Raw genomic sequence first — 56,312 nt, 5'->3', positions numbered from 1 at the left:
CTCGACTCGGGGTTGAGGTGCGAGCCGTGCGCGACGATGACGAGCGACTGCATACCCGTACTGGGGCCGCGCCGCTCTTAGGGACTTCGGAGGCTGCGGGAGTGCGAAAACGGTGCGACGCCGGGGTTCGGGGTCGACCCGCAAAGCGGCGTTGACCGCGCGACAGGCCGGAGCTGTCGTTGAACGCGCGTCAAGGCGGAGCCGGCCATCGACCGCGCGTCAAGGCGGAGCCGGCCATCGACCGCGCGTCAAGGCGGAGCCGGCCATCGACCGCGCGTCAGGTCGAGTCGGTCGTCGGCACCGCGTCGAGCGCGGCCTCGACGATCCGGACCGCGTCCGGACCGTCGCGCCGCCCGACGACGCAGACGAGCGTATTCTCCGCGACGCCGGCGGCCGGGACCTCGATGTCCCGAACGGCCAACCGGCGGAGCGACGCCCCTAGCGCCGCGGCGTCGACATCGCCGGTCGCGACGATCGCCGTGCGGTCGCCCTCCGGAGCGACGGCCGCGTCGCCGACGCGGAGGAGCGGCTCGCCGGCGTCGCCCTCGGCCGCGCCGTCGGCCGCCGAGAGCCCGACCCCGCTGCGCATCGAGACGGTCGTCCCTCGCGATTCCGTCGCGTACGCGGGCAGGTCCTCGCGGAAGCGCCGGAGAGCGGCCGCGACCGCGTCCGGCTCGCCGTCGAGGGCGGCGGCCTCGGCGAGCCACGCGGCCGCGGCGCTGTAGTTCAGGAGGCCGGCGCGGAGCGCGTCGAAGACGAACGGCCGCGAGCGGACGGCCTCGCGGGTGTCGGCTGCCAGCGACATGGACCGACTTGCGCGCGCGTCGATCAAGCCGGTTTCGATCGCCGCGTCGTCAGGGCCGGTCCGGCGTCGTCCGCGGGGGCCGGCGGTCCCGCGCGGTCAGTCGTCGTCCTCGGCGAGGCTCGCCGACGCGGGCGGCACCGGGTCGGACTCCGGCCGGGGATCGTCCGCGGCGACCGGCTCGTCGGACCGCGACAGCCAGCGCAGGAACCCGCCCATGGCGACGAGACAGACGAGCGCGAACGGGGCGCCCGTGACGATCACCGACGACCGGAGCGCGGTCGCGCCGCCGACGACCACGAGCACGGAGGCGATCGCACCCTGGAGGATCCCCCAGAAGACCCGGTTCGCGCCCGACGGCTTCCGGCTGCCGCCGGTCGTGAGCATGCCGACCGCGAGCGTCGAGGAGTCGGCGGAGGTGAGGAAGAACGTCGTCACCAGCACTAAGAACAGCAGCTGCCACAGCTCGCCGCCGGGGAACGCCCCGAAGATGACGTAGCCGGAGACGCCGTCGCCGAACTCGCCGACCGCGCCGAGCACGTCGGCCGCGCCGGACTGCTGGATCCGGATCGACGTCCCCCCGACGACGGTGAACCACAGCGCCGAGACCGCGGTCATCGTCCCGAAGGCGGTGCCGACCACCGACCGGATCGTCCGGCCGCGGGAGATCCGCGCGAGGAACAGCCCGACGAACGGCGCCCACGCGATCCACCACGACCAGTAGAAGACGGTCCACGCCGCCGTCCAGCTCGCGCCGCCCTCCACGCCGCTCCCCGTGAACAGGCTCATCTCGAAGAAGGAGGTCGCGTACGTGCCGAGCGCCGCCACGCCGATGTTCAACACGTCGACCGTCGGCCCGGCGAGGAGCGCCACGCCGAGGAGCAGGGCCATGACCGCGATGTTGAACACGGACAGCCGTCGGATGCCGCGGCTCACGCCCGCGACGAGCGAGAGCGTGAAGAGGACGGTGATGCCGACGATGACGGCGACCGTCTCGGCGTCGCCGAACGCGACTCCGGTCCGGAACGTGACGCCGGTGAGCACCTGGGTGGCGATGAAGCCGAGCCCGGTCGCGATCCCGCCGATGGTGGCGACGACAGCGAGGGTGTCGACCGTCCGGGCGACGAGGCCGTCGAGCCGGTCGGGGCCGAGGACGGGATACAGCGCGGTGGAGACGCGGAACGGAGCGTCGTGCCGGTAGGCGAAGTACGCGACCGGAATGCCGATCGCGAGGTACCCGCCCCAGGCGCTGACGCCGTAGTGGAAGACCGTGTACGCGACCGCGGGCACCGCCGCCGCGCTCGACTCCGCGGCCACCTCGCCCGCGAACAGCGGCGGGACGGTCTGGTAGTGTAACAGCGCCTCCACGGGACCGAAGAAGACGATGCCGGCCGACAGCCCGGCCGAGAAGAACATCGCCACGTACGACGCCGTCCCGTACTCGGGGTCGCCCTCGCCGAGGCGGACGCGTCCGTAGCGACTGACGAGGAGGTAGCCGGCGGCCCCGACCAGCGCGAGCACCGTGCCGAGGTAGAGCCACGCGAGCCCCTGGCCGAACGTGACGAACGCCGCGTCGATCGCGGCGGCGGCGCCTTCCGTGTCGGCCGCCGTGTACGCGAGGAACGCGAACGTTGCCAGCGCGCCGGCGGCGAAGGGCACGGGATCGACCTCGGATCTGAACGAGCGTATCGACTCGACGACGGAGCGTCCATTCATAAACGAGTGGGTATCGATCAGCAGGGCCTCAACCGGATTAAACCTGTTTCCGAGCGCTTTTACGTCCGTTTTCGTCCGCGCACCGTGGTCGGAAATCGACGGCGGACCGTCACCGTCGTCGGCCGCGCCGATCCGGCGGCGCGCGGGCGGCAGAGATTCGTGTTGCCAGCCCGTATCCGCGGCCGTGAACCACGTCCCGAACGAGGCGCTGGCCGCGATCGACGCGTTCGGCGAGGGGCACCTCCGCGGCGACCCGCCGCCGGTCCGCGAGCGGCTGCGCTCGGACCTCCGGGTCCGGATCGAGGTCAACGACGACGGGCGAACGGCGCGGTGTCGGTTCGAGACGGAGTACACCCGGACGCCGCCGACGCTCCGCGACCGGGATTCGTTCCTCGTCACGTATGTGGACGGCGTCGACGAGCGCCTCCGCGAGTGGGGGATCGAGCCCCCGCCCGCGTACGAGTACCGCGAGACTGTCGACGGCACGCACCGGTACGAGGGGACGCTGACGCTGCCGTGACGCGGAGCTCTCGGAACGCGACGGCGCGGCCTGATTATGCCGTCGTTAGCCGGACGGAACGGTGTGCTGCTCACGACCGCCTTCGTCTTCCACGTGGTCTCCGGCGCGCTGTGGACCGGCGCGACGCTGTACGTCGTCTACGCGACCCTGCCGCGGGCGACCGACGGGACGCTCGGCCGCGAGGCGTTCGTCGACGCCGCGTTGCTCGCCGGCGGGGTTCCGGGGTGACGCGGCGGCGAGAGCGAGATATATAAACGGCGTCGGATAGCCGAATTCGTCCCACCAGAGACCAATGCTAACTCTCCGCACGATCCGGAAAGAAACGGTCCGGTGTCGTGCGGTTTTCGACGGCGGCTCCCGACGGCGTCCGTCCGTGTCCGTCCGGCCGTCAACGAGACATTTATATAGAATCACAATCAATCAAACGCTGTATGAGTCAGCGAATGCAGCAGGGTCAGCCGATGATCATCATGGGCGATGACGCCCAGCGCGTCCAGGACAAGGACGCACAGGAGTACAACATCTCCGCGGCGCGCGGCGTCGCCGAGTCCGTCCGGTCGACGCTCGGACCGAAGGGGATGGACAAGATGCTCGTCAACTCGATGGGCGACGTCACCATCACCAACGACGGCGTCACCATCCTCCAGGAGATGGACATCGACAACCCGACCGCCGAGATGGTCGTCGAGGTCGCCGAGACCCAGGAGGACGAGGCCGGCGACGGGACGACCAGCGCGGTCGCCATCGCGGGCGAGCTGCTGAAGAACGCCGAGGACCTGCTTGAACAGGACATCCACCCGACAGCGGTGATCAAGGGGTTCAACCTCGCGAGCGAGTACGCCCGCGAGCAGGTCGACGAGGTCGCGACCGCGGTCGACCCCGACGACACTGAGACGCTCCAGAACGTCGCCGAGACGTCCATGACCGGCAAGGGCGCCGAGCTCGACAAGGACGTGCTCGCCGACCTCGTCGTCCGCGCCGTACAGGGCGTCACGGTCGAGGCCGACGACGGCTCCCACGTGGTCGACCTGGCGAACCTGAACATCGAGACGCGCACCGGTCGCGCGGCGGGCGAGTCCCGCCTGCTCACCGGTGCGGCGATCGACAAGGACCCGGTCCACGACGACATGCCGACCGACTTCGAGTCGGCGAACGTCCTGCTCCTCAACGACCCGATCGAGGTCGAGGAGGCCGACGTGGACACCTCCGTCAACGTCGACTCGCCGGACCAGCTCCAGAAGTTCCTCGATCAGGAGGAGGAGCAGCTCCGCGAGAAGGTCGACCAGATCGTCGACTCCGGCGCCGACGTCGTCTTCTGTCAGAAGGGCATCGACGACCTCGCGCAGCACTACCTCGCCAAGGAGGGCGTGCTGGCGGTCCGCCGCACGAAGAAGTCCGACCTGACGTTCCTGAAGAACGTCCTCGGCGCGCCGATCGTCACCGACCTCGACTCCCTCACCGCGGACGACCTCGCGGTCGGCTCGGTCGAGCGCGACGGCGACGAGGAGCTGTTCTACGTCGAGGGCGAGGACGCCCACGGCGTCACGCTCCTCCTGTACGGCACGACCGACCACGTTGTCGACGAGCTCGAACGCGGCATCCAGGACGCGCTCGACGTGGTCTCGACGACCGTCTCCGACGGGCGCACGCTGCCCGGCGGCGGCGCGGTCGAGGTCGAGATCGCGCGCCGCCTGCGCGACTACGCCGACTCCGTCGAGGGGCGCGAGCAACTCGCGGTCGAGGCGTTCGCCGACTCCCTCGAACTGATCCCGCGCGTGCTCGCCGAGAACGCGGGCCTCGACGCGATCGACCTGCTGGTCGACCTCCGCGCGGCCCACGAGGCGGGCGACCAGCACGCCGGGCTCGACGTGTTCGCCGGCGAGGTCGTCGACACGGCCGAGGCGGGCGTCGTCGAGACGGCCCACGCGAAGGAGCAGGCGATCGCCTCCGCGGCCGAGGCGGCGAACCTGGTCCTGAAAATCGACGACATCATTTCGGCGGGCGACCTCTCGACGGCGGGCGGCGACGACGAGGGCGGCGCCCCCGGCGGCGGCATGGGCGGCATGGGCGGCATGGGCGGCGCGATGTGAAGTCGGCCGAGAACTGACTTCCACCGTTCCCACCGTTTCGTCCGACGAACGCTCCGTTTTCCCCCGTTTCAACCGAGACCAGCCGAACGGCCGCCGAAGTCGGCTGGCGAGGGGCCGATCCCCGCCCGCTCGCCTTTTGCCCGCCCGTGCGCGCCGCGCACATCGGCGGCCGCACCTCTTTACGGATCCGCGCCCTACGGGGGGGCGATGGCAGATCTCACGCTCTACGAGCTCGAAGGCTGTCCGTACTGCGCGAAGGTGAAGACGAAGCTGTCCGACCTCGGCTTGGAGTACGACTCGATCATGGTCCCGCGCTCGCACAGCGACCGCACCGAGGTCGAGGAGGTCTCCGGACAGACCGGCGTGCCCGTCCTCGTCGACGAGGAGCACGGGATCGAGGGGATGCCCGAGAGCGACGACATCGTCGAGTACCTCGAAGAGACGTACGGCGGCGCGAGCTAACGCTCGGACGCGGGGACGCGAGCCACCGTCGAACGAGAGCCTATTTATTCGCCCGCGGCGAGGTGACCCGCGTGCGACTCGTACACCGTCCCGACGCGTCGGGCGACCGGACCGAGACCGTCCTCGCGAGCGACGTCGACGTCGCCCGCTCGACGCTCGAACAGGCCCGCGGGCTGATGTTCCGGCGGTCGGTCCCCGACGACTACGCCCTCGTCTTCCCCTTCGACGAGCCCGAGACGCAGTGGCTCCATATGCTGTTCGTGCCATTCGCGATCGACGCGGTGTGGCTCGTCGACGGCGAGGTGACGGCGGAGAAGCGGCTCGCGCCGTTCGTGGGACTGGGCCGCGGCCGCGCCGACACCGTCGTCGAGCTGCCGGCCGGCGCGGCGGAGTCGGTGACGGTGGGCGACGAGCTCCGGCTCGCGGAGTGAGGCGCGCGCCGTCTCGCGGAGTCGTGAGCGCCGGAGCGACCTCGGCGTCGACGGGGCGACCGCGTCACCCCCGTCCGGCTCAGTCGTCCGGGCTGAACAGTTCGGTGTCGTCGATCGGCGGCGCATCGGCGACGCGCAGGGACAGCTCGATCCGGCTTCCGCCGGCCTTGCTCTCGGCGATGTCGAGGCTCCCGCCGCCGGCGGTGGCGATCCAGTTCACGTACCAGAGCCCGAGCCCGCTCGCGTGTTCGAGCGGCGTCTCTTCGCCGGTGAGGACGGCGCGCTCGGCCGGGGGGATCCCCGGCCCGTCGTCCGCGACGACGAGGGAGGCCCACGACTCGCTCGGGAGCTCCGCGGCCGAGACCCGAACCCGCGGCTCGTCGGCGTCGTTGTGGCGGATCGCGTTGTCGACGAGCTCGGTGATCGCCTCCGGGAGGAACGCGACCGCCGAGACGACGATGTCGTCCGGGATGTCGACATCGACGGTGGCCCCGTCGAGGACCGCCGGGTCGACCGATTCGAGGGCGGCGTCGACCGCGGGCGCGAGCGCGATCGGTCGCGCCGACGGGCGCTGGGAGAGCAGCCGCTCGACCTTGCGAGAGGTCTCGCCGAGGCGCAACAGCCGCTCGGCGGTGGCGACGACCCGTTCGAGCTGCTCGGTGAGCTCGGGGTCGTCGACGGCCTCGATGGCCTGTCCGGTGAACCCCGTGACCACGTTGAGATCGTTCCGGAAGTTGTGCCGCAGCACGCGCGTCAACACGGCGAGCCGCTCCTCCCTGAGGGACGCCTCGGTGACGTCCTCGCCGACGCCGACGGCCCCCACGACGCGGTCGCCGTCGGTCACCGGACCGACGGAGAGCCGATAGGGGACGCGTTCGCCGGAGCGGGTGAGGAGGCGCGCCTCGCGGGAGACCGCCTCGCCGTCGCGATACACCCGAGTGAGGGCCTCGCTGATCGCGTCGCGCGTCGCCTCGTCGAACAGCGACGTGAGCGCCCGTCCGGAGAGCGCGTCGGGTGCGTACCCCGTGTCGGCCGCGAGCTCGTCGTTCCACCGCGAGAGCGTTCCCTCCTCGGTACAGCGGAACAGCGCGAGCGGGACGGTGTCGGCGAGCGCGTCGACCAGTCGGCGCTCGGTGTCCCGCTCGGACTCGGCGGCGACGCGGGCGGTGGCGTCGGAGAGTCCGACGACCAGCCACTCGGACCCGGCGATCGTCGCCGTGTGGAGCGCCGCGTCGACCCGGAGCCTCGGATCGCCGAGACGGAGGTCCCACTCGAACCACTTGGCCGCGTCGGTCGCGCCGTCGGAGCCGGGCGTCTGGGAGGCCGCCGCGGCGGCGACGTCAGCGATCGGCTCGCCGGAGACGGTGACATCGGTCTCGCCGAGGTCCGGGAGGCCCATCAGCGTCAGCGTGCCGCGGTCGTGGCCGACGAGGTCGGCCGCCGGCGCGTTCGCGGCGCGGACGGCCAGCGTGTCCGGATCGCAGGCGAGCGTCGGGGTCGGAACCGCCTCGACGAAGGCTCGGAGGATCCCCGACGGAGCGGCGTCGCCGCTCGACGGCGATCGGTCCTCGGCCGACGAGTCCGGGTCGCGGTCACCCATCTGTCGGTAATCGAGACACTCCGCGCATATGTGTTTGTGGATTTATGAATTGCGGCGGAATCGAACCGGGCGCGGCGCGCCGGCGGTCAGTCCGCTCTGGCCTGCCAGTCGCGAACGGTGTCGGGCCCAACACCGTCGACGTCGGCCGCCAGACTGTCGGGATCGGCGGACTTGAGCTCGTCGACGCCGTCGACGCCGGCGTCTTTCAGCTTCGCGGCGGTCTTCTCGCCGATCCCCTCGACGGCTTGGAGCTCCGACCCCTCCTGCCGGGCCGTGAACTCGCGGTAGTTACAGATCGGACAGCCCAACTCCCACGGCTCGTCGCCGGAGTGGACGCGGAGGTGCGGGAGGTCGTGTTCCTCGCAGGTCTCGTCGGTGACCTCGATCTCGCCGCGCCGGGGGAGCGGCAGCGAGTAGTCGCAGTCGGGGTAGCGCGTACAGCCCACGAGCCGCGAGCCGGAGCGGAGCCGCTTGACCGCGAGCTCGCCCCCGTGTTCCGCCCCGCAGTCGGGACACGTCCCGATCACCTCGTCCTCCTGCTCGTCGGCCTCGTCCGCCTTACACTGCGGGCAGCCGTGGACGAACGTCTTCCGGCCGGCGAGCATCTTCACGTGACGGAGGTCGTGTTCGTCGCAGGTCTCGTCCAAGAGGAGCGGCTTTCCGGTCGACGGGAGCGGGAGGGTGTACTCGCAGTCGGGATAGCCGTCGCAGCCGACGAAGTACGACCCCTGCCGCGACTTGCGGACGAGGAGATCGGACCCGCACTCCGGACACGGGCCGAGAGTCTTGTCCGCCTTCAGCGAGGTCTGGAGGTGGTCGCCGACCGCCTCGCGGGAGTCGGTGAGGTCGTCGAACACGCGCGAGAGCAGCTCGCGGGACTCCGCGGTCACCTCGTCGTACTCCTTCTCGCCGGCCGCGATGGCCGCCATGTCCTGTTCGAGCTGGGCGGTCATCTCCTCGCTCACGATCCGGTCGGCGAACTCCTCCGCGGCCTCGACGACCGCCTCGGCGAGCCGCGTCGGGCGGGGCGGGTCGCTCTCGACGTAGTTGCGGTCGTACAGCTTCTCGATCGTGCGGTGCCGGGTCGCCTTCGTGCCGAGCTGCCGCTTCTCCATCTCCTCGATGAGCCGGGACTGCCCGTAGCGGCGCGGGGGTTGGGTCTCCTTCCCCTCGGTGGAACGGTCCGACAGCGATAGCGTCTCGCCGACCTCGACGTCCGGGACGATCCGCTCGTCGCTGGAGCGGTACGGATACACCTCGTGGTAGCCCGCCTCCAGCAGCCGCTTCCCGTTGGCCTTCAGCCGCAGCCCGCCGTCGGCGGCGAGGTCGGCCGGCTTCGCCGCGTCGTCGGTGTCGCGGAGCGCGGCGAGCCCGTCGGCGCCCGCGGCGATCGGCGTCGCCTCGCCGTTCGCGAGCGCGACCACGCGCAACCGCTCCCACGTCGCGGGGTCGGCGCAGGTTGCCAGGAACCGGCGGACGATCAGCTCGTACACCTCCCACTCGTCGTCCGAGAGGTCGGCGGCGGCGGGCAGCTCACCCGTGGGGTGGATCGGCGGGTGGTCCGTCGTCTCCTCGTCGCCCTCGGTCGGTTCGATCTCGCGGTCCTCGTCGAGCAGACTCGCGGCGTCCTCGCCGAATGTCGGCGAGTCGCCGAGGTCCGCGATCAGCTCCTCGGGCTCCAAGTCCTCCGGGTACACCGTGTTGTCGGTCCGCGGGTAGGTGACGTAGCCGGCCGTGTAGAGGTCCTCCGCGAGCGACATGGCGCGCTGCGCGGAGTAGCCGAGCGACCCCGCGGCGCGGATGAACGCGGTGGTGTTGAACGGCGTCGGCGGGTCGTCGGTCTGTGTCCGCCGGGTGACGTCGTCGACGGTCGCCCCGTCGGCCGCGTCGAGCGCCTCGGTGAGCGTCTCCGCGACCGCCTCGTCCCAGACGCGCTCGCGCTCGTTGCCCTCGTCGTTCAGGTAGAAGTAGCGCGCCTCGAACGGGTCGCCGCTCGACTTCGCCAGCTCGCCCGTCAGCTCCCAGTACGACTCGGGGTCGAACGCCTGGATCTCCCGCTCGCGGTCGACGATCAGCTTGAGGGTCGGCCCCTGGACCCGACCGACGGAGATGAAGTCGTCTCCAAGCTGGCGCGCGGACAGCGAGAGGAACCGGGTGAGCGCCGCGCCCCAGGTGAGGTCGATTGTCTGTCGCGCCTCGCCCGCGGCCGCCAGCTCAAAGTCGAGGTCGTCGGGGTTCGCGAACGCCTCCTGCACCTCGTTCTCCGTGATCGAGGAGAAGCGGACGCGGTCGACGGGCACGTCCTCGTTCACCTCGCGGACGAGCTCGTACGCCTCCTTGCCGATCAGTTCGCCCTCGCGGTCGTAGTCGGTCGCGATGACGACCCGCGAGGCGTTGCGGGCGAGCCGGCGGAGCGCGGCGACGATCCCCTCCTGCGTCGGCGTCTTTGTGACGGGCGCGTCGATGAGTTCGACCGGCTCCACGTCGCGCCAGTCGTTGTACTCGGCGGGGAAGTCCACGCCGACGACGTGGCCGGAGAGCCCGATACACCGCTTGCCGCCCCACTCGTAGACGTTGACGTCGTTCATCCGCTCCGCGGTCGCGGACTCGCCGCTCAGGATGTCGGCGATACGCCGCGCCGCGTTGTCTTTCTCCGTGATGATTAGTTCGGGGCCGCGACTCATTGCGGCGAGATACGCCGCTCCCGGGTCTAAAGCTTTCGCGACGCGAAATCAGCGGCAGGCGAGGGGTCGAACGACCGGTGAGAAGGGATCGGGACGCGACCGGTCACCGGGCCGCGTCGTCGGACTCGGCGAGGAACTCCGCGTCTGTCGCCTCCCCGTACGGTTCCGGCGGTTCGTCGTCCGCGTCGAGTTCGCGCCGTGCGAGGTGGTTCTCGAGTTGGCGGCGCTTGTTCCTCCCTTTCCGCTCGCGACCCGATTTCGTGTCTGGCATCGTCACCCGTGTCAACAATACCCACACATATGAATCTTGTGTCGGTGTGCGGACGTGTCGAGGCGGGCCGAACCGGACGCTTTCGAAGCAGATTCGGCCGACAGCAGCGGTGTGATAATCAAACACCCACTATATCTGCCAGAGGCTCTCACGAGTTAGTTGCGGTGGCGCGTGCCGACGAGCGCCCGGAGGGCGCGATGTCGCACGCGCGAGGGACGCGGTGAGCGACGGGCGACCGAAGGGAGCCCGGAGTGAACCGCGAGGCTGGGGCGGTGTGAGGTGCGGTGCTGTGTGGTCGCGGCCGCCCCTGTGGAGGTAATCGTCGGCGAGCAATAGGTGTCTGCGTAGAGCCGAGCGGCTGGGGCTTTGGAGGTGATCGTCGCGGCCAGACCCGCCCGTCGCTGTCGCTCCTCGCTCGTTATTGCGACAGTGGAGCGCCAAGAGAGGGATTTGAACCTCAGTCGTTCCGCTCGCTGCGCTCGCTTCACTCCCTGGTTCAAATCCCTCCATCAGGCTTTTCGACGAACAGGTCGCTTCGCTCGCCGTGTCGTTCGTCGAAAACGCCAGGAGAGGGATTTGAACCCCCGATCCCGGATGGGAACACGCTTTCCAGGCGTGCGCCTTACCACTCGGCCATCCTGGCTCACTCCGTGCTACTCCGGTGCGACTGTTAAGTCCTTCTTTTCGCTCGCAGTCGGGCCTCGGCGAGGTAGGAGAGACCGGCCGACGCGGCCGCGACCCCGAGCGCGACGAGCGCCAGTCCGCCGATCCCGACCGGCAGCGACCCGGGGCCGACGAGCCGGTACCCCTGCGCGAGCACGAGGAAGGCGAACCCGCCGACGGCGCCCCACAGCGCCGCGGACCGCAGGCGAGCACGCGGCGTGGCCGGGGCGCCGGGCGCGCGGCCGCCGCCGCCGGAACCGGAGGGGTCGTCCCGGTCCGTCTCGGCCCCGCGCCCGCCCTCGCCGTCGGACATCTACTCGACGACGGCGACGGCCTCGATCTCGACGCCGGCCCCCTTGGGGAGCGCGCCCGCTTGGACCGCCGAGCGGGCGGGAGGCGCCTCGTCAAAGTAGTCGGCGTACGTCTCGTTCATCTCGTCGAAGTCGTCGATGTCGGCGAGGAACACCGTCGTCTTGAGCACGTCCTCGGGCCCGGCCCCCGCCTCGTCGAGCACCGCGAGGAGGTTGTCCAGCGCCTGCTCCGTCTGGTCCGCGATCGACGCGTCGGCGAGGAGTTCGCCGTCGGGCGTCAGGGGTATCTGCCCGGCCGTGAACACGAGGTCGCCGTCCGTCGTCGCCTGACTGTACGCGCCCACCGCCGCCGGGGCGTCGTCCGTGTGGATCGTCTCCTTCATGCGGGTGCGCCTTCGACCGGCGGCCTCAAGAGTACTCTGGAGCGGCCCGCCGACGGGCCCGTCGGAGCGCGGCCGGTGGACCCACCGTCAGACACAAGACTCCGGGATGGTAACATGACACGTATGACGGGTGATCAGCTCGTGCCCCTCGCCGCGATATTCGTCGGCGTGGCGGCGCTCAACCTCGCGGTGACGTGGCTGCTCGTCCGCCGGAACCGCGACCCCGCGGAGCTCTTCGGCTCGGTCGCGGCCCGTTCGTCGGAGCCCGACGGCGACGGGGAAGCGGCCGGTTCGGCGGTCGCACGCGACCGCGGCGCGGCCGGGGGTCCGACGGTCGAGTCAGCCGACGCCGGTGACCCGCCGCCGCTCGACGCCGACGGGGAGACGGTCGTCTGCCGGCACTGCGGCGCTGAGAACCGCGCCGGCTACCGGTACTGCCGGTGGTGCGTGCGGTCGGGATTCGTCGACGACGGCGCCGGCGTCACCGCGGGAACAGCGATGACCGACCGGTCGCTATAAGCTGTCGCGACGGGCGCCCCGACCGCGACGACGAGGAACGGGCCACGTAGACGGCGTCGATCCGGAGTGGACCGCTCAGGCCGCGTCGATCCGACAGCCAGCGGCGTAGTCGATCCCGTCAAGCGTGTCGATTCCGTCGTCGCCGCACACCGGGCAGTCCGGGTTACGCGCGTACGGGACCGTCTCGAACGAGAGGTCCATGGCGTCGTAAAACAGCATGCGACCGACGAGCGGGTCGCCGACGTCTATGATCAGTTTCACCGCCTCCGTCGCCTGGAGACACCCGACCGTCCCGGGGAGGACGCCGAGGACGCCGGTGCTGGCGCAGTCCGGTACCGTTCCCGGCTCCGGCGGCTCCGGGAACAGACAGCGGTAGCAGGGGCCGTCGGGCGAGAGCGTCGTCACCTGCCCCTCGAACTTGTAGATGGCACCGTGCGAGACGGGGACGCCCTCGATTCGGGCGGCGTCGTTCACCACGTACCGGGTTGCGAAGTTGTCCGAGCAGTCGACGACGACATCGTAGTCCGAGATCAGTTCGCGGGCGTTACCCGCGTCGAGTCGCAGGTGGTGGCGCTCGACATCCACGTCGGGGTTGAGGTCGGCGACGAAGTCGGCGGCCGAGTCGACCTTCTGGCGTCCCACGTCGCCGTCGCCGTGGATGACCTGTCGCTGGAGGTTCGAGCGCTCGACGGCGTCGTCGTCGGCGATCCCGATCGCGCCGACGCCCGCCGCCGCGAGGTACTGGACGACGGGCGCGCCGAGCCCGCCCGCGCCGACGACGAGGACACAGGCGTCGAGCAGTCGCTTCTGCCCCTCCGGACCGACGCCGTCCAAGATGACGTGTCTGGAGTAGCGGTCGAGTTGGGTCGCGTCGAGCGAGAGGCTCATGACTTCGACCAGTGCTGGCGCGAATATAATCGTGTTCCCGGCGGCGACAAAGACGCGACGCGGCCGACACTCGCTCCGTCGGCGACGGCTCTGGACCCGACGCCGACGCTTACTCCCCCGACGCGGTCACGGCGTCGGTCATCCAACAGTCGTCGACGCTGCCCAGCGAACTGTTCGTGGTCGCGCTCCCGCCGCCGACCCGGACGAGGCGGAACTCGTAGCGCCCGGTCACGGTGCCGTCCTCGCGCGTGACGACTTCGACTGCGGCGGTCCCGTCGGCGGTCTCCGGCACCGAGTACTCCGCGGTATCGTACGTGAGCATCGGGCCGTACCGGGCGGTCTCGAACAGCTCGACGTACTCGCCGACGGGTCCGACGACCTGCCTGTTCTCCGGCGACGCGAACGCCCGGAGGGTCCGGATGCCGTCGTTCGTCGCGTTGTCGTTGTACCGGAGCGCGTTCATCTGGATCTGGACGACCTGAAGCGCGGACCGCTCGCAGGTCGGGGACAACGCCGTGTTCCGCGCGGCCTCACCGGTCGGGTCGCCGTCGGCGGCCGACACGGTGTTCCCGCCGTCCGAGTCCGTGCCGCTCGCGTCGCTGCCGTCGTCCGTCGACCCTCCCGCGTCGGACGGCGAGTCGATCGCCCCGTCGTCGCCGGCGATCCCGCCCGGCCCGCCGATCCCGGCGGCGCCGGCGGCGAACCCGGCCCCGGCCGCCGCGACGAGGAGCGCGACGACCGCGATCGCGGCGACGACGGTCCGGCGGGACGGTCGATCGCTCGCGGCGTCGGCGGTCGAACCGTCGCCCGGCTCACCGCTCTGGGGTGGATCGGGGTCGGAGTCGCTCGGCCGGTCGTCAGCTCGCGACGCGCCGGGCGAGTCGGCGACGTTCCGATCGGTGCGATCGGCGTCGCTGCGGCCTACCGGTCCCGACGCGCCGGCGGCCGTCGCCCCGCCGGCGAGATCGCTCGCGTCGCCATCGCCCGAGGCGTCGTCGCCGCTCGCGCTGTCGACGGTCCGGACATCGTCGGTCGCCTCGTCGTCGGTGGCTAGCGATCCGTCGCCGGAATCGGTCGCAGCGCCGGGCTCGGGAGCGACCGCGTCGTACGATGCGGACCGAACGGGGACGCCGAGAATCCGGTCCGCGATCTCGTCCGCCGCCGCCGGCGGGACGGCGTACAGGAGCCGCCGTCGGAGGTCCGCCGGAGAGACGACCGTCGAGTCGTCGAGCGTCCCCTCGTCAAGCAGTGAGTCGCTCGCGACGACGACGGCGTCGGCCGGGCCGTCGGGGACGCGGCCGTCGGCGGCCGAGGCGACGAGCAGTTCGGTCCGCTGGTCCCCGTTTCGCACGGTCACTCGGGGCGGATCGGCGTCGGCCGCGTCGGCGGTCGCCGCGTACGCGTCGGCGACGAGCGTCGCGAGCGCGTCCGTGTCGAGCGACCTGAGCGCGGTCGCGAACGCGTCGGGCGGAATCGGGGTGGTCCCGGTCACGTGGCGATCGCCATGACTACAGTTGGTATGTGACGCGGTGTCTTTGCTCTTGCGCCGCCGGCGTCCGGGGCGCGACGGCGGAGAGCGTCGGGAGCGTTAGACGACGAGCCCGTCGGGGGACGGGGGCGACGAGCGGCGCGTCCGCTCGGCGACGCGGTCGGTGAAAAACGAGAACTGAACGTCGACGGCGGCGTTACTTGCCCTGCCGGTCGTTCGAGGTGACGCTCGGGCGCGTCTTCTCGGTGCCCTTGCCGCGCTTGCGCTGGCCGCGGCCCTTGGTGCCGGCGGAGGTGAGCCCGCGGTACGCGCGACCCTTGTGGTCGTCCGAGCAGATCCAGTTCAGGTCGTCGTCGTTCTCGATTGCGGGGTGGGCGGGGTCCACGAGGATGACCTCGTGCCACTTCTGCGAGCCGTCCTCACCGACCCAGTAGGAGTTGAGCACGCGGAGGTTGCGGTACTTCCGCGAGGCGCGCTCCTCGGCGATGCGCTGGATCGACTTGCGCCGCGAGACGCGGTTGACGCCCTGGCGCTTCGAGCGGCGGCCGGCCTTGAAGCGCTGCTTGCGCGAACCGCCCTTGCGGACGCTCACGCGGGCGACGATGACGCCCTGCTTGGCCTTGTAGCCCAGCTCGCGGGCCTTGTCCAGCCGGGTGGGGCGCTCGATGCGCTCGATGGCGCCCTGGTCGCGCCACTCCTGTTTGCGCTGCCACTGCAGCTCAGCTAGTTTCCCCTCCTTGGGGGACCGCCACGCCTCCTTGATGTGCGAGTAGAAGCTTCGTGCCATTGTTGTCCGCGGACGGTTGCGATTCAGCCGCGAGGGGCCACATGTCGTCTCGTCCCGGGGCGCGCGGCGGTCGGTCCGACCGCGGCCCCGGCGGCGAGTGCCCGCTGTGTCCGCACCAGCGAGTTGACGGAAATATCCGCGGTTCACTCTTAACCGCTTCGCTCCGCGGGTCGCGTGGGTTGCGGTCGCACGGGTTCGGCGAGACGTTCGGTCCGAACTGACGGGCGAGATATTCGGTCGGGACGCACAGTCGACGGGCGCGGTCGGAACGCTCGAACCGGCCGCCGCTCGTCGATCGATTAAAGTTCAATTGTATCGATGAACCGCTAGTGGTACACATCGACGCCGCGCCGGCGGCACGCGGGCGCGACGGAGGGAGGTACCGGTGGGAGGTATGAGACTCCTCGTCGTCGCGGGAACGACCGCGACCGCCGCCATCGACGGAATCAGCGCTGCGGGCGCCGACCCGGAGCTACGCGTTCACACGCCGAGCGCCGACCTCGAAATCGTCGAGGCGGGGCGCCCCGCGCCCGACTCGCCCGTGCCGATGAGTCCGACGGGCTGCGCGACGCCCGCGGTCGTCACCCGCGCGGTCCGCGAGCTGCTCGGCCCGGAGACCCTTCCCGTCGAGTTCGTCGACGCCGGACTCGGCGCGCCGACCGCGGCGAGCGTCCGCGAGGTCGGCGCGTCCCCGGGCGGCGACGTCCGCGACCCCGAGCCGGTCCCGGAGGCGGCAACCGTCTTCGAGCGCGCGCGCTCGCTGGCGCCCGACCTCGCCGTGTCCGGTGAGGGAGCCGGCCCCGAACGCGACGGCGACGGACCCGCCGAGCTGCTCGTCGCCGAGACGATTCCCGGCGGGACGACCACCGCGCTCGGAGTCCTGACCGCGCTCGGCGAGCGCGCCGCCGTCTCCTCGTCGCTACCGGCGAATCCGATCGAGCGCAAGCGGCGCGTCGTCGCCGAGGGGCTGGACGCGAGCGGCCTCGACCCGGGCGGCGCGGCGGACGACCCGATCGAGGCGGTCCGGCTGGCCGGCGACCCCGTCCTCGCCGCCGTTTCGGGGCTGATCGTCGGCGCGGCCGACGCCGGGATCGACGTGACCCTCGCGGACGGCACACAGCTCGCGGCCGCGGCGGCGCTCGCCCGGCACGCGGGCGTGGAGCGACCACTCCCGTTGGCGACCACGTCGCTCGTCGCGGACGACCCCACCGCGGATCTCCCGGCGCTCGCCGGCGACCTGGACCTGACGCTCGCGGCGGCCGACCCCGGGTTCGGCGAGAGCGACCACCCGGCGATGGCGGCGTACGCCCGCGGCGAGGCGAAGGAGGGCGTCGGCATGGGCGGGGCGCTCGCGCTCGCGGAGCGCGCCGGGGTCGGCGACGACGCCGTCCGCGAGCGGGTCGCCGCCGTGGCCGACCGCCTGCTCGCGGATCGGACGGAGTCCGACGGGGGAGACGGGACTACCCCCGCGAACGGAGGCGACCGACGGTGAGGGGACTCGTCCTCGCCGGCACGGCGTCGGGCGTCGGCAAGACGGTGGCGACCCTCGCGACGATCCGCGCGTTCGAGAACGCCGGCCGGACCGTCCGGCCCGCGAAAGCGGGGCCGGACTTCATCGACCCGAGCCACCACGCCCGGGTCGCCGGGCGGCCGTCGCGCACCCTCGACCCGTGGCTTCAGGGGAACGACGGCCTCCGACGGAACTACGCCCGCGGCGACGGTGACGTCTGCGTCGTCGAGGGAATGATGGGGCTGTACGACGGCAGCGCCGCGAGCACGGCCGAGGTGGCCGCCGCACTCGACCTCCCGGTCGTCCTCGTCGTCGACGCGAGCGCCGGGATGGAGAGCGTCGCGGCGACCGCGCTCGGCTTCGCGACGTACGCCGACCGGACCGACCACGACCTCGACGTGGCGGGCGTCGTCGCACAGCGCGCGCACGGCGGCCGTCACGAGTCGGGGATCCGCGAGGCGCTCCCAAACTCGCTCGCCTACTGCGGCCGGATCCCACCCCGCGAGGATCTGGAGATCCCCGACCGCCACCTCGGACTACAGATGGGCGAGGAGGCACCGCTCGACTCGGCGGCGCTCGACGCCGCCGCCGAGACGCTCCGGACCGACCGGCTGCTCGATGTCGCGGGCGAACCGACGCTCCCCGCGACGGGCCCGGAGGCGAGACTGGCGGGCGGCGGCAGCCGAGCGAACCCCGGAGACGGCGACGACCGCCCGCGGGTCGCGGTCGCGGACGACGCCGCCTTCCGGTTTGTCTACCCGGCCACCCGCGAGCGGCTCGGCGAGCGCGCGACCGTAGTCCCCTTCGCGCCCGCGGCCGGCGACGACCTCCCGCCCTGCGACGGCGTCTACCTCCCCGGCGGCTACCCGGAGCTCCACGCCGCGGCGCTCGCCGACGGGCCCGCGCTTGCGTCGGTCGCGGACGCCGCGGCCGAGGGGACGCCCGTCCTCGGCGAGTGCGGCGGGCTGATGGCCCTCGCGGAGACGCTGACGACGGCCGACGGCGACAGCCACGAGATGGCGGGCGTCCTCCCCGCGAGCGTCGAGCGCCGGGAGCGGTATCAGGCGCTCGACCACGTCGAACTCCGCGCCCGCCGCGGCGCGCTCACGGCGGCCGCCGGGGATCGGCTCCGCGGCCACGAGTTCCACTACTCCGCGGCCGAGGTCGCCCCCGACGCCCGGTTCGCGTTCGACGTGGAGCGCGGGACCGGCATCGACGGCGACCGGGAGGGGCTGACCGAACACCGCACGCTCGGGACGTACTGTCACGTCCACCCCGAGAGCGGGGCGTTCGACGCGTTCCTCGACGAGGTGACGGGATGACGGGAGCCGCCGCGCCCGTCGGGGCCACCGAGCCGGCCGTCGCCGCGCAGGTCGCTGAACCCGCCGCCGCGCTGATTGCTCCGGCTGCCACGCTCCTCGCGCCGGTCGCGCTCGCCCTCGCGCTGGATCTCGCGGCCGCGGAGCCGCCGCACCGCGTCCACCCGGTCGCGCTGTTCGGGACCCTCGTCGGCCGGTTCGACCGGGAGTGGGCCCGCCCTCGGCTCGTCGGCGTCGCGGTCGCGGCCGGCCTCCCTCTCGCCGCGGCCGCACTCTGCGGCGGGGTCGTCTGGCTGGCCGCCGCGCACGGCCCGCGACCCGGCGGCGTCCCGGTCGCCGCCGTCGCCGCTGCGGCGGGCGTCTGCTTCTCGGTCGCGAGCCTCCGCATGCTGCTCGACGTGACCGGCGAGGTCGTCGCCGAGACCGAGACCGATCCCGACGCCGCCCGGGAGTCGGTCCGGGCGCTCGTCGGGCGCGACCCGGCCGACCTCTCTCCGGCCGCGCTCCGTAGCGCTGCGGTCGAGAGCGCCGCGGAGAACCTCGCGGACGGGTTCGTCGCACCGCTCGTCTGGTTCGCCGCCGGCGCGACCGGCGCCGTCGCGGTCGCGGCGGCCGGTGGGAGTCCCAGGGCCGGCACGACCGGCGTGACGGCCACGGTCGCCGGGAGCGCCGCGACCGTCGAGAGCGCGCTGGCGGCGGGGGTCGCGGCCGCGGCCTGGGTGAAGGCGGTGAACACGCTCGACTCGATGCTCGGCTACCGGTCGAAGCCGATCGGCTGGGCCAGCGCCCGGCTCGACGACGCCGCGATGTTCCTGCCGGCGCGGGTCGCGGCGTGCTGTCTCGCCGTTGCGGCCCGGTCGCCCGGGAGCCTGCGGCGCGCCCGGTCGCTGGCCCGCGAGCCGGCGTCGCCGAACTCGGGCTGGCCGATGGCGACGGCCGCCGCCGCGCTCGGCGTCCGCCTAGAGAAGCCGGGGGCGTACGTCCTCGACGGCGGTCCGGAGGCGCCGTCGCCCGCGGCCGCCCGCGACGCCGTGCGGCTCGTCGGCGTCGCCGGCGGGGTCACCGTCGCGGCCGCGGCGGCGTGGGTCCTCGCGCTCGCGGGGGTGGTCGCGTGGTCCTGACCAGACCGGTCGCGGCGCTCCGCGGCGCGCTCGGGTTCCTCTCCCGGATCCCCGTCGGCCGCACCGACCGCGCCTGGGAAGCGTTCCGGCGGACGCCAGCGGCGATGCCGGCGGTCGGGTACGCGATCGGGGCGCTCGTCTCGCTCCCGGTCGTCGCGGCCGCGCTGGTGCCGGTTCGGGTGCCGCCGCTCACGGTCGGCGTCGCGTTCGCCGCGTGGCTCTCCATCGTCACCGGGATCACCCACCTCGACGGCGTCGCGGACCTCGGCGACGCGGCGGTCGTCCACGGCGACGCCGAGCGGCGGCGGGCGGTCCTGAAAGACTCCGCGCTCGGCGTGGGCGGGACGGTCGCGCTCGCGCTCGTCGTCGCCGGGCTCGTCGCCGCGGGGGCGGCGGTCACGGGCGTCGCGGCCCGCTCGCTCGGCGACGCGGTCGCCCTCGTCGTCCTCGCGGAGGTGGGCGCGAAGGCCGCGACGGCGGCGCTCGTCTGCGTCGGCGACGCCCCGCACGAAGGGCTCGGGTCGGCGCTGACGGCGGCCTCCGGCCCGCGGGCGCTCGCCGGCGTCGCACTCGTGACGACGCCCGCGGCGCTGGGCGCGCGGGCGGGCCTCAGCTCCGGGGGCGCCGGCGTCGTCGCGGCCGCGATCACCGCCGCGGTCGTCGTCGCCGCGCTCGCGTTCGCGTGGGCGCGCTCGCGGCTCGGCGGGGTCAGCGGCGACGTGCTCGGCGCGACGAACGAGCTCGCCCGCGTCGTCGGGCTACACGCGGGGGTGATCGCGTGGACGCTCTCGTGATGTGCGGCGGCCGCGGCACGCGACTCGACCGCGAGGGCGAGAAGCCGCTCGCGCCGGTGGCCGGGCGGTCGATGGTCGACCGGACGCTCGACACCCTCGCCGCGAGCCGGGTCGAGACCGCGTACGCGGCCGTCTCGCCACACACGCCGCGGACCCGCGAGCGACTGGGCGAGCGGGCGAGCGGGGGCGGACGGGTCGCCGACGGCGCCGAACGAGGGGCGGGCTCGGTCGAGGTGACCGTCGTCGACACGCCAGGCGACGGGTACGTCGCGGATCTTCAGGCGGCGCTGGCCGAGGGTCCGGAACCGCCGGTCCTCACGGTCGCGGTCGACCTCCCGCTGCTTGACGGGCCGGCGGTCGACGCCGTCCTCGACGCCCACGCCGCGGCCGGGGGGGAATCGTTGTCGATCCGCGTCCCCGCCGCACGCAAGCGCGAGTTAGGCGCGAGCGCCGACGCCGCGACGCGGTACGACGGAGCGGGAGGCGAGTGCGGAGGAGGCGACGAGGCGGCCGACGGAGACGCACCCGACGAGCGCGTCCCGGCCGGCGTCAACGTCGTCGGAGCGATCGACGGCGCGGGCGACGAGGCCGTCCGCGCGACCCGCGACGCCCGCCTCGCGCTCAACGTCAACCGCCCCGGAGACCGTCGGCTCGCCGAGCGGATCCTCGCCGGCGAGTGCGACGCCCCGACCCTCCCGACCGGCGGGGTCGAGTGGCTCGGCGAGCCGGGAGCCGCCGAGGGAGGTGACCGGTCGTGAATCGCGAGCGCGCGGCGGCGCTCGGACGCGAACCCCACGGAAGTACCGACGACCCGGACCTGCTGGACTTCAGCGCGAACACGAACCCGGTGGTCCCGGCAGGCGTCGAGCGCGTCTACCGTGCGGCCTTCGAGACGGCGCGGACGTACCCGCCGGAGCCCCCGGAAGCGTTCCGGGCGGCCGCGGCCGACTACGTCGGCTGCGACCCCGAGTGCGTGGTCCCGACGCCCGGCGGGCTGGCCGCGATCCGGACGGCGATCGCGCTCGCGGTCGACCCGGGCGACTCGGCCCTGCTCCCCGCGCCGAGTTTCGGCGAGTACGCCCGCGAGGTCCGACTTCGGGGCGGCGATCCCTCGTTCGTCGACGCCGAGCGCGTCCTCGACGCCGACCCGCGCGGCCACGCCCTGGCGGTCGTCTGTACGCCGAACAACCCGACCGGGGCCGGCTACGACCGCGAGGCGCTGCTCGCGTTCGCGGAGCGTTGCCGCGCGGCCGACACCGTGCTGCTCGTCGACGAGGCGTTCCTCGGGTTCACCGAGCGCGAGTCGCTCGCGGGCACCGACGGCGTCGTCGTCGCGCGGGCGCTCACCAAGCTGTTCGGGCTCCCCGGGATCCGGGCCGGATTCGCGGTCGCGACGGGCGACCTCGGCGCGGCGATGCGGGGCGCGCGCCGGGCGTGGAACGTGAGCGCCCCGGCGCTCGCGACCGGGGAGTACTGCCTCCGGCAGACGGAGTTCGTCCGCGAGACCCGCGACCGCGTCCGCCGCGAGCGCGGGCGGCTGCGGACCGGCCTCGGCGAGCGGTACGACGTGGCGCCCTCCGAGGCCCCGTTCCTGCTCGTCGACGTCGGCGACCGCGACGTGGACCGCGTCGTCGCGCGCGCCCGGGAGCGGGGCGTCGCCGTCCGCGACGCGCGGACGTTCCGGGGCCTCGACTCGCACGTCAGGGTCGCGGTCCGCCGCCCGGCGGAGAACGACCGACTCCTCGCGGCGCTCGGCGTCGACGGCGAGGAAGACGACGACGAAGCGGACGCCGAGACGGGAGACGGCGGCGGAGGTGGGGACGCCGATGTTTGAGGCGACCGTCAGCGAGGGCGTCCTCCGGCTCCGGCGGCCGGGGACGCGCTGGCTCTCGACCGGGTGGGACGGCGGGCGGTCGCGGGCGGCGACCGCGTACAACGTCACCGTCCCGAAGGGGTTCGCCCGGACCGACCTCGGGACCTACCGCGACGAGCGGCTGGCGCGAGCGGGGTTCGCCGCCGAAGCGGACGGGCGGAGCGCCGAGGGGAGCGACGGCGACCGCGACGCGCCGCCGACGCTGTTCACGGGCGTCTCGATGGAGCACGCCCGCGGCGCGCGGCTCGGGCCGGTCGTCGCGTACGCGACGGTCGGCCTCTCGAACCCCGCGATGCTGCCGATGGAGCCGACGGACGAGGGCGAGCCGGTCGATTCGGGCGCCGACGCCGCCGGCTCGCCGGTCGACCCCCCCGGAACGGTGAACCTGATCGTCGGCGCGACGCGGCGGCTCGCCCCCGGGGCCGCGGCGAACCTCGTCGCGGTCGCGGCCGAGGCGAAGACGGCGACGCTGCTCGCGGGGGCGGGGATTCCGGGGACGACGAGCGACGCCGTCGTCGTCGCCGACGATCCGGAGGGCGAGCCGGCGGAGTTCTCCGGGAGCGCCACGGCGGTCGGCGGGGCGGCCCGCGCCTGCGTCCGGGACGCGGTCCGCGCGAGCCTGCGGTCGCGGTACCCGGACGGCGACGTGCCCGGACCGGCGGTCGACGCCGAACACGGCGTCGTCACCGGCGACCGGGCGGAGGTTTTCGACCCATGACCACGAACCACGACGACACCGACGACGAGGAACCGACCGACGCGCACGAGGAAACACCGACCGACGCCGGCGAGGGAGCCGCAGGCGACCGCGCCCGCACCCCGGGCGGCGGCGCGGCCCCGGAGCCGGAGCCGATCGAGCCGGCCGCCCCCGAGGAGTTCGGACTGGTCCAGGCGTTCTGGGGCGACGGCAAGGGGAAGACCACCGCGGCGATGGGGATGGGCTTCCGGGCCGCGGGCCACGGCTACCGCGTCCACATGCTCCAGTTCATGAAGGGCGGCGCGGACAGCGTCGAGGGCGTCAGGGGCGAATACAACGCGATCGCGGCCGTTCCGGGCTTCACCTACGAGAACGCCGGTCACTACGGCTGGCACGGCCTGCTCGACGGGTCGGCCGACGACGAGCACGAGGCGAAGGCGGCGGCCGCCTTCGACCGCGCGGAGGCGCTCGTCATGGGCGCTGCGGAGGCAGACCTGACCGAGCCGCTCGCACTCGACGGGGCGCCCGAGGCGGGCGTCCACCTGCTGATACTCGACGAGCTGCTGTACGCGGCCGACCGCGGGCTCGTCGCCCCCGACGAGGTTGTCCGCCTCGCCGAGTCGAAGCCCGAGGACCTCGAACTCGTCCTCACCGGAAGCCACGCCGAACCGGACTATCTTGACGGCGTCGCCGATCTGATCTCGAACGTCCGCAAGGTCGCCCACCCGTTCGACGACGGCCAGCGGGCGCGCAGGGGGACGGAGTACTGACGATGAGGGCCGCGCGACCGTGACCGACGCCGGCGCGGACGAGGGCGGCGGGGCCGAGGCGGACCCGGAGAGTAACGCCGACACGGTGCTGATCGCGGGTACCGCGAGCCACGTCGGCAAGAGCACGCTGGCGGCCGGGCTCTGCCGACTGCTCGCGCGGCGCGGCGTCTCGGTCGCACCGTACAAGGCCCAGAACATGAGCAACAACGCGCGGGTCGCGCTCGCCCCGGACGGCGAGTGGGGCGAGGTCGGCGTCTCCCAACACGTCCAGGCCCGGGCGGCCGAGACCGTGCCGACGACCGACGTGAACCCCGTCCTGCTCAAGCCGCGCGGCGGCGGCGAGAGCCAGGTGATCGTCGACGGCGAGGCGGTCGCGAACGCTCCGGCGTCGACGTACTACGACGACCACTGGGCGACCGCCCGCGACGCCGCGGTCGCCGCCCACGAGCGCCTCGCGGCCGACCACGACGTGATCGTCGCCGAAGGCGCGGGGAGCATCGCCGAGATCAACCTCCACGACCGCGACCTCGCGAACGTCGAGTGCGCGCGGTTCGCGGACGCGGCGATCCTGATCGCGGTCGACATCGAGCGCGGCGGCGCGTTCGCGAGCCTCTACGGGACCCTCGAACTGCTCCCCGACGACCTCCGCGAACGCGTGTGCGGCGCCGTGATCACGAAGTTCCGCGGCGACCCGGCCCTCCTCGAACCCGGGATCGACGAGATCGAGGCCCGAACCGGCGTGCCCGTCGTCGGCGTCGTCCCGCACGACGACCCGGGGCTCCCGGCGGAGGACAGCCTCTCGCTGCCCGACGCGGCGACCGCCGAGGACGGAAGCGGTGGCGGCGGGACCGGCAGCGGCGGCGTCCTCGGCACCGACGACGGCGTTCCGGACGACGAGGCCGTCCGGGTCGGGGTCCCGCGGCTGCCGCGCATCTCGAACTTCACCGACCTGGAGCCGCTCGCGCGCGTGCCGGGAGTCCGCGTCGCCTACCTCCCGCTCGACGCCGCGCTCGACGGGGTCGACGCGGTGGTCCTCCCGGGGTCGAAGAACACCGTCGACGACCTGCTCGCACTCCGCGAGGCCGGCTTCGACGGCGCGCTGCGCGCGTTCGACGCCCCCGTGGTCGGCGTCTGCGGCGGGTACCAGCTGCTCGGCGAACGCCTCCTCGACGCGGCCGTCGAGGGCGTCGGCGACCGCGAAGCGGTTCCGGGGGTCGGCCTCCTGCCAGTCGAGACGCGGTTCTCGACGGAGAAGCGCGTCGAGCGCGTCACCCGGGCGGTCGACGGCGTCGGCCCGATCGCCGGCGCCGAGGGGCGCGCGACGGGCTACGAGATCCGCGCCGGGCGGACGCGGGTCCTCGACGACGGGGAGCGGGACGCCGCGGCGACGCTGCTCGCGACCGAGCCGCTCGGTGCCGAGGGCGTCGCCACCGACCGCGTCCTCGGGACGTACCTCCACGGACTCTTCGAGACGGCGGCCGTGCGCGACGCCTTCGTCGAGACGGTCTTCGCGAGCGCGGGCCGGACGCGCCCGGACGCGACGACCGCCGACCGGTCGCCGTACGAGCGCGCGGCCGACCTCGTCGCGGACCACGTGGACCTGGCCGCCGCCGGGCTCGACGAGCTCCTCGGGTCCGCGGAGTGAGGCGACGGGGGATCCGAAGGCGGAAAGTATATTGTCCTAAATACCCAATACTGGCGCATGAGCGACGCAGCCGAAGCGAACGAATCGACGGGAGACGACGCGAAGACCGAGCGCGAGCGGATTCGCGAGCAGAAGCGCCGAGAGCTGGAAGCGCGCCTCGGCGACGGCGACGCGCTCGACGAGGGCGCCGGAACCGAGACGGGCGACGGCGGGGCGGCGACCCCGGACGAGCCGATCCACGTGAACGGACCGGACGAACTCCAGCGCACGGTCGACGAGCACGACGTCGTCCTCGTGGACTGTTACGCCGACTGGTGTGGCCCCTGTCAGATGATGGAGCCGACGATCGAGGCGCTCGCGGCCGAAAGCGATGCCGCGATCGCCAAGGTCGACGTCGACGCGAACCAGGCGGTCGCCCAGCAGCTGGGCGCGCGCAGCATCCCGACGCTCGTCCTGTTTGCCGGCGGCGAGGCGGTCGACCGGTTCGTCGGCGCGCAGGACCGGGCGACGCTCGAATCCGCGATCAACGAACACGCCGCCTGACGCGGCGGGGGAGCAGAGCCCTCAGTTCTCCGCCAGCGTCTCCTCCAAGAGCTTCCGCTGTGCGGTCGCGAGGTGCTCGGCGAACGTCGAGGGAGAGATGTCGAGCGCGTCGGCGACCGCGCTCGCGTTGGCGTCGCGGGGGCGTTCGAAGTAGCCCATGCGGTAGGCGGTCCGCAACACCTCGCACTGGCGATCGGTGAGGCGGCCGCGGTCGACGAGGGTCCGGTCCGACACCTCGTCGCCGCGCGCCGACCCCTCGACGAGGTAGCGGACCTCGACGCGCTCCGCCGTCCCGTCGAGCGCCGAGACGATGTCGCGCAGGCGTTCGAGGTCGGGGAGGTGGAGCGTCAGGAGGAGGACGCCGTCCTCGGCGCGGGCGTCCGCGATCGGGCAGTCGAGCTCCTCGATTATCCGGCAGGCGCACGCCCCGTCGCGCGGGCGGTCGTACCGGTACACCCGCTCGTCGCCGAGGTCGACGACCGAGGTGGGCGTCGGGACCCCCTCCGCGCGGTCGACCGCGTCCGGGTCGCGGGCGCGGAACTCCTCGGTGTGCGTGTCACCCACGTGCGTCCAGTTGACGCCGGTTATCGGTCCGTCGTGGACGGTCGACGCGGCGACGACCGGACACCCCTCGGTCCCGTGGATCGCGACGCCGGCGCGAACGCCCCCGTGCGCGGCCGCGACACCGTCGTCCGCCGGCTTCCCTCCGGTTCCCATCAGATCGGGGTTAGCACGACGGGTACAAATGCCTGATCCACGATACACCGGTCCCGTGACCGGGTCTCGCAGAGAACACCCGCAATACTGAGGGCCGGTCGGTATCGGTCCGCGCCCCGGAGTCGCAGCCGTGACACGAGCGATCCACGCACTCGGAGCGATCGCCCTGGCCGGCGCCGGGGGCGGAATGAGCGTCGCGGCGGCCGCGGGGTTGGCCGGCGGCGCCGCAGGCGGACCGAACCTGCTGGCCGGCGCGGTCGTCCTCGCGGTCGGCGCGGTGAGCCTCGGCGCCACCGTCGCGAGGGAGACCCGGGACGCGCTGCGGACGGACGACTTCGGCGTCACGCGGACCGACCTCGGCAACGCGACCGCCGTCGCCGCCGCGGCGCCGGTCACGTACGCCCTCTCCGTGCGGGTGGGCGTCGGCGCGGTCGTCGCGTCCGCGCTCGTTGGGCTCTGCGCGCACCTCCTGACCGAGACGTACGGCGCCCCCGCCTACTGCGGTTCGTTCGTCGGGATGGCGACCCCCGCGGCCGACGCCGAACTCGGGTCGGTGGCCGCCGCCGGCCTCGTCGCCGCCGGCGTCTTCGTCGCCGCCAAGCGCGCGTTCAACGGGTTCGGCGGGAAGCTCGGCACGACGGCGTTCGTCGGCTGCCTGTCGGTGGCGGCGCTCGGCGGGCTGACTCCCGGCGCGGGGACGGTCCCGGAGCCGGCCGTCGCGACGGGGCTCGTCGCCGCGGCGGCCGTCGCCGCGCCCGTCACGTACCTCGTGAGCGTTCAGCTCGACCACGGCCCGGTCGTCGCCTCCGCCGTCGTCGGGCTCGCGGCCGGCCTCGTCTGTCCGCCGCTGTTCGCCGCGGGCGACGCGGTCGCTGCGGCCGCCTTCTGCGCGTCGTTCGCCGGGATGGCCACCCCGGAGCGGATCCCAGGGCCCGGCGCGATGCTGTTGGCCGGCGGGACAGCCGGCGTGGCGTTCGTCGGCGCGGCGCCGTACTTCGTCGGCTTCGGCGGGAAGCTCGGCACGATCGCGTTTGCCGCCTGCCTCGTGACCGCGGGCGCCCTGTCGCTCGGCCGCCTGCTCGCGCCGGCGGAGAGCGACGCCGTGACCGGGTGACTCGCCGCCGCGTCGGGGGCGCGAAGACGGCGGACGAACACCGTCGACCGGCGCGAGAGGCGGGCGGACATCGAGGCGAGGGGACGGATACCGAGACGGGAGGGCCGGCACCGAGACGAGAGGGTAATTAAAACACCACGCTACGCCGGGGGTGTTCGGAGGGTGCTGGGGCTCCTACGTGGGACCGATGCCCGATCCGACCGAACGGAGCTTCGAGTCGAGCCCCACCGTCTGTCCGTTCTGCGGCGTCGGCTGCCAGATCGAGTACGCCGACCGCGGCGGCGCGACCGGCGTCGAGGGGGCGGTGAACGCCAAGGGAGAGATCTGCCCGAAGGGGGCGGCCGCGTTCGACGTGGTCGACCACGAGGACCGCCTGACGGAGCCGCTGGTCCGACACGACGGGCACTTCGTCACCGCGCCGTGGGGGGAGGCGCTCGACCGCGTCGCGAGCGGAATCGGGCGCGTGGTCGACGAGCACGGCCCCGACGCCGTCCAGTTCTTCGCGTCGTCGAACTGTACGAACGAGGAGAACTACGTCCTCCAGAAGCTCGCGCGCGTCCTCGGGACCAACAACGTCGACAACTGCGCGCGGCTCTGTCACTCCTCGACCGTCGCGGCGATGAGCGAGCGGTTCGGGGCCGGCGCGATGACGAACACGCTCGACGACCTCCGGGAGACGGACTGCCTGTTCGTCAACGGGGCCAACCCGGCCGAGCAACACCCCGTGGCGTTCCGGTCGTACCTCCTCCCGGCGATCCGCGACGGCGCGACGCTGGTCCACGTCGACCCGCGCGCGAACGACACCACCGAGGCGGCGGACGTCCACCTGCCGCTGCGCCCCGGCACCGACATCGAGGTGGCGAACGCGGTCGCGGCGGTCCTCGTCGAGGAGGACCTCGTCGACGAGTCGTTCCTCGACGAGCGCACGACCGGGTTCGACCGCCTTCGCGGCCACCTCGCCGGCGTGGACGTCGCCGCGAACGCCGAGGCGGCCGGCGTCGACCCGGAGGCGATCCGGGAGGCCGCCCGGGCGTACGGCGAGGCCGACCGCGCCGCGATCGTGACGGGGATGGGGACGAGCCAGCACCGCTGCGGCACCGACAACGTCCACGCCCTGCTCAACCTCGCGCTGCTGACCGGCAACGTCGGCCGCCCCGGGACGGGCGTGAACCCGCTGCGGGGCCAAAACAACGTTCAGGGCACGAGTGACGTTGGAGGACTGCCAGGCGTGCTCCCCGGGTACGAGCCCGTGACGGACGCGGCCGCCCGCGAGCGCGTCGCCGAGGTGTGGGGGGTCGAGCCGCCGGCGGAGCCCGGCCTCACCGAGGTGGAGGCGACCCACCGGTTCGGCGACGAGGTGCGCGCGGCGGTCGTCTTCGGCGAGAACCCGGCCGTCACCGAGCCGAACGCGACGGCGGTCGCGTCGGCGTTCGACGACCTCGACTTCTGCGTCGTCATCGACCTGTTCGAGACGGCGACGGCCAAGCACGCGGACGTGGTCCTCCCCGGGAGCGCGTGGGCCGAGAAGGCCGGGACCGTGACGAACACCGACCGGCGCGTGATGCGGATGCGGCCGAACGCGGACCTGCCGGGGAACGCGCGACGGGACTTCGAGATCCTCACCGACCTCGGCCAGCGGCTGACCGACCGGCCGGACGCGTTCGACCACGACGGCCCGGAGGCGGCCTTCGAGGAGCTGACCCGCGTCGCCCCGATCTACGAGGGGATGAGCTACGCGGAGATCGGCGGCGGCTACCAGCGGTGGCCGTTCTCGGCGAGCGACGGGGCCGGCACCGGCGTGTTACACGCGGAGACGTTCGCGACGGGCGAGCGCACCGCCCCGCTCGCGGTCGTCGACCCGGTCCCGCCCGCGGACGAACTCGACGCCGGCGAGCTGACGCTGACGACCGGTCGCGTGATGCAGCACTTCAACAGCGGGGCGCTCAGCCGGCGCTCCGACCGACTCGTGGCGATGCGGGGCGAGGACGCGCTCCAGATCCACCCGGCGGACGCCGCCGATCGCGAGATCGAGGACGGCGACCGAGTGACCGTCTCGAACGAGCGCGGGAGCGTCGAGGTCGCCGCCGAGGTCACGCCGGCGGTCCGCGAGGGCGTCGTGTTCTGTACGTTCCACTACCCGGACCCGCTCGCGAACGCGCTGACGGGCGACGCGCTCGACCCGGCGGCGAAGATCCCCGAGTTCAAGCACTCGGCGGTCGCGGTCGAGCCGGTCGCCGACGGGGACGCGCCCGCGGAAGGCGACGCGGCCGGCGCCGACTGAACGGGCGCCGACGCGGGGTCGGCCGTCCGTCGCGGATAGGCGGCACGAATCGCCGGTATCAGCCGTGAGACCTGGGGGTGGCCGTTTATATAACCCAAGCGGAGAGGTCTCAGCATGGCTACATCGGGAGAGTACGGCCGGCACGACTTCGGTCAGGGCGGCTTGAACGACGGGCTCGACGTGGGTGAGCTGGTCGACGAGATCGGTCTCGACGGGGACGAGATCGCGTGGCGAAAGGAGTTCGTCGGCTTCGACGCAGAAGACGAGCGGCGACTGAGCCGGTACGAGGACGCGTTCGCGGAGAACGCGGAGCAGATCGCGGACGACTTCTACGAGAATCTCACCGAGCACGAGCAGACGACCGCGGTGATCGGCCGGTCCGACAAGGGGCTCGAACAGCTCAAGCGGACCCAGTCGGCGTACCTCGTGACGCTCGCGGGGGGCGAGTACGGGACGGAGTACTTCGAGGACCGGGCGCGGATCGGCAAGATCCACGACATGCTGGAAATGCCGATGAAACACTACATCGGGCAGTACGGCGTCTACTACGACCTGATCCTCCCGCTTATCGGCGACCGGCTCGTCGACTCGCTCACCGACCGGCTGGCCCCCGACGACGGCGGGACGGTCGACGACGAGACCGCGGCGGCGGTCGAGGCGGAGGTCGACGACGCGATCGAGGACCTGCTCTCCGTCCTCCGGATCGTCAACCTCGACATGCAGGTCGTCACGGACACGTACATCCACTCGTACAGCGAGAAGCTCTCGGCGGCCGTCGAGCGGAACGAGGAGCTGATGGCGGAGGTGGAGGCGGAGGTCGAAGACCCGATCAGCGACCTCCGCGAGTCGGCGGGCGACGTCGCCGAGAGCGCCGCCGAGGTGGGCGACGCGGCCGAGGAACAGTCGCGGCGGGTCGCCGAGGTCTCCTCCGAGGTCGCGAACCTCTCGGCGACCGTCGAGGAGGTGGCGTCGACGGCCGACGAGGTCGATCGGACGAGCAGCCGGGCAGAGACCCTCGCGGAGGACGGCCGTGACGCGGCCGACGACGCCGCGTCGGCCATGGACGACATCGGCGACGCGGTCGACGAGGTGGCGGCCGACGTGGAGGCGCTTCAAGAGCGGGTCGAGGAGATCGACGAGTTCGTCGACGCGATCGACGGGATCGCCGACCAGACGAACCTGCTCGCGCTCAACGCCTCGATCGAGGCGGCCCGGGCCGGCGAGGCGGGTGCCGGGTTCGGCGTCGTCGCCGACGAGATCAAGTCGCTCGCGGAGGAGTCGCAGGGGCACGCGAGCGACATCGAGTCGATGGTCGACGGCATCCGCGCCGACACCGAGGAGACGGTCGAGAGCCTCTCGGAGACGACGGTGCGAGTCGACGAGGGGAGCGAGCGCGTCGGCGACGCGGCGGAGAGCCTCACCGACATCGCCGAGGCAGTCACCGAGACGGCCGACGGGATCGACGAGGTCTCCGACGTGACCGACGAGCAGGCCGCGGCCGCCGAGGAGATCGCCGCGACGATCGACGGGGTGGTCGAGCAGTCGAATCAGATCTCGGAGCGGATGGGAGAGCTCGCGGAGGAGAGCGAGTGCCAGTCCGCGGCGGTCGAGGAGGTCGAACGCAGCGTGCGCCGGCTGTCCGCCGACGGCGGCGACGACGGATTCCAAGCGGCGTCGGTGACGGACGGCGGCCGGTCGATCCCGGCGGGGCTACCGGAAGGGATGCCGGAGTTCGTGATCGACCGCCTCTCCGACGAGGAGTTACAGGCGATCGCGGCCGGCGACCTAGAGATGGACGACCTCCGGTGAGCCGGCCGGCGTGACCGGCGCGTCGGAGGCGCAGGAGCCGCGGCCCGAGCGGTCGGACTCAGGGGACGAAGTACGCGTCCGGTCCTCGAACGCCGGAGAGCTCGCGGAGCGCGGGGGCGCCGCACCGGTCGCAGGCGTCCGGCTCCGCAGCGGCGTCGGCCCGGGCGAACACCGTCTCGCAGGCGTCGCAGGCGACGTAGCGGAGCGCGAGCGACGGGGTGTCGGTCATGGGCGGGGTAGGCGGCCGACGCACTTGAACCGACGCCCGGGGCGGGTCGGTCTTGCCCGGACCCGGCGTCGCCGGTCGGGTCACTATTGCCCGGACCCGGCGTCGCCGGAGGACGCGATCCGCGCCTCGTACTTCGCCAGCGACTCGTCGAGCGCCTCGGCGGCGTCGGCGTCCGCCGCCTCGGCGAGCGCGAGCAGCGCGAACAGCGCGTCGCCGATCTCGTCGGTCGCGATCGCGGCGGCGTCCGGCTCGCTTCCGTAGTCGGTCGAGGTCGCCACCTCCTTGGCGATCTCGCCGACCTCGCTCTCGAGGTCGAGGACCCGGTGCGCGAGGTCGGTCTCTAACCCGTGCTCGGCGACGAAGGCGGCGACGCGGTCCTGCTCGTCCATACGCGTGGCCTCCCTCGCCTCGGTAAAGAATCCTCCCGCTTCGGTCGCCCCGAGACCGCGGGCTTCGGTGGTGGCGAGGACGGCCGGTCGCGCAACCCCTAAGACGCGAGCGACCCCAGTGTTCGTATGCGAATCGCGATACTCGGCGGCACCGGCGACATCGGCGAGGGGCTCGCGCTCCGGCTGGCGGCGGACACCCCGCACCGGATCGCGGTCGGGTCGCGGGAGGCCGAGAAGGCCGAGACCAAGGCCGAGGAGTACACGACCGAACTGGAGAGCCGCGGGCTCGACGCCGCGGTGACCGGCGGGGAGAACGCCGCTGTCGCCGCCGACGCCCGCGTCGTCGTCCTCGCGGTGCCGCCGTATCACGTCGGCGACACCGTGGAGGCGGTGGCGGGGTCGCTGGACGACGGCGACGTGCTCGTCTCGCCCGCCACGGGGATGAAACGCGACGACGAGGGGTTCCACTACCACAAGCCCGGCGCGGGCTCAGTGACCGCGATCGTCGCCGACGCGGCGCCGGAGGGCGTCGCCGTCGTCGGCGCGTTCCACAACCTCGCCGCCGCGCGGCTGGCGAACCTCGACGCCGACCTCGGCGTCGACACGCTCGTCATCGGCGACGACGAGGACGCGAAGCGAACGGTCGCGGACGTCGCCGAGGGGATCGAGGGGCTCCGCGCGCTCGACGCGGGCGGGATCGCCAACGCACCCGAGATCGAGGCGCTGACGCCGCTTCTGATCAACGTCGCCTCGAACAACGACGGGCTCAACGACCTAGGCGTTCGGTTCCAGTAGGACCGGAGGCGGACCGTCGCCGGGCGCTATGACGAACGGATGACCGCCCGCGGATCGGCGGCGAACGCCGCCGGAGTCCCGGCTCGGCGGTGAGGTTCCGGGGCCGCGAACCACGGGAGAGATCCCCGGGCGAGCGTCGGCGCAGTCGTCCGGATCTCCGCCGGCACGGCGTTCCGTTAGGCCTTTGCGCGCCGGGGCCCTCCGGTCGGTAGATGGAGTACTTGCAGCGTCGGGTCGGGCTGGTCGAAGACCGGATCGAGTCGGTCATCGACGACGTCGAGCCCGAGGAGCTGTCCGGTGAGGTGGGGCACGTCGTCCTCGCGGGCGGCAAGCGCGTCCGCCCCGCGGTGACCGTCCTCGCCTGCGAGGCGTTCGACGGCGACCCCGAGGAGGCGGTCGACTTCGCGGCCGGTATCGAGTTCGTCCACAACGCCTCGCTCGTGATCGACGACATCATCGACCGCTCCGAGGTCCGCCGCGGCACCCCCGCCGCGTGGGCGGAGTTCGGCTACGGCCCGGCGATCATCGCGAGTGACGGCCTGCTCGGCGAGGCGTTCGCGCTGTTCTCCGCCGAGCCGCGTGCGATGCGCACCGTCGCCGAGGCGATGGTCGAACTCGGCGAGGGCGAGGCGACCGAGCTCGCCGCGCGCCCGACCAACGAGGCCGAGTACATGGATCTAGCGCGCCGGAAGACGGGCGCGCTGTTCCGCGCCGCCGCCGAGTTGGGCGCGGTCGCGGGCGGCGCCGACCCCCACGCGATCGACTCGTTCGGCGAGTACGCGGAGCGCGTCGGCGTCGCCTTCCAGATGCGCGACGACGTGTTGGACGCCACCGCCGACGCTGACGACCTCGGCAAACCGACCGGACAGGACGCTGAGATGGACCGCCCGAGCGTCCTCCAGGTCACGTCGCTGTCGCCCGAGGAGATCAACGAGCGTGCCCGCGCCGAGTCGGAGCGCGCGCTCGCCGCCCTCGACGACGCCGATCCGCCCGAGACCGAGGCGATCGAGTACCTGCGCGACCTCGCAGAGTTCGTCGTCGTCCGCGAACGGTGATCGGAAGAGAGCGTTCGTGCGGTCAGATCCCGGCGCTCAGATCTCGTACTCCGCCTTCTCCATGAGGTCCGCGAACACCTCGGTCCCCATCGCCTCCTCGTAGACGATGGCAGTGAGCATCCCGCCGGGGTAGACGCCGCCGTTCTGGACGTGGTCCACCTTGTGGCAGTGCATCGGGTAGATGCCGGGGTCCGCGTCCGCCGCGAACTCGACGGTGTACCGCTCCGCGGGCGCGACGTTCACCACGTCCTCAGGTAATTGCAGTACCTCGGGGTACGGCGCGCCGTCCTTCTCCACCGTGCGGAACCGGTGGTTGTGCGTGTGCATCGGGTGCGACATGAACCCCGCGTTGACCAGGTGGAGCCGCACCGTGTCGCCCTCGCTGACGACGACCGGCGAGCCGTGGTCGGGGTTGAGCGTGTACGGCGCGACGCGGCCGTTGATCGTGAACGCGTCGGGGCGACGGTCCTGAACGTCGTAGCTGGCGTCCGCGCCGCCGTACGACCGGGAGAGCCGCGTGTCCCAGTCTTTCAGCGTCATGAACTGCTCGACGTCGGCTTCCTCGTACCCCTCGGGGTCGATCCGGAGGATCCCGTACATCCCCATGTCCATGTGCATCGGGGTGTTGAAGTGGCAGTGGTAGAGGTGGGTGCCGGGCACGTCCGCGCCGATCTGGTAGGTGTGCTCCTCGCCAGGCATCACGGTGATCCCCGTCGTGGACGGGACCCCGTCGTCCTTCCATGACTTCGAGACGCCGTGGAAGTGGAGCGTGTGCGGCATCTCCCCGCCGGTGTTGTCGAGGGTGATCGAGAGGTCGTCGCCCTCGGTCGCCCGGAGCACCGGGCCGGGGACGCTCGGCGTCCCGTCGTCGGCCTGGAACGCCCACGTCACCGGCATCTCGACCGGCCCGCCCAGCGATCTCCCGGGGTGGGCCGCGTGTCGGGCGTGGACCGAGCGCAGCGTCACCTCGCGGCCGCGCTCGTCGAGGTCGACGACCTCCGGCGACCCCGTCTCCGGGAGCGTCGGCCCGTCGTCGGTCGCCGGCGGGTCCGCGTCGTCGCCGGCGCTCGCGGTGGTGGTGGCCTCGTTCAGACAGCCCGCCAGCCCGGCGACGCCCGAGAGCCCCGCGGCCTGAAGGATCGTTCGTCGCGCGAAGCCGCCGTCGGAGACGGAGTCGTTCTGCGACATGTCTCAAGCGAGGGGGTGGGGAGAGATAACCCGGACGCGGCTTCCCGGTTCGAGACACGACGAGCGAACCAGTTCGTCCGCGAGCACATAAATGCGGCAGCGACCGCGGCGACCGGATCGCTCAGTCGTCCGCCGGCTCCTCGGCGGCCGCGTTCTCGCCGATGGGCTCGCTGTCCCAGTAGGCGTGGTCGTCGTCCGTCCGGAAGCAGGTCGCCGTGCGCTCCTCGCCGAGGTCGTACCCCGGGGGGGTCGACTCCCGGCAGGCGGCCCGCGCCTCCGGACATCGGGTGTGGAACCGACACCCGCTCGGCGGGTTCCGCGGCGAGGGCACGTCGCCGCGGAGCGTGGTGAACTCCTCGTCTCGCGCGTCCGTGCTCGCTCGCGGGACGCTCGACAGGAGCGCCTTCGTGTACGGGTGGGCGGGGTCGTCGAAGATCTCCTCGACCGGCCCGATCTCGACGATCTCGCCGAGGTACATCACCGCGACGCGGTCGCAGACGTGGCGGACCACGCCGAGGTTGTGCGCGATGAAGAGGAACGTGAGCCCGAAGTCGTCCTGAAGGTCTTCGAGCAGGTTCAGGATCTGGGCCTGAACGCTCACGTCGAGGGCGGACACCGGCTCGTCGAGGACGACGAAGTCGGGGTCCAAGGCGAGCGCGCGGGCGATCCCGATCCGCTGTCGCTGCCCGCCGGAGAATTCGTGGGGGTACCGGTCCATCTGGTCGGCGGACAGCCCGACGCGTTCGAGCAGGTCGCGGGCCGTCTCGCGCCGCTCAGCCCGGTCGGCCACGTCGTGGATCCGCAACCCCTCAGTGACGATGTCGCCGGTGGTCATCCGCGGGTCGAGACTGGAGAACGGGTCCTGGAACACGATCTGGGCGCGCCGGCGGAACTCCGTCAGCTCCCGCGACCCCATGCCCCGCACGTCCTCGCCGTCGAAGGTGATCTCGCCGGCGGTGGGCTCGCGGAGCCGCAACACCGTCTCGCCGGTCGTCGACTTCCCGCAGCCGGACTCGCCGACGAGCCCGAGCGTCTCGCCCTCGCGCACGTCGAAGGAGACGCCGTCGACCGCCTTCACGCTCTCCGACTCCTGTCCGAGCAGGCGGTCGACGAGCGACGGGTCGTCCGCGTAGTACTTTTTCAGCCCGTCGACGGAGAGCAGCGAGTCGCTCACTCGCCGTCACCTCCGTCGGCCGCGACCCCGTCGTCGGGATCGGCGGCGTCGCCCCCGTCGAAGTAGCCGTCGGGGAGCGCGTCGGCCGGGTCGTACTCGCGGTCCGCGAGGACGCACTTGGCGCCGTGGTCGGCGGCGGCGTCGACCGTCGCCTCGGGCGGCTTGTCGAGGCACGCCTCCATCGCCTTCGGGCACCGGTCCGCGAAGTAACACCGGTCGCCCATCTCGGCGTCGATCAGGCTCGGGACGTTGCCCGCGATCGGTTCGAGCCGCGCCCGCGGGTCGTCCACGTCCGGGATGGAGCCGAGCAGCCCCCGCGTGTACGGGTGAACGGTGTCCTCGAAGACGGAGTCGAGCGTGCCGCGCTCGACGATCTCGCCGGCGTACATCACGCAGACGCGGTCGCACATCTCGGCGATGACACCGAGGTCGTGGGTGATGAGCACGATGCTCATCCCGCGGTCCGCCTGGATCTCTTTCAGCAGGTTCAGGATCTGCGCCTGGATCGTCACGTCGAGGGCGGTCGTCGGCTCGTCGGCGATCAGCACGTCCGGCTCGCCGGCGAGCGCCTGCGCGATCATCGCGCGCTGGAGCATCCCGCCCGAGAACTGGCCGGGGTACTCGTCGACGCGCTCCTCGGGGTCGGGGATCCCGACCTGCCCGAGCAGCTCGACCGCCCGGTCCATGCTCTCCTCGCTGGTGTAGTCGCGACCGGGGACGATCCCGTCGAGGAGGTACTTCCCGAGTCCGTACCCCTGCGTCCGCGAGCGGGTCGAGCGGGGGTTCGCCCGCGCCCGCCGCTGCACCTCGACCGCCTCGGCGATCTGTTCGCCGACGGTGATCGAGGGGTTGAAGCTGCTCATCGGGTCCTGGAAGATGACGCTGAACGAGGGGCCGCGCAGCGACCGCCGGACGCTGGGCGGCACGGTCCGGAGGTCGACGTGGTCGCCGTCGACCCCGACCCCCTCGGTCCCGCGGAACTCCTCGGCGAGGTCGGGGTCGCGGTACCACACCTCGCCGGCGGTGATCCGGCCCGGGGTCTCGACGAGGTCGACGAGCGACAGCGCCGTCACGGACTTGCCGGAGCCGGACTCGCCGACCACGCCGAGGATCTCGTCCTCGCGGAGGTCGAACGACGCCGACTCCACCGCGTTGATCTGCCCCTCTTCGGTGAAGAAGCGGGTCGAGAGGTCCCGGACCGACAGCACGTCGCCGGGCGCGGGCGCCCCGCTCGGCGTCGCCGCGCCGAGGCGTCCGGCGTCGGCGGTCGCGGCGGGGTCGCTCGCCCCGCCGTCGGTCGCCGCGGTCGGCTCGCTCCCCGCCGGGTCGTCGTCCGGCCGCTCGGCGTCGCTCATGCGGCACCCCCTTCGCCCTCGATACCGGGGTCCAAGGCGTCACGCAGCCAGTCGCCGAGCAGATTGATCCCGATCACCGACAGCATGATCGCGAGCCCGGGGATGGAGGCGATCCACCACTGGCCGGAGGAGACGTAGTCGCGCCCCTGCGCGATGTCGAAGCCCCACGACAGCGTGGTCCCGGAGAAGCCGAGGAACGACAGCGAGCTCTCCAAGAGGATGATCGCCGCCACCTGTACCGTCCCGAGGACGATGATCGGCGTGATCGCGTTCGGGAGGACGTGCCGGAGGATGATCGTGTTGTCGCCGGCGCCGAGCGCGCGCGACGCCTTCACGTACTCCTGCCCGCGCAAGGAGAGCGCCTCCCCGCGGGCGACGCGGGCGAACCACACCCAGTTGACGAGGCCGACGACGATCACCACCGTTATCGGCAATACGAAGCTGCTCGGCATCTCCGGCGCGAGGCCAGCGACGACGAACGGGTCGGGGACGTTCACCGCCGCGCGGCCCCACAGCCCGATCAGCGCGACCGCCAACACGAGCGAGGGGAACGCGAGGCTGATGTCCGCGATCCGCATCAGCGCGTCGTCGACCCGTCCGCGGTGGTAGCCGGCGAGCAGGCCGACCGGCACCCCGATCGACGCCGCCAAGAGCGTCCCGAGGACGCCGACGACGAGCGAGGTCCGGGCGCCGTACACCACTCGCGAGAACATGTCGCGACCGAGCCCGTCGGTGCCGAACACGTGGGCCGGGTCCGCGGTGATCTCGACCTCCTCGGTGACGGTCTGGATCTCGCCGTCGACCATCTGCGAGGAGGTCCGCTCCTCCGTCTGCGAAAAGCCGATCGGCGGCAGCTCGCTCTGGTTGAGCTGTTGGTCGTTCGGGTTGTGGGGCGCGATGAACGGGGCGAACACGGCGGCCAACACGATGATCACCACCAGCGCCAGCCCGAGCTTCGCGAGCCCGCTCTGTCTGAACTCCTTCTTGAGATTGCGAATGACACGTGAAGAGACCATGTTAGTCGGTCACCACCTCCGGGTCGAGGTAGGCGTACACAACGTCGACGAGGATGTTGACGAGGACGAAACTCGTCCCGATGACGATGAGGCTCCCCTGGAGCGCGGGCCAGTCCCGCTGGTTGATGCTCTCGATGACCAGCGTGCCGAGCCCGGGCCAGGAGAACACCGCCTCGGTGATCACGGCGCCGCCGATCAGCGTCCCGAGCTGGAGTCCGAGGACGGTGATCACGGGGATGAGGGTGTTCCGGAGCGCGTGTTTGTATCGGATCAGCGTCCGCGGGAGCCCCTTGGCGCGCGCGGCCTGGACGTAGCCCTGGCTGAGTTCGTCCAGCATCCCGGACCGCGTCAGCCGGGTGATGAGCGCCATGAAGTAGGTCCCCAAGGCGATCGCGGGCAGCGTGATGTACGCGAGCCACGTCAGCAGCGTCCCGACGAACGGCTCGGCGTTGACGACCGAGAGGGCGACGTCGCCGACGTCGACCCCGCGGCCGCTGGTGTTGAAGATGTTGAACTCCACCGCGAAGATCAGGATGAGCATGATCCCGAGCCAGAAGTTCGGCGTCGAGATGCCGCCGAGCGACAGCAGTGTCGCGCCGTAGTCGACCGGGTCGTTCCGGTTCGTGGCGCTGATCACGCCGAGCGGGATCGCCAAGACGATCGCCACGACGCTCGCGGCGACGGCGAGTTCCACGGTGGCGGGGAGGCGTTCGAAGACGAGGGTCGTGACCTCCTGTCCGCGGATGTAGGACCGGCCCATGTCGCCCTGGAGCAGCTCGAAGACGTACCGTCCGTACTGGACGTACAGCGGCTGGTCGAGCCCCAGTTCGGCGGCGATCGCCTGCCGCGTCTCCTGTGACGCGTCGAGCGGCGCGACCGCGTTGATCGGGCTCCCGGGGGTGACGAACCGGAGCGCGAACACGACCGTGATGACGCCCCAGACGACGCCGATCCCCTGGAGGCTTCTTTTGAGTGCGAATCTGCCGAGTGACATTACTAACGATATGGAGAGGTGAGTCGCGTTACTGCTGGGTCGCCGTGTCCGGGTCGATGAACTCGTCGGCCCGCGGTTCCCAGGAGATGTCGCTGGAGACGCCGTAGACGCTGAACTGCTGGTGCATGAACACCCACGGCGCGAGGTCGTGGGCGAGCTGGTTCGCCTCCTGGAGGATGTCGACGCGCTCGTCGGGGTCCTCGGTCGCCTCGGCGTCCGTGAGCAGCCCGTCGAGCTCGTCGTTTTTCAGCACCGTCAGCGCGCCCTCGGAGGAGAGCAGCGGCGTCAGCGTCTGGCTGCCGTCGAACTCCGCGTTCCCCCACCCGAGGAGGTTGAAGTGCGGGCGGTCCTCGATGTTCGGCGCAGTGACGTCCTGAACGAGCGAAGAGAACTCACGCTGTTCGACCTCACAGGAGACGTTCGACAGCGAGTCGATCTGGCTGGCGGCCGCCTGCGCGATCTGGACGTCGCGGAGGTACCGGCCGATCGGCGTCTCAAGCGTGATTTCGACGCCCGCGTGCCCCGACTCCTCGACGAGCCGCTCGGCCTCGTCGGGGTCGTACGGATACGGGTCGATGTCGGGGTTGTAGCCGACGTGGCCGTCGAGGGTCGGCTGGGAGGTGATGTTGCCGAAGCCGTTGAGCACGTTCTCGATGATACTCTCGACATCGACCGCGTGGTTCATCGCCTGCCGGAACTGCTGGCTGGAGAACGGCTCCACGTCGTAGCGCATCTGGAGGAAGATGATCCGCGCGCTCGCAACGGAGTTGATCGTCGCCACGTCGGAGCTGTTCACCCGCGACACCTCGTTCGGCGGTACGTTCGTCACGATGTCCGTCTCCTCCGCGAGCAGCTGGTTGACCCGCGTGCTCGACTCGCTGGAGGCGGTCATGGTGAGCTCGTCGACCTCGGGCGCGCCGTCCCAGTACTCCTCGTTGGGCTCGTAGACGACTTGGTTCCCCGACTCGTAGTTCGTGAGGCGGAACGGCCCCGTCCCGTTGGCGTTCCGGTTGATGTAGTCGCCGCCGTTCTCCTCGACCCACGACTGCTGCATGATCGGGCCGTTCGTCGCGAACAGCTGGAAGGCGATCGGGTTGAACCCCTCGAAGGAGACCGTCACCTGCCCGTCGCCGGGCGTCACCTCGTCGACCAGGCCGAGGTCGTTGGACTGCGGGCTGACGATCCCGACGTCCTCGAAGACGATCCGGCGGATGCTGTACCGGACGTCCTGCGGCGTGACCTCGTCGCCGTTGTGGAAGGTGATCCCGTCGCGCAGCATAAACTGGACGCTACCGTCCTCGGTGCGCTCCCACTCGTTGGCGAGGCCGGCGATGATGCCGCCCTCCTTGTCGCGGTCGAGGAGGCCCTCGTACAGCTGGCCGACGATGATCTCGGTGTTCGTCTCGGCGTGGTCCTGCGGGTCGAGCCCGGAGTCCATCTGGCCCATGGTGACGCCGAGTTCGAAGCTGTCGCCGCCGCCGTCGCCACCGTCACCGCCGTCGCCGCCACCGTCGCCGCCGTCGCCGCCGTCGCCGCCTCCGGAACAGCCTGCGAGACCGACAGCACCGGCCGTTCCGGCGTACTTGAGCACCGTCCGCCTGTCGACATGATCGTCGTTGTCAGTAGGCATAGGCGATCCCATACGATAGAGAGTTATGAACCTACCGGCAGACCCGGCCCCTTTCGGCCCGACTGCCAACGGTCCGTCGACGGTAGCGCAGACGGGTCGGGGGCGAGCGCGGGTACGCGGGACAGGCACGATACGAGTCGGAAACCGACGCTTATGTACGGACGTGGGCGGTAGCCGCGCGACATGGACGTACCCGATCCCGGACCGCGGTGGGGAGCGGTCGAGGAGGACGCGGAGTCGACGGCAGCGGCGTACCGAGAGCGCGGCTGGACCGCCGTCGCCGGACACCCCGGACAGGTGAACCCGGTCGCCGACGCGGCCCGCGTCGACGTGTTGTTACCGGAGTCGGAGTTCGAGGCGGCGCTCGAGGCGGTCGACGAGGCCGCGATCGACGGCGTCGACGTGTACGCGGGCGCCGCGGACGGCGTCGCGTACCGGCTGGTGGTCGCGACCGACGAGGCGGCGGAGGTGGCGCTCTGTATTCCGACGTACATCGGCGACGAAGACCTCGCCTCGCTGCGCGCGGCCGCGGCGGCGAACGGCGCGCTCACGGTCCGGCTGCGCCCGCTCGACGACCGCGACCACGTCGCGATCGCGATCGACGACCCCGCGGTGTTCTTCGACGCGCCCGAGTCGTGAGAACCACACTCGTGGGGTGTTCTCCCCGCGTGTGACTTCGACATGTTCATACTTGTGCGATCGCGATCATTAGTATGAACCGCGCAGAGAAGGCGGCCCTCCAGCTACAGGCGGTCGCCGTGTTGCGGATGCTGAAGGAGACGCGAACGTACGAGGAGCTGTCCGCGGTGACCAGGCTGCCCGCTGGCGACCTGAACCGGTACGTGAACGGGCACGTCCTGCCCGGCACCGACCGCGCGAGCGAGGTGGTCGAGTCGGTCGGGCGCGAGGCGCTCGCCGACGAGCTGGTCGCGCGCGTCGAGTTCGACGACGAAGGCTACGTCGACAACTCCGGCGTCGTCTTCGACCAGTCGTTCCTCGACCTCGTGGCGCCTGTGGCGGCGGAGACGTTCGAGTTCGAGTCGCCGGACGTGGTGTTGACGGCCGCGACGGACGGGATCACGCTCGGCGCGGCGATGGCCTCCTTCTTCGACGCGCGCCTAGCGTACGCGAAGAAGTCGAAGGAGACCGCCGTCGAGGAGTTCATCGAGTCGCGCCAGCGGCTCGCTTCGGGCATCGAGCTCACCTACTACCTCCCCGCGAGCGCCATCGACGCCGGCGACACGGTGTTGGTCGTCGACGACCTGATCCGGTCGGGCGAGACTCAAGAGCTCCTCTTGGACATCGCGCTCCAAGGCGACGCTGACGTTACCGGCGTGTTCGCGCTCATCGCCGTTGGCGACGAGGGGATGGACCGCGCGCGAGCGATCACCGACGCGCCGGTCGGCGCGCTGACCACGTTCGAGTAGCCACGTTCGCGCATACTCTTCGAGAATAAACAGGACTTTTTCGCGTTTTAATGCGCGTTTGTGTATATCTGAGCGCTTCGTTCAGCAAAGCTTATCACTCGATCCCGGGGAACATCTACCCGTTCAATGGGCCTTTCAGACACGCTCGCCGAGCGGTTCGACGTGGAGTCGCACGGGTCGGACGTCCGCACCGAACTGGTCGCCGGGCTCACGACGTTCCTCGCGATGTCGTACATCATCGTCGTGAACCCGTTCATCCTGGCCGACGCGATCCAGATCCCCGGGTACGAGTTCTTCGAGGTGGTCCAGATGATCGCCATCGCGACCGTCCTCTCGGCGGCGGTGGGGACGGCCGTGATGGCGCTGTACGCGAACCGGCCGTTCGGGCTCGCGCCCGGGCTCGGGCTCAACGCCTTCTTCGCGTACACCGTCGTGCTGGGGCTCGGCGTGCCGTGGCAGACGGCGCTGGCCGCCGTCTTCGTCGAGGGGGTCCTGTTCATACTCCTGACCCTCGTCGGCGCGCGCGAGTACGTCATCCGGCTGTTCCCGGAGCCGGTGAAGCGCTCGGTCGGGGCCGGCATCGGCCTGTTCCTGCTTTTCATCGGGCTTCAGGAGCTCCAGATCGTCGTGCCGGACGAGGCGACGCTGGTCACGCTCGGCGGCGTCTTCGCGAACCCGTGGGCGATCCTCGGGGTCTTGGGGCTGGTGCTGACGTTCGTGCTGTGGGCGCGGAACGTCACGGGCGCCATCGTCATCGGCATCGCGACCACATCGATTGCCGGCTGGGCGCTCACTCTCGGCGGCGTCTTCGCCCGCGGGACGGTCACGCCGGAGACGCTGCCGTCGGCGCAGTACGACATCACGCCGCTCGCGGGCGCGTTCGTCGACGGGCTGGCGAACATCGACCCGCTCACGTTCGTGCTGGTCGTGTTCACGTTCTTCTTCGTGGACTTCTTCGACACCGCGGGGACGCTCATCGGCGTCTCGCAGTTCGGCGACTTCCTCGACGATGACGGCGACCTCCCCGACATGGACAAGCCGCTGATGGCCGACGCCGTCGGGACCACCTTCGGCGCGATGGTCGGCACCTCGACGGTGACGACGTTCATCGAGTCGTCCGCGGGCGTCGAGGAGGGCGGTCGCACCGGGCTCACCGCCCTGGTCGTCGCCGCGCTGTTCCTCGCGTCGCTCGCCGTGATCCCCGTCGTCGCCGCGATCCCCGAGTACGCCTCCTTCATCGCGCTGATCGTCGTCGGCGTGATGATGCTTCAGGGGCTCGTCGAGGTCGACTGGGACGATCCCGCGTGGGCCGTCTCCGCCGGGCTCACGGTCACCGTGATGCCGTTCGCCTACTCCATCGCCGACGGGCTGGCGGCCGGTATCGTCGCGTACCCGATCATCAAGCTCGCGGTCGGCGAGGGCGACGAGGTCGCGCTCGGGCAGTACGCCATCGCCGCGCTGCTGGCGGTCTACTACGTCCTCTCGACCGCCGATCTCATCCTCTGAGCGGGGCCGGGCGGGGCTCCTCCGGGCGCCTCGGCGGAGTCCTCTTGAAGCGTCGGAACGCAGACGGGAATGAGCGATCCGACCCATGTCTGACGCACCCGACGACGCCGACCGTTCCGTGACCGTCGCGGACCGCGAGGGACACGCGGGCGATCCGGTCCGCGAACTCGCGCTCGACTGCGTCGTGGCCGGCATCGAGGCGGCGCACCCGGCCGGAGTGGTCGACGACGCCCTCGCGCTGGACGGCGACCGGCTGACGGTCGCGGGCGTCGAGGACGCGAACACGGCCCACGACGACGCGACGGCCGCCTACGACCTCGCCGCGTACGACCGCGTGCTGGTCGTCGGGGCGGGCAACGCGGCGGGCCACTTCGCGGCCGCGGTCGAGCGGCTCCTCGGCGGCCGGATAGCTGAGGGCGCGGTAGTCACGGACGACCCCGTCGAGACCGAGCGGGTCGCCGTCCTCCCCGGCGACCACCCGACGCCGAGCGAGACGGGCGTCGAGAGCGCCCGTCGGGTGCGGGCGCTCACGGCCGACGCCGGCGCCGACGACCTCGTGATTGGCCTGCTCACGGGCGGCGGGAGCGCGCTGCTGGCCGCGCCCGCCGACGGGATCGGGCTTGACGACCTGCGCGAGACGACCGAGGCGCTGCTGGCCAGCGGCGCGACTATCGACGAGATCAACGCGGTCCGCAAACACCTCTCGGCGGTGAAGGGGGGACGGCTGGCCCGGGCGGCCGCCCCCGCCGACGTCCTCGGCCTCGCGATCAGCGACGTGACCGGCGACGACCCGGCGGTGATCGCGAGCGGCCCGCTCTCGCCCGACCCGACGACCTACGCGGACGCGAACGCGGTCCTCGACCGGTACGGGGTCGACACCCCGGACGCCGTGACCGCGCGGCTCGACCGCGGCGCCGCAGGCGAGGTCGCGGAGACCCCCGAGACGGGCGACCCGGCGTTCGACGGCGTCGGGGTCCGGATCGTCGCGAGCGCGCGGACGGCCCTGAACGCGGCCCGGGAGGTCGCCGCGGCGCGGGGGTACGACCCGCTCGTGCTCTCCTCGCGGGTGCGCGGCGAGGCGCGGGAGGCGGCGAAGACCCACGCGGCGGTCGCCGAGGAGTGCCGGGCGGCGGGCGACCCGGTCGCTCCGCCCGCGGTCCTCCTCTCGGCCGGCGAGGTGACGGTGACGCTCGGGGCGGACCCCGGCGAGGGCGGGCCGAACGGGGAGTTCGCGCTGTCGGCGGCGGCCGAGCTCGACGCGTCGGGGCGCGACAGCGAGGGGATCGCCGTCGCGAGCGTCGACACCGACGGTATCGACGGCGCGACGGACGCGGCCGGCGCGCTGATCGACGACCGCCTCGTCGGCGACGGCCCCGAGGCCACCCTGAGCCGCGATGCGGCCGCGGCCGCGCTCGACGAGCACGACGCGTACCCGCTGCTCGACGGGGCGGACGCGCTGGTCCGCACGGGACCGACCGGGACGAACGTCAACGACCTGCGCGCGGTGGTGGTCGGCGGACGCGTTGCGGGGTCTGAGGCGAGCGGATCGCGTTCGGAAGGGACTAAGTGACGGCCGGCGAATTTTGCGGCATGCAGACGCTGCTCCTCAACGCAGACGACGTAGACGAGAACGCCGAGATGGACCGGGTAATCGACGCGGTCCGCGGCGCGTTCACCGCCTACGAGCGCGGCGACGCCAAGATGCCGGCGAAGTCGTACATCGACCTGCCCGAGTACAACGGCGACTTCCGGTCGATGCCCGCCTACCTCGACGTCCGCGAGGAGGACGTCGCCGAGGAGACGGCGACCGGCGACGGGTGGGACGCAGCCGGGATCAAGTGGGTGAACGTCCACACCGACAACCCCGCCGACCACGACCTCCCGACCGTGATGGGGACGATGATCTACTCCGACCCCGAGACGGCGTTCCCGCTGGCGGTCCTCGACGGGACGACGCTGACGATGAAACGCACCGGCGCGGCCGCCGCGGTCGCGACCGACCACCTCGCCGTCCCCGACGCGAGTTCGCTCGGGATCGTCGGCGCCGGCGTCCAGTCGTACACCCAACTCGAAGCGATCTCGACGGTGCGGGACATCGAGGAGGTCGTCGTGAGCGACCTCGACGAGGAGCGCGTCGCCGACTTCCTCGACGCCTTCGGGGGCCGGTTCGACGTGCGCGCGGGCTCGGTCTCGGAGGCGGGCCACTGCGATATCCTCTCGACGGTGACGCCGGTCGAGAGTCCGATCGTCGGTCCCGAGGACGTGGGCGACTACACGCACGTCAACGCGATGGGCGCGGACGCGGAGGGGAAACACGAGCTCGCGGACGACCTCCTCGTCGACGCCACGGTCGTCATCGACGACCACGAGCAGTGCACCCACTCGGGCGAGATCAACGTCCCCTACGCCGCGGGGACGCTCACCGACGACGACATCTACGGCGAGATCGGCGAGATAGTCGTCGGCCGTCGGGCGGGCCGTCCCGGGACGCCGGGGACCCCCGCCGACGCCGACGGCGTGAGCGGCGTCAGCGTCTTCGACTCGACGGGGCTCGCGATTCAGGACGTGGCGGCCGCGCGCGTCGTCTACGAGCGCGCCGACGAGCTGGACAACGGGTACCCGTTCGACCTGCTGGGCCTCGACGGCTGAACGACGGGCCGCTTTTGTCTCCTCGCCGCGTACGCCGGCCGTGAGACTCGTCAGCGTCGCGGCGCTCGCGGAGAACCGGGTGATCGGGAGAGACGGCGAGGTGCCGTGGCCGCACATCGAGGCGGACGTGCGGCAGTACCGCGAGCGCGTCGCGGAGTCACCGGTGATTCTCGGCCGACGCACGTTCGACTCGATGCGCGGCGACCTGCCCGGACGCCGCCAGATCGTCGTGAGCCGGAGCGTCGACGCGGTCGACGCGCCGACGGCGCTCGTCGCGAGCGGCGTCGAGGAGGCGCTCGCGGCGGCCCGCGACGTCGTCGGGGACGCCCCCGCCGAGCGGGAGCGCGTGCCCGCCGAGACCAGTCCGGCGTCGGGGCCGGTCGAGGCGTCGGACGAGGGGGACGAGACGGTCTACGTCCTCGGCGGCGGCGGCATCTACGAGCTGTTCCAGCCGCACCTCGACGGGATGGCCCTCAGCCACGTCGAGGGCGCGTTCGACGGGGACACGTACTACCCGGCGTGGGACGAGGCGGAGTGGGACGTTGCCGAAGAGACGGCGTACGACCGGTTCACGCTGCGCGAGTGGGTCCGTCGGGCGCGCTGAGCGGGTTTCTCTCGGCCTTTTCGATCGCCCGCGACAGCGACTACGCCCCGCCGTCGCGCTCGGCCGCGTAGCGTTCGAGCTGGACGGCGGTGCTGTCGGCGAGGCGCTCGACCGCGGACTCGACCCCGTGCTCGCGGGCGTCGACCGACGCCTCGGCGGCGAGCGTCCGGACCGTGTCGAACGGACCGATCCGCGCGCCCGTCGTGGCCGCCGCGTCCTCGGCGTCGAGCAGCTGGTCTATCGCGGTGCGGTAGCCGGGGTTCTCGTTGAACCACCCCTGGCGGTCGAGCCGGTCGATCGCGCCCTCGTGGACCGGGAAGTAGCCGGTCTCGCGGTGCCAGCGCGCCTGCCGTTCCGGGGCCGCGAGCCAGGCGAGGAACGCCGCGGCGGCGCGCTGCTCCGCCGGCGACGCGCCGTCCGCGACCCACAGCGATCCCCCGCCGACGACGACGCCGTGCCGCTCGTCGGCGACCGGGAAGTAGCCGACGCCGACCGGGAAGGAGGCGCCCTCCCGCACGTCGACCATCGCGGAGGTGGAGCCGATGAGCATTCCGGCGCGCCCCTCCTGGAACGCCTCGCGGGCCTGCCCGCGGGCCTCGATGCCGGGGTCGTGGTACAGGCCGTCGGCGGCCATCTCGGCGATCCAACGGTAGATCCGCTCGCCGACGGGTCCGTCGAACCGGCTCTCCTCCGGCGTGCCGCCCCGACCGTTGTCGGCGTCGACGAGGGGTTCGCCGGCCTCGGCGAACCACTGCTCGATAAACCACGAGTACGTCGCGAACGTGATCCCCGTCTCGGTCGCGCCGCGCTCGACGAGCCGCTCGGCGCAGCGCCGGACCTCGTCGAACGTCTCGGGCGGGTCGTCGGGGTCCAGTCCGGCCCGCTCGAACGCCGCCCGGTCGTAGTACAGCACGGGCGTCGACGCGTTGAACGGCATCGAGTGGAGCACCCCGTCCGTCCGGTAGTAGTTCGCGACGGGGTCGAGCAGGTCGTCGGCGCCGAGGGCGACGCCGGAACCGCTCGCGGCGGCGGGCCCGCCTCGGGCGACGCGCCCGGATTCGGCGTCGAGGAGGCGCTCGACGGGCGTGAACGCCCCGCTGTCGAGCGCGCGCTGGGTGCCGATCTCGTAGAGGTGGGCGATCGCCGGCGGCTCGCCCCGGTCCGCCGCCGCGAGCGTCGCCTGGAACGCGCCGCGGTAGCTTCCCTTCGAGGCGGGGCGGACCGCGACCCCGTCGGTCTGAGCGGCGAACTCGGCGGCGAACTCGTCGAGGAGCCGCGCCTTTCGGCCGCCGAACGCGTGCCAGAAGTCGAGGACGACCGCATCGTCGTCGGCGGTCCCGTCGGCGTCGTACGCGTCGAGCGCGTCGTCTAAGGTCCCGGTCCGGTCGGCGAGCGTCGACGCGCCGGCGGCCACCTCCGCCAGCGACGTCTTCTGCGCGTGCGCGACCGCGGTGGCGTCGCCCGCGTCCGCGGCCGTCTCCTCGGCGAGGTCGCCGACCGACTCGACGGCGTCGACCACCGCCTCGATCGAGGTCGCCTGGTCGTCGGTCGCGTCGCGGATCTCCGCGACGCCGCTCGTCGTCTCCGAGACGTCGTCGGCGAGGTCGGTGAACGCCTCCAGCGCCGCCTCGGCCGTGCGGATCCCCTCGTCGGCGCGCTCGCGCATCTCGGCCATCTCGTCGACGGTCGCGTCCGTCTCCGCGCGAACCGACCGTATCGACGACTCGATCTCGCCGGTCGCCTCTCGCGCCTCCTCCGCGAGGCCCTTGACCTCCTCGGCGACCACCTCGAAGCCGGCCCCGGCCTCGCCGGCGCGGGCGGCCTCGATCGAGGCGTTGAGCGCGAGGATGTTCGTCTCGTCGGCGATGTCCTGGATCAGGTCGGTGACGTCCTCGATCGCCGCGACCTCCGACTCCAGCGTTTCGACCCGTTCGAGGGCCTCCTCGGTCCGCTCGTCGACGACGCGGAGGTCCTCGATCGCGGCCGTCGCGGCGTCGGTCCCCTCGTCGGCCCGCTCGGCGACGTCGGCCGCGGTCTCGGCCACCTGGTCCGCGGAGGCGGCGACCTCCTCGGTGGCGGCCGAGACGGTCTGGAGCTCGCTCGTCGCGGCCGCGATGTCGTCGCGCTGGCGGGTCGCGGCCGACTCGATCTCGTCGACCGCGGCGTACACCTCTTCGCTCTGGTCTTTCGCCCGGTCGACGTTCGACCGGACGTGCTCGGTCGCGCCAGCGACCTCGTCGCCGAAGCCGTCGGCGTCGGACACCGTCTCCGCGACCCCCTCGACGAACTCGTTGAGCGTCGCCGCGAGCGCTGCCGCCTCGCCGTCGGTCTCCGCGGCCGGGAACCGGGCCCCGAGGTCGCCGTCGGCGAGCCGCTCCGCGACCTCCCGGAACGCCTCGGCCGGCACGTCGCAGTCGGACGTTCCCGACGGGTGCGCCGCCTCCGACGAGACGCCGCCGTCGGTGGTCGCGTCTGGCTCTGTCGTCGAGCGGTCTCCGTCGGCGGCACCGCGATCGGACGTGCCGCGAGCGGAGCCTGTGCGTGCGTCGTCACTGTTCATTTGTCGTCACTCTCCGGCCGGGGTACATAAGATCGAGAGTCAGATTATTCCGACTGATAGCGACCGCGCGGACGGGAGGGGCGGGCTGGAGCGAGCGCGACCGGCGATGCCTGCTCAGGCCGACGGCTCCGCGTCGTCGACGGGCTCCGCGAAGCCGAACCGCGGCTTGACGTCGGTGACCTCGACCGCGAGCGTCTCGCCGACGTCGGCGTCGACGAACAGGGTGTAGCCGTCGACGTAGGCGATGCCGTCGCCCTCGTCGCCCTCCTCCTCGACGGTCACCTCGATCCGCTCGCCCTCGGCGACCGGCGAGGTGGTGTACCCCTTCGCGACGAGGTACACCTCCGAGGAGGCGTCCCGCGAGGCGGGCGGCGAGACGGTCCGGACGTACTGGAACGACTCGCTCACGTCGTCGCGGAAGGCGTCGAGGTCCTCGCCCTGGAACACCTTCACGACGAAGTCGCCGCCGGTCGCGAGCAGTTCGTCGGCGGTGTCGAGCGCCTGCCGCGCGAGGTGGACCGAGCGGGCGTGGTCGAGGGAGTACTCGCCGGTCATGTTCGGCGCCATGTCGCTCGCGACGACGTCGGCGCCGCGCTCGCCGACCGCCTCGCGCAGGTAGTGCCGGGTGCGCTCCTCAGTCATGTCACCGCGGATCGTCTCGACGTCGCCCTCGTCGAGGTCCTCGATGCGCTGGAGGTCGACGCCGACGACGGTGCCGCCCTCCCCGACCTCCTCGGCGGCGACCTGGAGCCACCCGCCGGGCGCGGCCCCGAGGTCGACCACGGTGTCGCCGGGGGCGAGCAGGTCCGCCTCCTCGTCGAGCTGTTTCAGCTTGTAGGCGGACCGGGCGCGGTACCCCTGCTGTTTGGATCGGTTGTAGTAATCGTCTTTCCCGCTCATGGCGTCATCACCGCAGGCGGACGCGGGGCCACCGAGATCGGGGTGGAGGTAGCGCTCATACCCGTAACGACGGGGGCGACCGGGAAATGAACGTCGGATGCGGGCGACGGCGGCACAGTGCGACTCGACCGAGATCCGCCGCGGCGTCTCCCCCGGAATTTCGCCGTGATGAGCGGAGACACATCGGTTGCGGGCGTCAATTGTTTTTTCAGCATCCGGTCTTTACGATGGCCGTTCAGATGACCACCGCAGGCGAGTCGACCGGCTCCACGGCCCGGTCGCGGGCGGACCTGCGCGCCGAGTTCGCCGACCGCGACCTCGACCGCCACCTCGCGCTGTTTTACGAGTCGGCGGCGACGCAGCTCGACACCGTGGCCGCGTTCCTCTCGTACGGGCTCGAGACCGGGCATCGGTGCGTGTACCTCGTCGACGCGAACCCCCGATCGCGGATCGAGAACGCGCTGCGCGCGGAGGGCGTGGACGTGGCGGCGAAGCTCGACGCCGGGGACCTCGCGATCCGCGACGCGTCGGAGGTGTATCTCGACGAGGGCTTCGAACGCGACGGAACTGTCGCCGAGCTGCGGTCGGAGGCGGAGCGGAGCGCCGCCGAGGGGTACGAGGGGTTGTGGGTCGCCGGCGAGAACACGTGGGCGTTCGACGGCGAGACATCGTTCGACGAGGTCGTCGACTTCGAGGTCGCGTTCGACGCCGCGTGTCCCGACTTCGCGGTGACTGCGCTGTGCCAGTACGACCTCCGTCGGTTCGACGAGGCGGCGGCCGCGAAGGCGCTTCGAACCCACCAGCAGATCGTTTACGACCGCACGCTGTGTGAGAACCCGTTCCACGTCTCCCCCGAGGAGTACCGCTCCGAGGAAGGGGGGGCCGACGCCCGGATCATGCTGAAGCAGGCTCGCGGGGTCGCGGAAAGCAACCGAGAGCTTCGTCGGCGCGAGCAGCGGCTCAGTGTGCTCAGCAGAGTGTTACGCCACAACATCCGGAACGACCTCAACGTCGTTCGTGGGGCACTCGAAGACTTGACGGGAAGCGAGTCGCTGACCGCCGCGGAGGCCGACCTCGTCGCCGCCGCCGCGAGACACGCGGACGCCGTCATCGAAACGGCCGAGAAGGCCCGGTACATCCAGCAGACCATCGGGAGTTCGGAGATCGAGCCAACCCCTCTCGGGCCGGTGATCGAGCGGGCGGTCGAAGAGGTGCGGTCGGAGCACCCGAACGCACGGATCCGGACCCCCGACTCCTCGGATCAGGTCGTCCTCGCGGACGTGAACCTCGACATCGCCCTCGAAGAGGCGATCCGGAACGGAATCGTCCATCAGGACGATCCGGCGCCGACGGTCTCCGTCGCGGTGTCGACCCCAGCGAGCGAGCGGGTTCGCGTCGAGGTTCGGAACCCCGGGTCGATACCCGACCACGAGCTCCGGTGTTTCCGCGAGAGGGGTGAGACGCCGCTGGCCCACGGGAGCGGGCTGGGGCTCTGGCTCGTTCGATGGATCGTCGAGTCGGCTCACGGGACGGTCGAGTTCGCCAACGACGACGACCGAACGCGGGTCCGGTTCGACCTGTACCGGGTCGCCGACTGAACGCCGATCAGCCACCGTCGACCCGGGTCCGGCCGACTCGCCGCCCCTCGTCCGCGCCCGCGCCGTCGACCGCGAACCCCAACGCCGCGTAGAACTCGGCTAGGTCGGCGTCGAACCGGGCGGTGACGGTCTCGACCGCGGGGTCCGACTCGGCCCGATCGACCGCGGCCGCGACGAGCCGGGAGCCGATCCCCTCTCCTCGGCGCACCTGCTTGACCGCGACGGCGTCGACGTGGAGCCGGTCGGGATCGGGCCGCACGGCGACCAGCGCGCCGACGACTCCGCCGGTGCGCGTCGAGCGCGCGACGATGACGTCTCCGGCCGCGATGCGGTCGTCGACGGTGGCGGCGTCGGTCTCCAGCATCGCGGCGTCGAGGATCCGGAGGACGTCGAGCCGGTCGGCCGCGGTCGCCGGCTTCACGGTCACGTCCTCCGGCGCGGTCGGAAGGTCTCGGTCTTCGGTCACGCGTCGCCCGTCGCGCCGCCCTTGATCAGCCGGAGCACTCGGACCTCCTCGGCGTCGACGACGCGGTCGCCCGGGACCGGCGAGCCGTCGACGAGCGCCGACGCCTCCTGCGGGTGGTAGCCCGCGGCGCGGATCAGGTCGTTGTACGTCGCGTCGGCGGCGAGGCTGTACTCGTCGACCCCCTCGCCGACGACCTCGACGGTCACGTCCATGAGCGCGGTAGCGGGCGGGCGGGCGTCAATCGCACGGTTTCGGCGGGGCGCGTCGAACGCCTCAACCGGCGTCGGGGGCGCGGCCGTTCCACCTCCAGAGGAACCACCCGACTGCGGCGGCGATCGCGACCGTCGCCAGCGCGCCGGGGCGGGGGACCGCGCCGGTCCACGCGTTAACGACGATCAGGCCGCTCGCGGCCGCCGAGACGCTGAGGACCGCGGCCGCGTCGCGGGCGAGGTCCGCCTCGCGCTCCGGCGGGAGGTCGCCGTCGTAACCGGCGATCAGGTCCACGGCGCCGCGGCGACAGATCGCCCACGCGAGGAGGAGACAGAAGCCGGTGACGTGGCCGACGACGACGGTTTCGACGATTGCCATGGCGGAGGGAAATGCTGCGGCGTGGCGGGGGAGTTGATCCGGCGGGAGCGATTCGAGCGGTCCGGCCGGCTCAGCCGTCCAACTCTTCGCGGAGCAGCCCGTTCACCTGACCGGGGTCGGCGCTGCCGCCGGTCGCCTGCATCACCTGGCCGACGAGGAAGTTGATCGCGCCCTCGTCGCCGTCGTGGTAGTCGCTCACGGCGTCGGGGTTCTCGTCGATGGCGGCCGCGACGGCGGCCTCGACCTCGCCGCTCTCGGCCTTGCCGAGGTCCTCGCGGTCGATGACCGTCTCGGGGTCGTCGCCCTCGTCGAGCATCTCGCGGAGCACGACCTCCTCGGCGTTCTTCACCGTCAGCTCGTCGGCGGCGACGAGCTCGATCAGGCGGGTGAACTCGTCGAGCCGCCCCTCTACGTCCGTGATCGCCATCTCGCGGTAGTTGAGCTCGCCGAGCAGGTTGTCGGCGACCCACGTCGCGGCGAGGTCGGGGTCGAACTCGCTCGCCACGTCCTCGAAGAAGTCCGCGACCGCCTTCGTGGAGGTGAGCTTGGAGGCGGCCTCGCGGTCTAACCCGTACTCCTCGCGGAAGCGCTCGCGGCGGGCGTCGGGGAGCTCCGGGATCGCGATCTGTTCCTTCCAGTCGGCTACCTCAAGCGCGGGCAGGTCGCCCTCGCGGAAGTAGCGGTAGTCCTTCTCGGCCTCCTTCGACCGCATGCCGACGGTGACGCCGCGGTCCTCGTCCCAGTGACGCGTCTCCTGTTCGATCTCGCGGCCGCGCCGGAGGACGTTCTCCTGTCTGGTGACCTCGTAGGCGAGCGCCTGCTCCGCGCCCTTGTGGCTGGAGATGTTCTTCACCTCAGCGCGGTTCACGTCGTCGAGCGCGTCGCCCGTGATCGACCCGTCGTCGGCAACGTGCTCGGCGGGGACGAGCGAGACGTTAGCGTCGACGCGCAGGCTCCCGTCGCGGCCGGGGTCGAACACGCCGAGGTACTCCAGAACCTCCTCCAGCTTCGCGAGGAACGCGCGCGTCTCGGCCGGCGAGCGGAAGTCCGGCTCCGTGACGATCTCCATCAGCGGCGTGCCGGCGCGGTTGTAGTTCACCAGCGTGTGGGTGGCCGACTCGATGGAGCCGCCGGCGTGCTGGAGGCTGCCGGGGTCCTCTTCGAGGTGCGCGCGGGTGATCCCGATCGTCCGCGGGTCGCCGTCGACGCGGACCTCCAGCTCGCCGTCGGCGCAGATCGGCGCGTCGTACTGGGTGAGCTGGAAGTTCTTCGGGAGATCGGGGTAGTAGTAGTTCTTCCGGTGGAACGTGGTCGTCTCGGGGATGTCGGCGTCGATCGCCTTCCCGACCTTCACCGCGGCCTCGACGGCGGCCTCGTTGAGGACGGGGAGCGCGCCCGGTAGCCCGAGGCAGGTCGGACAGGTGCGCGTGTTCGGCGCCTCGTCGTCCTCGGGCTCCGTCGAACAGCCGCAGAAGATCTTCGTGTCGGTCTCGAGCTGGACGTGGACCTCCAACCCGATCACGACCGTCCGGTCCGTCGTCGCGGCCTGCGTACTCATTACCCGCCCGTTGTGAGCGGGTCGCCTAAATCGTGTCGGGACAACGGCCGCCGGGGCGAACGCCCGACGACGCTCTCAGATCCGAAAACCCGGTGGGAACGATTATCAGGAGGCCGCTCGTACCTTGCGCGATGAGTGAACCGACGACCTTCGCGGGCCCCGGCCGGGCCAGTGCGACGACGCGCCAGCGGCCGCCGCTCGGTCGCGCGAGACGAGCGGCCAACAGGGTGGATGGCCGCTGAGGGACCCGCCGGCCGCGGGCGACCGCCGCGGTGCCGTTCCGTAACGGATGTCTGCTGAGCCGACGCTCCACCTCGGCGAGCCGGTGGACGCGGCGTGGGGAGAGCTCCCCGCGGAGACGCGCGTCCGCCGAGCGAGCGAGGTCGCGAGCGACGCGGACCGGGACCCGGACCGGAGCGTCGATCCGGCGAGGGTCGTCGTCAGGCTGTTCGACGACGAGACCCGAGGTGACCGCGACGCGCCGGAACTGAACGGCGACGGGGCCGCGAGCCGGGGGATCTCGGTCGAGCGCGACGCGGCCGCGCTCGACCGCCTCGAATCGGTCCGCAACCGCTACCCGGACGCGGCCGTGCTCGCCTACTCGGCGGGCGACGACGCGGACGCGGCCATCGACGCGAGCCGGCTCGGGATCGAGTACGTGTCCGGGCGACGGCTCGCGGCCGATGGCGAGACGCTCGCCGACCGCGTGGAGGCGATCGATGGCGGACGCGACGACCGCGACGGAGCGGGGACAGAGCCGGCACACGACGGACCCGGACCGGAGTCACCGGACGCAGGCGGACCCGAACCGGAACCGACGAC

At 72.1% G+C, this 56,312-nt stretch carries 53 protein-coding genes, 1 tRNA gene and 2 pseudogenes (1 of these 56 running past the window's edge); 29 read left to right on the top strand and 27 right to left on the bottom strand.

Features of this window, described 5'->3' with window-relative positions; translation table 11 throughout:
- The 3 genes from Z052_RS06865 to Z052_RS06855 form a co-directional block, all read right to left on the bottom strand.
- Positions 1-53, bottom strand: partial view of a CbiX/SirB N-terminal domain-containing protein gene (locus tag Z052_RS06865; RefSeq protein ID WP_049931428.1) — the beginning only. Its footprint begins 817 nt before the window's first position; 53 of the gene's 870 nt are visible here — the first part of the coding sequence; its start codon is at positions 51-53; the stop codon falls past the left edge of the window.
- Positions 54-277: 224 nt separating this feature from the next.
- A complete protein-coding gene (locus tag Z052_RS06860) occupies positions 278-805 on the bottom strand; it encodes a hypothetical protein (protein WP_094519983.1) in 528 nt (175 codons plus the stop codon).
- 96 nt (positions 806-901) lie between these two features.
- Positions 902-2,518: a BCCT family transporter gene (locus tag Z052_RS06855; protein ID WP_094519984.1), complete on the bottom strand. Its 1,617-nt coding sequence runs from the start codon at positions 2,516-2,518 to the stop codon at positions 902-904.
- A gap of 184 nt (positions 2,519-2,702) precedes the next feature.
- Between Z052_RS06855 and Z052_RS06850 the strand changes: the two genes are divergently transcribed.
- From Z052_RS06850 to Z052_RS06830, 5 genes and pseudogenes are all read left to right on the top strand, one after another.
- Entirely contained in the window at positions 2,703-3,038 is a 336-nt protein-coding gene (locus tag Z052_RS06850; RefSeq protein ID WP_049931425.1) for a hypothetical protein, read from the top strand.
- Between the two features lie 63 nt (positions 3,039-3,101).
- Positions 3,102-3,239 (top strand): annotated as a pseudogene (locus Z052_RS06845) (copper resistance protein CopD); the annotation flags it as partial.
- Positions 3,240-3,481: 242 nt separating this feature from the next.
- Positions 3,482-5,128 carry a thermosome subunit beta gene (gene thsB / locus Z052_RS06840; RefSeq protein ID WP_049931518.1) on the top strand — a complete coding sequence of 549 codons (1,647 nt, stop codon included), beginning with the start codon at positions 3,482-3,484 and terminating at the stop codon, positions 5,126-5,128.
- A 207-nt stretch (positions 5,129-5,335) separates the two neighbouring features.
- The gene (locus Z052_RS06835; protein ID WP_049931424.1) at positions 5,336-5,590 is read left to right on the top strand and encodes a glutathione S-transferase N-terminal domain-containing protein; all 255 of its coding nucleotides are present in this window, start codon (positions 5,336-5,338) and stop codon (positions 5,588-5,590) included.
- 62 nt (positions 5,591-5,652) lie between these two features.
- A complete protein-coding gene (locus Z052_RS06830) occupies positions 5,653-6,021 on the top strand; it encodes a DUF192 domain-containing protein (protein WP_086219665.1) in 369 nt (122 codons plus the stop codon).
- A gap of 79 nt (positions 6,022-6,100) precedes the next feature.
- Here Z052_RS06830 and Z052_RS06825 read toward each other — a convergent pair whose 3' ends face one another.
- The 6 genes from Z052_RS06825 to Z052_RS06805 all read right to left on the bottom strand — a co-directional run bounded on the left by Z052_RS06825 (position 6,101) and on the right by Z052_RS06805 (position 11,933).
- Complete coding sequence (locus tag Z052_RS06825) at positions 6,101-7,621, bottom strand: PAS domain S-box protein (protein ID WP_099288925.1); 1,521 nt, start codon at positions 7,619-7,621, stop codon at positions 6,101-6,103.
- An 86-nt stretch (positions 7,622-7,707) separates the two neighbouring features.
- A complete protein-coding gene (locus Z052_RS06820) occupies positions 7,708-10,305 on the bottom strand; it encodes a DNA topoisomerase (protein WP_089308035.1) in 2,598 nt (865 codons plus the stop codon).
- 103 nt (positions 10,306-10,408) lie between these two features.
- The gene (locus Z052_RS20445; protein WP_167373069.1) at positions 10,409-10,576 is read right to left on the bottom strand and encodes a hypothetical protein; all 168 of its coding nucleotides are present in this window, start codon (positions 10,574-10,576) and stop codon (positions 10,409-10,411) included.
- 561 nt (positions 10,577-11,137) lie between these two features.
- Positions 11,138-11,219 (bottom strand) — tRNA-Ser (locus Z052_RS06815).
- 27 nt (positions 11,220-11,246) lie between these two features.
- On the bottom strand, positions 11,247-11,552 hold the full coding sequence (locus Z052_RS06810; protein ID WP_086216841.1) for a hypothetical protein: 306 nt from the start codon (positions 11,550-11,552) through the stop codon (positions 11,247-11,249).
- On the bottom strand, positions 11,553-11,933 hold the full coding sequence (locus Z052_RS06805; protein WP_086216840.1) for a Rid family detoxifying hydrolase: 381 nt from the start codon (positions 11,931-11,933) through the stop codon (positions 11,553-11,555). It lies immediately after the preceding gene.
- A gap of 123 nt (positions 11,934-12,056) precedes the next feature.
- Here Z052_RS06805 and Z052_RS06800 point away from each other — a divergent pair, with 123 nt between their 5' ends.
- Positions 12,057-12,452, top strand: a complete 396-nt coding sequence (locus Z052_RS06800; RefSeq protein ID WP_086219669.1) for a zinc ribbon domain-containing protein — start codon at positions 12,057-12,059, stop codon at positions 12,450-12,452.
- A 75-nt stretch (positions 12,453-12,527) separates the two neighbouring features.
- On the opposite strand, the gene Z052_RS06795 is transcribed toward Z052_RS06800, so the two are convergent.
- The 3 genes from Z052_RS06795 to Z052_RS06785 all read right to left on the bottom strand — a co-directional run bounded on the left by Z052_RS06795 (position 12,528) and on the right by Z052_RS06785 (position 15,616).
- A complete protein-coding gene (locus Z052_RS06795) occupies positions 12,528-13,340 on the bottom strand; it encodes a molybdopterin-synthase adenylyltransferase MoeB (RefSeq protein ID WP_094520126.1) in 813 nt (270 codons plus the stop codon).
- 109 nt (positions 13,341-13,449) lie between these two features.
- Positions 13,450-14,832: a hypothetical protein gene (locus tag Z052_RS06790; RefSeq protein ID WP_094520125.1), complete on the bottom strand. Its 1,383-nt coding sequence runs from the start codon at positions 14,830-14,832 to the stop codon at positions 13,450-13,452.
- A 193-nt stretch (positions 14,833-15,025) separates the two neighbouring features.
- Entirely contained in the window at positions 15,026-15,616 is a 591-nt protein-coding gene (locus Z052_RS06785) for a 50S ribosomal protein L15e (RefSeq protein ID WP_049931415.1), read from the bottom strand.
- Positions 15,617-16,001: 385 nt separating this feature from the next.
- Between Z052_RS06785 and Z052_RS06780 the strand changes: the two genes are divergently transcribed.
- The 10 genes from Z052_RS06780 to trxA are packed head-to-tail and all read left to right on the top strand — an operon-like array spanning position 16,002 to position 25,888.
- Positions 16,002-17,108, top strand: coding sequence for a nicotinate-nucleotide--dimethylbenzimidazole phosphoribosyltransferase (locus Z052_RS06780; protein WP_094520124.1), 1,107 nt, complete (start codon positions 16,002-16,004; stop codon positions 17,106-17,108).
- Positions 17,105-18,448, top strand: coding sequence for a cobyrinic acid a,c-diamide synthase (locus tag Z052_RS06775; protein WP_099288924.1), 1,344 nt, complete (start codon positions 17,105-17,107; stop codon positions 18,446-18,448). The genes Z052_RS06780 and Z052_RS06775 overlap by 4 nt, the downstream gene beginning before the upstream one ends.
- Positions 18,445-19,566, top strand: coding sequence for a CobD/CbiB family cobalamin biosynthesis protein (locus tag Z052_RS06770; RefSeq protein ID WP_099288923.1), 1,122 nt, complete (start codon positions 18,445-18,447; stop codon positions 19,564-19,566). The genes Z052_RS06775 and Z052_RS06770 overlap by 4 nt, the downstream gene beginning before the upstream one ends.
- Positions 19,557-20,360, top strand: a complete 804-nt coding sequence (cobS, locus tag Z052_RS06765; protein WP_099288922.1) for an adenosylcobinamide-GDP ribazoletransferase — start codon at positions 19,557-19,559, stop codon at positions 20,358-20,360. The genes Z052_RS06770 and cobS overlap by 10 nt, the downstream gene beginning before the upstream one ends.
- Positions 20,360-21,118 (top strand): NTP transferase domain-containing protein, encoded by a 759-nt coding sequence (locus Z052_RS06760; protein ID WP_094520131.1) that lies wholly within the window; start codon positions 20,360-20,362, stop codon positions 21,116-21,118. Before cobS ends, Z052_RS06760 begins: the two co-directional genes overlap by 1 nt.
- The gene (locus Z052_RS06755; RefSeq protein WP_094520121.1) at positions 21,115-22,194 is read left to right on the top strand and encodes an aminotransferase class I/II-fold pyridoxal phosphate-dependent enzyme; all 1,080 of its coding nucleotides are present in this window, start codon (positions 21,115-21,117) and stop codon (positions 22,192-22,194) included. The genes Z052_RS06760 and Z052_RS06755 overlap by 4 nt, the downstream gene beginning before the upstream one ends.
- Positions 22,187-22,951, top strand: a complete 765-nt coding sequence (locus Z052_RS06750) for an adenosylcobinamide amidohydrolase (protein WP_086219810.1) — start codon at positions 22,187-22,189, stop codon at positions 22,949-22,951. The genes Z052_RS06755 and Z052_RS06750 overlap by 8 nt, the downstream gene beginning before the upstream one ends.
- Positions 22,948-23,700 (top strand): cob(I)yrinic acid a,c-diamide adenosyltransferase, encoded by a 753-nt coding sequence (locus tag Z052_RS06745; protein ID WP_094520120.1) that lies wholly within the window; start codon positions 22,948-22,950, stop codon positions 23,698-23,700. Before Z052_RS06750 ends, Z052_RS06745 begins: the two co-directional genes overlap by 4 nt.
- A gap of 19 nt (positions 23,701-23,719) precedes the next feature.
- Positions 23,720-25,345, top strand: coding sequence for a cobyric acid synthase (locus Z052_RS06740; protein ID WP_094520119.1), 1,626 nt, complete (start codon positions 23,720-23,722; stop codon positions 25,343-25,345).
- 57 nt (positions 25,346-25,402) lie between these two features.
- Positions 25,403-25,888 carry a thioredoxin gene (trxA, locus tag Z052_RS06735; RefSeq protein WP_049931408.1) on the top strand — a complete coding sequence of 162 codons (486 nt, stop codon included), beginning with the start codon at positions 25,403-25,405 and terminating at the stop codon, positions 25,886-25,888.
- Between the two features lie 21 nt (positions 25,889-25,909).
- On the opposite strand, the gene Z052_RS06730 is transcribed toward trxA, so the two are convergent.
- Complete coding sequence (locus Z052_RS06730) at positions 25,910-26,605, bottom strand: helix-turn-helix domain-containing protein (RefSeq protein WP_086216790.1); 696 nt, start codon at positions 26,603-26,605, stop codon at positions 25,910-25,912.
- Positions 26,606-26,792: 187 nt separating this feature from the next.
- Between Z052_RS06730 and Z052_RS06725 the strand changes: the two genes are divergently transcribed.
- The 3 genes from Z052_RS06725 (at position 26,793) to Z052_RS06715 (ending at position 31,809) form a co-directional block, all read left to right on the top strand.
- The gene (locus tag Z052_RS06725) at positions 26,793-27,719 is read left to right on the top strand and encodes a hypothetical protein (protein WP_094520130.1); all 927 of its coding nucleotides are present in this window, start codon (positions 26,793-26,795) and stop codon (positions 27,717-27,719) included.
- A 187-nt stretch (positions 27,720-27,906) separates the two neighbouring features.
- Positions 27,907-30,000 (top strand): formate dehydrogenase subunit alpha, encoded by a 2,094-nt coding sequence (gene fdhF / locus Z052_RS06720; protein WP_094520118.1) that lies wholly within the window; start codon positions 27,907-27,909, stop codon positions 29,998-30,000.
- A gap of 114 nt (positions 30,001-30,114) precedes the next feature.
- Positions 30,115-31,809 (top strand): globin-coupled sensor protein, encoded by a 1,695-nt coding sequence (locus Z052_RS06715; RefSeq protein ID WP_241897913.1) that lies wholly within the window; start codon positions 30,115-30,117, stop codon positions 31,807-31,809.
- Between the two features lie 58 nt (positions 31,810-31,867).
- On the opposite strand, the gene Z052_RS20165 is transcribed toward Z052_RS06715, so the two are convergent.
- A complete protein-coding gene (locus Z052_RS20165) occupies positions 31,868-32,038 on the bottom strand; it encodes a hypothetical protein (RefSeq protein WP_155120035.1) in 171 nt (56 codons plus the stop codon).
- Between the two features lie 83 nt (positions 32,039-32,121).
- Positions 32,122-32,427 carry a MazG-like family protein gene (locus tag Z052_RS06710; protein WP_049931405.1) on the bottom strand — a complete coding sequence of 102 codons (306 nt, stop codon included), beginning with the start codon at positions 32,425-32,427 and terminating at the stop codon, positions 32,122-32,124.
- 126 nt (positions 32,428-32,553) lie between these two features.
- On the opposite strand from Z052_RS06710, the gene npdG reads away from it, so the two are divergent.
- Both npdG and Z052_RS06700 read left to right on the top strand, forming a co-directional pair.
- Entirely contained in the window at positions 32,554-33,222 is a 669-nt protein-coding gene (gene npdG, locus Z052_RS06705) for an NADPH-dependent F420 reductase (RefSeq protein WP_049931404.1), read from the top strand.
- A gap of 212 nt (positions 33,223-33,434) precedes the next feature.
- Entirely contained in the window at positions 33,435-34,277 is an 843-nt protein-coding gene (locus tag Z052_RS06700) for a polyprenyl synthetase family protein (RefSeq protein WP_049931403.1), read from the top strand.
- Positions 34,278-34,313: 36 nt separating this feature from the next.
- Here Z052_RS06700 and Z052_RS06695 read toward each other — a convergent pair whose 3' ends face one another.
- From Z052_RS06695 to Z052_RS06670, 6 genes are all read right to left on the bottom strand, one after another.
- Positions 34,314-35,465, bottom strand: a complete 1,152-nt coding sequence (locus Z052_RS06695) for a multicopper oxidase domain-containing protein (protein ID WP_094520117.1) — start codon at positions 35,463-35,465, stop codon at positions 34,314-34,316.
- 121 nt (positions 35,466-35,586) lie between these two features.
- Positions 35,587-36,639, bottom strand: coding sequence for an ABC transporter ATP-binding protein (locus Z052_RS06690; RefSeq protein WP_049931402.1), 1,053 nt, complete (start codon positions 36,637-36,639; stop codon positions 35,587-35,589).
- Entirely contained in the window at positions 36,636-37,994 is a 1,359-nt protein-coding gene (locus tag Z052_RS06685) for an ABC transporter ATP-binding protein (protein WP_241897912.1), read from the bottom strand. Before Z052_RS06685 ends, Z052_RS06690 begins: the two co-directional genes overlap by 4 nt.
- Complete coding sequence (locus tag Z052_RS06680; protein WP_049931401.1) at positions 37,991-39,010, bottom strand: ABC transporter permease; 1,020 nt, start codon at positions 39,008-39,010, stop codon at positions 37,991-37,993. Before Z052_RS06680 ends, Z052_RS06685 begins: the two co-directional genes overlap by 4 nt.
- 1 nt (position 39,011) lies before the next feature.
- The gene (locus tag Z052_RS06675; RefSeq protein ID WP_049931400.1) at positions 39,012-40,004 is read right to left on the bottom strand and encodes an ABC transporter permease; all 993 of its coding nucleotides are present in this window, start codon (positions 40,002-40,004) and stop codon (positions 39,012-39,014) included.
- Positions 40,005-40,032: 28 nt separating this feature from the next.
- Entirely contained in the window at positions 40,033-41,634 is a 1,602-nt protein-coding gene (locus Z052_RS06670) for an ABC transporter substrate-binding protein (protein WP_094520116.1), read from the bottom strand.
- A 183-nt stretch (positions 41,635-41,817) separates the two neighbouring features.
- Here Z052_RS06670 and Z052_RS06665 point away from each other — a divergent pair, with 183 nt between their 5' ends.
- The 6 genes from Z052_RS06665 (at position 41,818) to Z052_RS06640 (ending at position 47,820) form a co-directional block, all read left to right on the top strand.
- On the top strand, positions 41,818-42,273 hold the full coding sequence (locus Z052_RS06665; RefSeq protein ID WP_049931398.1) for a hypothetical protein: 456 nt from the start codon (positions 41,818-41,820) through the stop codon (positions 42,271-42,273).
- 74 nt (positions 42,274-42,347) lie between these two features.
- The gene (locus tag Z052_RS06660; protein ID WP_094520115.1) at positions 42,348-43,061 is read left to right on the top strand and encodes a phosphoribosyltransferase family protein; all 714 of its coding nucleotides are present in this window, start codon (positions 42,348-42,350) and stop codon (positions 43,059-43,061) included.
- A 126-nt stretch (positions 43,062-43,187) separates the two neighbouring features.
- Entirely contained in the window at positions 43,188-44,567 is a 1,380-nt protein-coding gene (locus Z052_RS06655; protein ID WP_049931397.1) for an NCS2 family permease, read from the top strand.
- A gap of 85 nt (positions 44,568-44,652) precedes the next feature.
- Positions 44,653-46,137: a glycerate kinase gene (locus Z052_RS06650; RefSeq protein WP_099288921.1), complete on the top strand. Its 1,485-nt coding sequence runs from the start codon at positions 44,653-44,655 to the stop codon at positions 46,135-46,137.
- Between the two features lie 20 nt (positions 46,138-46,157).
- Positions 46,158-47,216, top strand: a complete 1,059-nt coding sequence (locus tag Z052_RS06645; protein ID WP_099288920.1) for an ornithine cyclodeaminase family protein — start codon at positions 46,158-46,160, stop codon at positions 47,214-47,216.
- Positions 47,217-47,256: 40 nt separating this feature from the next.
- On the top strand, positions 47,257-47,820 hold the full coding sequence (locus tag Z052_RS06640; protein ID WP_089308050.1) for a dihydrofolate reductase: 564 nt from the start codon (positions 47,257-47,259) through the stop codon (positions 47,818-47,820).
- A 40-nt stretch (positions 47,821-47,860) separates the two neighbouring features.
- On the opposite strand, the gene Z052_RS06635 is transcribed toward Z052_RS06640, so the two are convergent.
- Both Z052_RS06635 and Z052_RS06630 read right to left on the bottom strand, forming a co-directional pair.
- The gene (locus tag Z052_RS06635; RefSeq protein WP_099288919.1) at positions 47,861-50,380 is read right to left on the bottom strand and encodes an extracellular solute-binding protein; all 2,520 of its coding nucleotides are present in this window, start codon (positions 50,378-50,380) and stop codon (positions 47,861-47,863) included.
- 114 nt (positions 50,381-50,494) lie between these two features.
- Positions 50,495-51,280: a 23S rRNA (uridine(2552)-2'-O)-methyltransferase gene (locus tag Z052_RS06630; protein ID WP_094582718.1), complete on the bottom strand. Its 786-nt coding sequence runs from the start codon at positions 51,278-51,280 to the stop codon at positions 50,495-50,497.
- Between the two features lie 239 nt (positions 51,281-51,519).
- On the opposite strand from Z052_RS06630, the gene Z052_RS06625 reads away from it, so the two are divergent.
- Entirely contained in the window at positions 51,520-52,878 is a 1,359-nt protein-coding gene (locus tag Z052_RS06625) for an MEDS domain-containing protein (RefSeq protein ID WP_158228672.1), read from the top strand.
- 7 nt (positions 52,879-52,885) lie between these two features.
- On the opposite strand, the gene Z052_RS06620 is transcribed toward Z052_RS06625, so the two are convergent.
- The 4 genes from Z052_RS06620 to gatB form a co-directional block, all read right to left on the bottom strand.
- Complete coding sequence (locus Z052_RS06620) at positions 52,886-53,344, bottom strand: GNAT family N-acetyltransferase (protein ID WP_099288917.1); 459 nt, start codon at positions 53,342-53,344, stop codon at positions 52,886-52,888.
- A complete protein-coding gene (locus Z052_RS06615) occupies positions 53,341-53,556 on the bottom strand; it encodes a ubiquitin-like small modifier protein 2 (RefSeq protein ID WP_099288916.1) in 216 nt (71 codons plus the stop codon). Before Z052_RS06615 ends, Z052_RS06620 begins: the two co-directional genes overlap by 4 nt.
- 61 nt (positions 53,557-53,617) lie before the next feature.
- The gene (locus Z052_RS06610) at positions 53,618-53,932 is read right to left on the bottom strand and encodes a hypothetical protein (protein WP_099288915.1); all 315 of its coding nucleotides are present in this window, start codon (positions 53,930-53,932) and stop codon (positions 53,618-53,620) included.
- 70 nt (positions 53,933-54,002) lie between these two features.
- A complete protein-coding gene (gatB, locus tag Z052_RS06605; protein ID WP_049931386.1) occupies positions 54,003-55,490 on the bottom strand; it encodes an Asp-tRNA(Asn)/Glu-tRNA(Gln) amidotransferase subunit GatB in 1,488 nt (495 codons plus the stop codon).
- Positions 55,491-55,779: 289 nt separating this feature from the next.
- Between gatB and Z052_RS06600 the strand changes: the two are divergent.
- A pseudogene (locus Z052_RS06600) lies at positions 55,780-56,312 on the top strand (histidine kinase); the annotation flags it as partial.

This window comes from Halorubrum sp. C191 (assembly GCF_002727095.1).
GTDB lineage: Archaea > Halobacteriota > Halobacteria > Halobacteriales > Haloferacaceae > Halorubrum > Halorubrum ezzemoulense.
The sequence above is the reverse complement of the archived record's forward strand: the minus strand, read 5'-3'. Positions and strand labels throughout refer to the sequence as shown.

Coding starts and splice junctions, on each gene's coding strand:
- thsB (WP_049931518.1), top strand. CDS start 3,482: ATGCAGCAGGGTCAGCCGATGATCATCATGGGCGATGACGCCCAGCGC.
- Z052_RS06630 (WP_094582718.1), bottom strand. CDS start 51,280: ATGAGCGGGAAAGACGATTACTACAACCGATCCAAACAGCAGGGGTAC.
- Z052_RS20165 (WP_155120035.1), bottom strand. CDS start 32,038: ATGACCGACACCCCGTCGCTCGCGCTCCGCTACGTCGCCTGCGACGCC.
- Z052_RS06695 (WP_094520117.1), bottom strand. CDS start 35,465: ATGTCGCAGAACGACTCCGTCTCCGACGGCGGCTTCGCGCGACGAACG.
- Z052_RS06670 (WP_094520116.1), bottom strand. CDS start 41,634: ATGCCTACTGACAACGACGATCATGTCGACAGGCGGACGGTGCTCAAG.
- Z052_RS06660 (WP_094520115.1), top strand. CDS start 42,348: ATGAACCGCGCAGAGAAGGCGGCCCTCCAGCTACAGGCGGTCGCCGTG.
- Z052_RS06760 (WP_094520131.1), top strand. CDS start 20,360: ATGTGCGGCGGCCGCGGCACGCGACTCGACCGCGAGGGCGAGAAGCCG.
- Z052_RS06835 (WP_049931424.1), top strand. CDS start 5,336: ATGGCAGATCTCACGCTCTACGAGCTCGAAGGCTGTCCGTACTGCGCG.
- Z052_RS06700 (WP_049931403.1), top strand. CDS start 33,435: ATGGAGTACTTGCAGCGTCGGGTCGGGCTGGTCGAAGACCGGATCGAG.
- Z052_RS06805 (WP_086216840.1), bottom strand. CDS start 11,933: ATGAAGGAGACGATCCACACGGACGACGCCCCGGCGGCGGTGGGCGCG.
- Z052_RS06745 (WP_094520120.1), top strand. CDS start 22,948: ATGACCACGAACCACGACGACACCGACGACGAGGAACCGACCGACGCG.
- fdhF (WP_094520118.1), top strand. CDS start 27,907: ATGCCCGATCCGACCGAACGGAGCTTCGAGTCGAGCCCCACCGTCTGT.
- Z052_RS06800 (WP_086219669.1), top strand. CDS start 12,057: ATGACGGGTGATCAGCTCGTGCCCCTCGCCGCGATATTCGTCGGCGTG.
- Z052_RS06635 (WP_099288919.1), bottom strand. CDS start 50,380: ATGAACAGTGACGACGCACGCACAGGCTCCGCTCGCGGCACGTCCGAT.
- Z052_RS06685 (WP_241897912.1), bottom strand. CDS start 37,994: ATGAGCGACGCCGAGCGGCCGGACGACGACCCGGCGGGGAGCGAGCCG.
- Z052_RS06810 (WP_086216841.1), bottom strand. CDS start 11,552: ATGTCCGACGGCGAGGGCGGGCGCGGGGCCGAGACGGACCGGGACGAC.
- Z052_RS06645 (WP_099288920.1), top strand. CDS start 46,158: ATGCAGACGCTGCTCCTCAACGCAGACGACGTAGACGAGAACGCCGAG.
- Z052_RS06785 (WP_049931415.1), bottom strand. CDS start 15,616: ATGGCACGAAGCTTCTACTCGCACATCAAGGAGGCGTGGCGGTCCCCC.
- npdG (WP_049931404.1), top strand. CDS start 32,554: ATGCGAATCGCGATACTCGGCGGCACCGGCGACATCGGCGAGGGGCTC.
- Z052_RS20445 (WP_167373069.1), bottom strand. CDS start 10,576: ATGCCAGACACGAAATCGGGTCGCGAGCGGAAAGGGAGGAACAAGCGC.
- Z052_RS06770 (WP_099288923.1), top strand. CDS start 18,445: ATGACGGGAGCCGCCGCGCCCGTCGGGGCCACCGAGCCGGCCGTCGCC.
- Z052_RS06680 (WP_049931401.1), bottom strand. CDS start 39,010: ATGGTCTCTTCACGTGTCATTCGCAATCTCAAGAAGGAGTTCAGACAG.
- Z052_RS06725 (WP_094520130.1), top strand. CDS start 26,793: ATGAGCGTCGCGGCGGCCGCGGGGTTGGCCGGCGGCGCCGCAGGCGGA.
- Z052_RS06795 (WP_094520126.1), bottom strand. CDS start 13,340: ATGAGCCTCTCGCTCGACGCGACCCAACTCGACCGCTACTCCAGACAC.
- Z052_RS06855 (WP_094519984.1), bottom strand. CDS start 2,518: ATGAATGGACGCTCCGTCGTCGAGTCGATACGCTCGTTCAGATCCGAG.
- Z052_RS06715 (WP_241897913.1), top strand. CDS start 30,115: ATGGCTACATCGGGAGAGTACGGCCGGCACGACTTCGGTCAGGGCGGC.
- Z052_RS06665 (WP_049931398.1), top strand. CDS start 41,818: ATGGACGTACCCGATCCCGGACCGCGGTGGGGAGCGGTCGAGGAGGAC.
- Z052_RS06710 (WP_049931405.1), bottom strand. CDS start 32,427: ATGGACGAGCAGGACCGCGTCGCCGCCTTCGTCGCCGAGCACGGGTTA.
- Z052_RS06610 (WP_099288915.1), bottom strand. CDS start 53,932: ATGGCAATCGTCGAAACCGTCGTCGTCGGCCACGTCACCGGCTTCTGT.
- Z052_RS06655 (WP_049931397.1), top strand. CDS start 43,188: ATGGGCCTTTCAGACACGCTCGCCGAGCGGTTCGACGTGGAGTCGCAC.
- Z052_RS06820 (WP_089308035.1), bottom strand. CDS start 10,305: ATGAGTCGCGGCCCCGAACTAATCATCACGGAGAAAGACAACGCGGCG.
- Z052_RS06615 (WP_099288916.1), bottom strand. CDS start 53,556: ATGGACGTGACCGTCGAGGTCGTCGGCGAGGGGGTCGACGAGTACAGC.
- Z052_RS06675 (WP_049931400.1), bottom strand. CDS start 40,004: ATGTCACTCGGCAGATTCGCACTCAAAAGAAGCCTCCAGGGGATCGGC.
- Z052_RS06860 (WP_094519983.1), bottom strand. CDS start 805: ATGTCGCTGGCAGCCGACACCCGCGAGGCCGTCCGCTCGCGGCCGTTC.
- trxA (WP_049931408.1), top strand. CDS start 25,403: ATGAGCGACGCAGCCGAAGCGAACGAATCGACGGGAGACGACGCGAAG.
- Z052_RS06650 (WP_099288921.1), top strand. CDS start 44,653: ATGTCTGACGCACCCGACGACGCCGACCGTTCCGTGACCGTCGCGGAC.
- gatB (WP_049931386.1), bottom strand. CDS start 55,490: ATGAGTACGCAGGCCGCGACGACGGACCGGACGGTCGTGATCGGGTTG.
- Z052_RS06825 (WP_099288925.1), bottom strand. CDS start 7,621: ATGGGTGACCGCGACCCGGACTCGTCGGCCGAGGACCGATCGCCGTCG.
- Z052_RS06750 (WP_086219810.1), top strand. CDS start 22,187: ATGTTTGAGGCGACCGTCAGCGAGGGCGTCCTCCGGCTCCGGCGGCCG.
- Z052_RS06625 (WP_158228672.1), top strand. CDS start 51,520: ATGACCACCGCAGGCGAGTCGACCGGCTCCACGGCCCGGTCGCGGGCG.
- Z052_RS06730 (WP_086216790.1), bottom strand. CDS start 26,605: ATGGGAACCGGAGGGAAGCCGGCGGACGACGGTGTCGCGGCCGCGCAC.